Source organism: Paraburkholderia sp. FW306-02-B, from assembly GCF_058782725.1.
This window is the reverse complement of record NZ_JBYSXZ010000001.1, coordinates 3,895,678-3,951,951: the sequence shown is the minus strand read 5'-3', so window position 1 is coordinate 3,951,951 and position 56,274 is coordinate 3,895,678. Positions and strand designations below refer to the sequence as shown.

The following is a 56,274-nucleotide window of genomic DNA, read 5'->3' as shown; positions in this document are numbered from 1 at the left end:
GCCCGCAGAGCCGATCAGCAGAAGGGCAAGCAACGGGCGGAAAATGCGTCTTGAAGACACGCGTAACTCCATCAAAATCGGGGACCTGACCGAACTTCGAGCGGCTCGGTGTGAAGGGCAGACGGCGCTGCGGCGACGCAGCATTCTAGCATCGAAGGGTGATGGTGACTATTTGCCACATAAGAGAAGGTTCCAGCTGTCACAGGTATGCGACAGTTTGCCGCGGATTGTGGTTTATATGGCTTGCCGGTCATCTCGATTTTGTGTGCGCGATCCAGTTCGCAAGCAGTGAACCTCGCGGCTCGAATAACAAAGCACGTTGAACCGACGCGCGTGGCAACCATCGAAGCGTACACTTCCGGGCGCGCCGGCGTGTCTTCGGCAGAAGCGTCCATCGGCTCAACGTCCATCGTTTTCCTTTTTCACAAGCTATCGGCCTTTCATGAAGCTATTCAATTTTTCTCGTCCGGCGCTGCGTGCGTTGACGCTCGGCGCCGTGGCGCTGGCTCTGGCGTCCACGGCTTTCGCGCATGCGCATCTCGTGTCGAGCGAGCCGGCGGCGAACGCCGAAGTTGCCGCGCCCGCTGAAGTGACGATTCATTTCACCGAGCCGCTCGAGCCGGCTTTCAGCAAGATCGCACTGAGCGACGCGAGCGCTAAGGCTGTGGCGCCGGCTGCCTCGCAAGTCGACAAGAACGACGCCAAGGTCATGCAGCTGGCGCTGCCGTCGTTGGCGGCGGGCCGCTACGCGGTGCACTGGACCGCGGTCGCCACGGACGGGCACCGTACCCAAGGCAACTTCGCGTTCACCGTCAAATGAGCATCGACGGACTGTGGATCGGGCAGGTCGCCATGGCCGCGCTCATGAATGTCGCGTTTGCGTTTGCGGTGGGTTCGGCGTTGCTCGGCGCGTGGCTCGCGAAGGACGCGCAGGCCAAGATCGCACCGGCGCGGCCCGCCTGGTTGCGCGCACAACGGTCGATGCTGACGGCTACCGTCGTGCTGGTGCTCGCGGATCTCGGCTGGCTGCTGTACCAGGCGGCGTCGATGAGCGGCGTTGCGTTGCCCGCTGCGATCGGCGTGGTGCCGACCGTGCTGACGCAAACGCATGTCGGCTACGGCTGGAGCGTGGCGTTCGCGGGCGCGCTGGTCCTGCTCGGAACCGCCATGGCTCATCACACGGGCATGGTGCGCAACGCGCTGCTGTGGCTGGCGGTGATTGCAATCGCCGCGGGCAAGGCATCGCTCGGGCATGCGGCCGATGCTGGACCGGCTTCGGCGGCGATCGGCATGCAGACGTTGCATGTGCTGGTCACGGGCGTTTGGGGCGGGCTGGCGATGGCGGCGGGGCTAGCGGTTTTGCCCGCGCTTGGCACGTCGACCGCGCGTGGCATGCTGATCCGCACGGCGACCCAGGTGTCGAACGTGTCGCTGGTGGCGGTCGGCCTCGTGTTGCTGACTGGCATATTCAATGGCGTGCGCGGCTCGGGTGGCTCGTTCGAGGCGATCGAGATCAGCACGTGGGGTCATGTGCTGACGCTGAAGCTCGCGCTGGTCGCGCTGGCGCTGGTGCTCGGCGGCCTCAACCGTTTCCTGGCTCTGCCGCGTTTGCGCCGCACCGCATCGACGATGGATGCGCATACCTTCGTCAACGTGCTGTATCTGGAAGCGCTGGCGATCATCGGTGTGTTCGTCGCGGCGGCGGCGCTAGCGCATAGCGTGCCGGCGTTCGCAGCGCTGGGCTGAGTTTTCCTGACGGCGCGCCGGGTGCTCGGACCAGGGGCGCGCCGCTTCTTCCTATATGCGACTTAAAAAAGCGCCGCACAGCAAAAGCGCGCGGCGCAATACACACGGTCGCCCGGCGGCGGCCGGCTGATCCGTTACTACCCTCTAGGCGGCGAGCGCGTTCTGCGCCCGTTCCAGCGTTTCTTCAGGAAACATGTCCTGATGCATTTCGCTATCGTTGCCGAACCATTGGCAGATCAGCCAGTTGCCAGGCGCGAACACCACCGGGCCGGTCCAGGTGGCTGTCATCGGACGTCCGCCAGACTTCAGCATCAGTACGTCGCCGACGCGGTACGCGGGTCGTTTTGCCAGTCGCATGGGAAGCATCCGATCGATGAATGCGGGTTATTCGAGGCCGAGCCGATGTCCGAGGATCGGCGCGCAGAACAGCGCGATCGCGCAGCCCGCTACCTTGCCTTCCAGTTCCGCGCCCGCGGCGCGTGAGCCGTACATATGCGTCAGCAGGTCGAAGAGTTGCGGCAGGCAGTACAGCACGGCGCCCGCGATGAAGCATTTCTCGACCACCGAGATGCGCCAGCCGCGTTCGAACGCGAGCGCCGCGCCGATAATGCGCAGTACGCCGAACACCACCAGTGCGCCCACGGCGGCCTGTTCGCGAAGCAGATAGTCTGGAAGGAACTCGCCCATGATGCTCCCCGATGCATTGTCGTTTGAATGCATTTGAGCAAGGAGTGGGCCAAGCGTATGTCCGGTGCCGAACGAACGGCGTGAAAGCCTTTGTGGGAAAGGCTTTGCGCGATCCGCGGCGGGGCACGGAAAGGGCCGAAAACGACGTGTTTCGATCGTTTCGGTCGAGAATGTTACGTAACTGCGACGGCATGTGCGCCACACTTTTCGTAACGCGCGCCGGCACCACGGGTCGTTCAAAACAGAACGCCGCCCTCAGGCGGCGTTTTCGTTCACGCAATTACCATTCCGCGACGCTGCCATCCTCGTGGCGCCACACCGGATTGCGCCAGCGATGGCCGACCTTCGCCATCTCGCGCACCTTCTCTTCGTTCACTTCGATGCCGAGGCCCGGGCCTTGCGGAATCGACACGAAGCCGTCTTCGTATTTGAAGACTTCCGGATTCTTGATGTAGTCGAGCAGATCGTTGCCCTGGTTGTAGTGGATGCCGAGGCTCTGTTCCTGGATGAACGCGTTGTAGCTCACGGCGTCGATCTGAAGACACGTCGCCAGGGCGATCGGGCCGAGCGGGCAGTGCAAGGCGAGCGCGACGTCGTACGCTTCGGCCATCGACGCGATCTTGCGGCACTCGGTGATACCGCCCGCGTGCGACGCATCCGGCTGAATGATGTCGACGTAGCCGCCCGACAGAATGTGCTTGAAGTCCCAGCGCGAATACAGACGCTCGCCGAGCGCGATCGGCGTGTTGGTCTGATTGACGATGTCGCGCAATGCTTCGGCATTCTCGGACAGCACCGGCTCTTCGATGAAAAGCAGCTTGTACGGGTCGAGTTCTTTCGCCAGCACCTTCGCCATCGGCTTGTGCACGCGGCCATGGAAGTCCACGCCGATGCCGATGTTCGGCCCGACCGCTTCGCGCACCGCGGCGACGTTGTTGATCACGCCTTGCACTTTGTCGAAGGTGTCGATGATCTGCAGCTCTTCCGAGCCATTCATCTTCACTGCCTTGAAGCCGCGTTCGACCACGGCGCGCGCGTTGTTCGCGACGTCGCTCGGGCGATCGCCGCCGATCCACGAATACACCTTGATCCTGTCGCGCACCTGGCCGCCGAGCAGCGCATGAACCGGCACGCCGTGATGCTTGCCCTTGATGTCCCATAGCGCCTGGTCGACACCGGCGATCGCGCTCATCGTGATCGGACCGCCGCGGTAGAAGCCCGCGCGGTACATCACCTGCCAATGGTCTTCGATCAGCAGCGGGTCCTTGCCGATCAGATAGTCGGACAGTTCCTCGACGGCAGCCGCCACCGTATGCGCGCGCCCTTCGACCACCGGCTCGCCCCAGCCGACGATGCCTTCGTCGGTCTCGATCTTGAGGAAGCACCAGCGTGGCGGAACGATGAAGGTTTCAAGCTTGGTGATTTTCATGGTGTGCGTCTCCTTGCGGCGGCTCGCCCGTCTGCGGAATATTTCGAGGATTCACATGCTACAACAAAATGCTGTTTAAGTACTATTAATAGTACTATTGGCGAGAGTTTGGGATCGATTCGACGGATCCGACGCAAGTAGGTACGAGGGCTCGGATACCGGATAATCCCGCTCGTTCCGGCCTTGGTTCCGATATCAAATAGCGCCGCAAGGCTGCTGGGAGAAAGCTATTCAGCACGATCTGCATGGGCGCGTCGCCTATCTGCTGGCGACCGCGATTCTGCGCGGAGACTACGCGCCCGACTCGATCCTGCCGCGTGAGGCGGAGTTGATGGACACCTTCGGCGTGAGCCGCACGGTGCTGCGCGAGGCACTGCGCACGTTGACGTCGAAAGGATTGATCGAATCGCGGCCGCGCGTGGGCACGCGCGTGCGGCCGAAAAATGCGTGGAATCTGCTCGATGCCGATGTGCTCGACTGGTACTCGCGCGTCGCCGAGCCGATGGCGTTCGCACTCAAGTTGCAGGAAATGCGCGAGATGATCGAACCTTACGCGGCGGGTCTGGCGGCGGCCTCGCACACCGATGAGACTTTCGATGCGCTGGCAACCGCGCATGCGGCGATGGTCGCGGCGCGAAATGTCGATGAATGGGTGCGCGCCGATCTGCAGTTTCATTTGAGCGTGCTGACCGCTTGCAGCAACGAACTGCTGATTCCGCTCGGCACGCTGATCGAGCGCACGCTGGAAGCGCAACTGCGGCTGAATGCGAAACGCGCGGATGTGTTCAACGCGTCGCTGGCCGAGCATTCGGCGGTGTTCGAAGCGATCCGCGAGCGCGATGCCGCGGCGGCGCGCGAGGCGATGGCAGGGTTGCTGGGCGTGACGCGAGGAAGAATCGAGCGGTGACCGTCGTGGTCAAGGCGGTCTGCGGATCAATCCATCGCCGCATGCGCGAGCGATGCCGATGCATCCGGTGCCTTACGCGCGGGCCGGATCAGCAACAGCAGAGGAATCACCAGCAGCGTTGCGAGGAACATCAGCTTGAAGTCGTTCAGATAAGCAATCATCGACGCCTGCTGCGTGATCGACACGTTCAACGCCGCGATGTCGTAGTTCGAGCCGCTGTTGAGCATCGGCTGGATCGCCGGGTTGAAAACGGTGACGTTGGCCGCGAGGTCCGCATGCGAGACCTGCGTGTTGCGCGTCATCAGCGTCTGCACGATCGAAATGCCGATACTGCTGCCGATGTTGCGCATCAGGCTATACGTCGCGGTGCCGTCCGCGCGCAGTTCGGGCGCCAGCGTCGAGAAGGTCAGCGCGCTTAGCGGCACGAACACGAGGCCGAGGCCAAAGCCCTGAATCACGCCCGGCCAGACGATGTCCGACGCCGACAGCACGATCGTGTAATGCATCATCTGCCAGAGCGCGAACGCGGAGATCAGAAAACCCGCCAGCAGCATGAGCCGCGCGTCGATTCGTTTCAATAGCCGCCCGGCGAACAGCATTGCGATCATCGTGCCCGCGCCGCTTGGCGCAGTGACGAGGCCGGTGGTCGCGACCGGGTAGTTCATCAGGTTTTGCAGCATCGGCGGCAGCAGCGCGCGCGTCGCGTACATCACCGCGCCGATCACGAAGATAAAGAAGGTGCCGGTGGCGAAGTTCGGGTCCTTCAGCAATTCATATTTGAAGAACGACGTTTTGCCGACTGTCGCCGTGTGCGCGAGGAAGAACGCGAAGCTGATCGCCGCGATCAATGCCTCGATGAGGATCTCGTGTGAGCCGAACCAGTCGAATTGTTCGCCGCGGTCGAGCATCGCCTGAAACGCGCCGATTGCGAGACCCAGCGTGGCAAAGCCGAACGCGTCGAACTTCACGTCGTGCTTCGGTTCTCGCGCCGGCAGGAAGGTCGCGACGCCGAACAGCGCGAACGCACCGATCGGGACGTTGATGAAAAACACCCAGCGCCAGTTGTAGCTATCGGTAAGCCAACCGCCGAGCGTCGGCCCGAGAATCGGCCCGACCATCACGCCCATGCCCCACACGGCCATCGCCTGGCCTTGCTTTTCGCGCGGGTTGATGTCGAGCAGGATCGATTGCGACAGCGGCACCAGCGACGCGCCGAAAATCCCCTGCAGCAAACGCGACGCGACGATCTGGGTGAGCGTTTCCGACAGCCCGCACAGCGCCGACGCCACCGTAAAACCGCCGATCGAAATGATCAGCAGCCGCTTGACGCTCAACCGGTCGGACAGCCAGCCGGTCAACGGCGTGGCGATCGCGGCGGCGACGATGTACGAGGTCAGCACCCACGTGATCTCATCCTGCGACGCGGATAGCGTGCCTTGCATGTGCGGAAGCGCGACGTTGGCGATCGTGCTGTCGAGCGTCTGGATCAGCGTCGCGAGCATGATCGCGATCGTCAGCATCGGCCGGTTGAGCGGCGCGGCAACGCTCGCCGGCGGGATTTCGGAGGGCATGGATGAGTGGGTCATCGATATAGTAAGCATGCTTAGTATATCGACTGCTTCAGCGCGCGCACATCAGGACCTGCACGGAGCCTGCCGGGCGTCCGATTCGGCTTCGGCAAATGAAAGGCTTTCGTATAATCGCCGCATGAAAACCCAACTCGAAGAGCGCTTCGGCTTTCTGATTTCCGACGTCGGCCGCCTGACGGGCAAGCGGTTCGACGATCTCGCGAAGTCATCGGTCGATCTGACGCGCGCGCAGTGCCGCGCGCTGGCCTACCTCGCGCATTACGGCGACATCAATCAGGCGCGCCTCGCGGACCTGCTCGAAGTCGCGCCGATCTCGGCGGGGCGCTTGCTGGACCGGATGGAAGAGGGTGGCTGGATCGAGCGCTCGGCCAATCCGCAGGATCGCCGTGAGCGCCAGGTGCGCATGACGCCGAAGGCCGAGCGTACGCTCGGCAAGGCGCGCAAAGTAGGGGACGAAGTCGCGCTGGAAGCACTGAACGGTTTCAGCGACGAAGAGGCGAAGCAGTTGATCGCGCTGTTGCAGCGGGTGCGTGGAAACCTGAGCCGGTTGGTCGATCGTTGAGCGCGGGGGTGCGCTGCTTGCGTTATGCAATCAGCAGTCGCGTGCCGGGCGCTCGAATCGGGGTATTTCGAGGGAGCTAGCGCGGGCTAGCCCCTTTCTCATGGCGCGCGATGATGGATCGCAGCGGTGAAGTCGTCTGTTTATTTCGATTCAGACGCGGTACCCGACGGCTGAACCAGTTCGAAACATGCCGCCTTCGTTTTGGCATCGGATTGCGACGGGTCGATGCATTTGAATGCGCTCTGGTCGCGCTGAACAAAAATAGTGTCGGCGGAGCCGGCGCTGCCACGCGCACCGCTGACTACGGCGACGATCTTGTAGCCGTCCTGCAAAAGCGTGGAGAGGGTGATCGGATTGGCGCGCCACTGGCCGTCGGGTTGTGCTGTCTCAGCGTGGGCGGCGAGCGAAGACGCGGCGAAGAGAATGACTGCGGAAGCGGTAGCTGCGGTGGTACGGAACATCATCAAGAAACCTCCTTGAAGTTGCAGTTTGGAAAGCGGGCAGGGCGTTCGACACGGCAGTGGGTCAGGGCAAAAATCTTTTTGCTCTCGATTTCGGCTATCTCAATTTCAGTTATATTGCGCACCCGTTGCCTCCATACCTTCAAATGGGGCAGCTATCCGGTGGTTTCCGCGAGTCGCTTCCACGCGCTCGGCAAGTGCGTTCAGTGCGCTTTTTTGGTGCGCTCGCCGTTGAGCATCGTTGGCTCTAGCCCCGTTCACGTTTGTAGCAGTTGGTTTTCATTTCAAGCGGCGTCCATATCCTGCGACGCACTACGCACCCGATACACAAAAAATTTGTCGCCGTACGCGATGGGAAGTCATAGCGCTTCCCATGCGCAGGCTTTTACCGGTGCATTCGATTCCTCTGATCGGGACTTCGATTGAGCTGTGGGAAAGCTTTTTGCCGAAACCGTTCAATCGGAAGTCACGGTAAGGATTTTGTGCACGTTGAGAAAGGTTGTTCATTTTGCTTAAAACGATAAGAGCAGTTTTGTTGGGGTTGGTTCTTTCCGTGACGGCGTTTTCCGCGCAAGCCGGCGAGACGAAAAAGGTAGACGTCCTGCTGGTGGGCGGCGGCATCATGAGTTCGACGTTGGGTGTGTGGCTCCATGAGCTCCAGCCCGATTGGTCGATGATGATGATCGAGCGTCTGGACGGCGTGGCCAAGGAAAGCTCGAATGGCTGGAACAATGCCGGCACCGGGCATTCCGCGTTGGCCGAGCTCAACTACACGCCCGAGAAGCCGGACGGCACGATCGACATTTCGAAGGCCGTCGAAATCAACGAGGCCTTTCAGGTGTCGCGCCAGTTCTGGGCCTGGCAGGTCAGGAACGATGTGCTCAAGAATCCGCGATCGTTCATCAATTCGACTCCGCACATGAGCTTCGTCTGGGGTGACGACAATGTCCGTTTCCTCAAGAAACGCTACGACGCGCTGCAGGCGAGCCCGTTGTTCCGCGGCATGAAGTACTCGGACGACTTCGACCAGATCAGGCAGTGGGTTCCACTGATGATGGAGGGACGCGATCCGAAGCAGAAGGTCGCGGCGACCTGGTCCCCGGTGGGCACCGACATGAACTTCGGCGAGATTACGCGCCAGTTCGTCGGCTACCTGCAGAGCCAGCCCAATTTCAATCTCTCGCTCTCCAGCGAAGTACGGAGCATCAAGCGCAATGCTGACGGCACGTGGCGGGTGTCCTACGTGAAGACCCAGACCGGTGATTCCGAGCAGGACGTCGACGCGAAGTTCGTGTTCATCGGCGCAGGCGGTGGCGCGCTACACCTGCTGCAGGCATCGGGCATTCCTGAAGCCAGGGACTACGGTGCCTTTCCGGTCGGCGGTTCCTTCCTGGTGACGGAAAATCCGGAGATCGTGAGCCGGCATCTGGCCAAGGCTTACGGCAAGGCTTCCGTCGGTTCGCCGCCGATGTCGGTTCCGCACCTGGACACGCGCATCATCGATGGCAAGAAGATCATTCTGTTCGGACCGTTCGCGACCTTCTCGACCAGGTTCCTGAAGAACGGCTCGTACTTCGATCTCCTGAGCAGCACCAATGTGCATAACGTCGTGCCGATGGTGCATGTGGGCATCGACGAGTTTCCGTTGGTCGAATACCTGGCAGGGCAGCTGATGCTGTCGGATGACGATCGCTTCAACGCCTTGAAGGAATACTTCCCGCAGGCGAAGAAGGAAGACTGGCGCCTGTGGCAAGCCGGTCAGCGTGTTCAGATCATCAAGCGCGACGGTGCGAAGGGCGGCGTCCTCAAGCTCGGTACTGAAATCGTGAGCTCGCAGGATGGCAGTATCGCCGGCCTGCTGGGCGCGTCGCCGGGTGCCTCGACCGCTGCGCCGATCATGCTCAGCCTGCTCGAGAAGGTGTTCAAGGACAAGGTCGCGACGCCGGCTTGGCAGGAAAAGATCCGGCAGATCGTGCCGAGCTACGGAACCAGGCTCAACGACAGCCCGGCCAAGGTCTATCAGGAGTGGACCTATACCAGCGACGTGCTGCAGCTGACGCCGCCGCCGCAGATCGACCTCTCCGTCGCGCCGCGTTCGAATTCGGGAGCGGGAACGCCCCGGCCGAACAAGGCTGCGGCTGACATGGCGCTATAAAGTCTGAGATAGGGAAGCGGCCAGCCGTACGGCCGCTTCCGATTGCTGCAAGTTCAAAGCGCGGTAAATGTTGCAGTTTGGAAAAGCAAAACAAAAAAGCCGCTGCTTCGTGAGAAGCAGCGGCTTTTTCTTGCAACTGGTGGCGAATCAGGGACTCGAACCCCGGACCTGCGGATTATGATTCCGTCGCTCTAACCAACTGAGCTAATTCGCCGAAAGAAGCGAGATTATGAGGATAGTGCCGGGGGCTGTCAACCCCCGGCACTCAACTTTTTCAAGTTGGCCTGTCCAGCAGGGTTTTAGTCGCGGGCGTAGATGTCCGAGTCCTTGGTTTCCTTGACGAACAGCATGCCGATCACGAAGGTGATCAACGCAATCACGATCGGATACCACAGTCCCGAGTAGATGTTGCCCTTCGCCGCGACGATCGCGAACGCGGTTGCCGGCAGGAAGCCGCCGAACCAGCCATTGCCGATGTGATACGGCAGCGACATCGACGTATAGCGGATGCGCGTCGGGAACATCTCCACCAGCATGGCCGCGATCGGCCCATACACCATCGTCACGTAGATCACCAGGATCGTCAGGATCACCACGCTCATCGGCCAGTTGATCTGCGATGGATCGGCCTTCGGCGGGTAGCCGGCGGTCTTGAGCGTGGTAGCGATGGTCTTGTCGAACACCTTGGCCTGGTCTTTCGCGTCGGCGGCTTTGCCGTCGTACGCGTTGACCACGGTATCGCCGACCTTGATCTCCGCCAGCGTGCCCGCCGGCGCCGCGACGTTCTCGTAGTTCAAGCCTGCCTTCGAGAGCGCGCTCTTCGCGATGTCGCACGAGCTCGTGAACTTCGACGTGCCGACCGGGTTGAACTGGAACGAACACTCGCCCGGATTCGCGATCACGACGATCGGCGACTTCGCGGTGGCGGTTTCCAATGCCGGGTTCGTGTAGTGCGCGAGCGCCTTGAACAGCGGGAAGTACGTGCACGCGGCGATCAGCAGTCCGGCCATGATGATCGGCTTGCGGCCGATCCGGTCCGACAGCGAACCGAAGAACACGAAGAACGGTGTGCCGATCAGCAATGCGATGGCGATCAGGATGTTGGCGGTGGCGCCGTCGACCTTCAGCGTCTGCGTCAGGAAGAACAGCGTGTAGAACTGGCCCGTGTACCAGACCACGGCCTGGCCTGCGGTCAGGCCGATCAGCGCGAGAATCACGACCTTCAGGTTCTTCCACTGACCGAATGCTTCGGACAGCGGCGCCTTCGAGGTCTTGCCTTCAGCCTTGATGCGCTCGAACACCGGCGATTCATGCAGTTGCAGCCGGATCCACACCGACACGGCGAGCAGGACGATCGACGCGACGAACGGAATGCGCCAGCCCCAGGCCCCGAACGCGTCTTCGCCCATTGCCGTGCGCACGCCGAGAATTATCAGCAGCGACAGGAACAGGCCGAGCGTGGCGGTCGTCTGGATCCATGCGGTGTAGAAGCCGCGGCGTCCCGCGGGCGCATGTTCGGCCACGTACGTGGCAGCACCGCCGTACTCGCCGCCGAGCGCGAGACCTTGCAGCATCCGCATCGCGATGAAGATCACCGGCGACGCAAAGCCGATTGTCGCGTAGCCCGGCAGAAAGCCGACCAGGAACGTCGACAGACCCATGATCACGATCGTGATGAGGAACGTGTACTTGCGTCCGACCATATCGCCGAGGCGCCCGAATACGATCGCGCCGAACGGCCGCACCGCGAAGCCCGCAGCGAAGCTGAGCAGCGTGAAGATGAAGCCTGCGGTCGGGTTGACGCCGGAGAAGAAACTCTTGCTGATGAAGGCCGCGAGCGAGCCGGCCAGATAGAAGTCGTACCACTCGAAAACCGTACCCAGCGACGATGCGAAGATCACCCGCTTCTCTTCTCGCGTCATGGGCTCGTGCGAGATTTGCCCGCCAACGGTAGCCATATGTCGTCTCCAATATTGATATGTACACGCGGTTCGCCGGCAAAGGCGTTCCCGTGGAACCGATTATTGGAGTGGAAACTTACGGCGCACTGACGTGGCGGGGTGAAACGATAGGGCGGGGTGAGATGGGTGGATTCGCGTAATGTCTGTCAATGTACGCCTAAGTATCGATAATTTGCGTTTAAATTTCAGTATTAACGCGATTCCCGGTTTTTGCGGCGTTCACGCGTTAGGGTAAATCCCGTACTCGTTCGAGCACACGTAAGCTGACGCGCACAAGCGTTCCAGCGAGCCGCGGCGAGGTTTGGTAGACGTTATCGTCGATGGTCAGTTCGCCACCATGCATCGTCGCAATCTCGCGGACGATCGCAAGCCCCAGGCCGCTACCGTCGCCTTCGCGGCCGAGAATCCGGTAGAAGCGCTCGATGACCCGAGCACGCTCGGCCACCGGAATGCCGAGTCCGGTGTCTTCGACTTCCAGATGCACGAGCCGCGCCGGTACGTCATGACGTACCCGCACCGTGATGCGCCCGCCAGCCGGCGTGTAGCGGATCGCGTTGTCGATCAGATTCGACAGCATCTCGCGCAGCATGACCGGATTGCCGTCCACGTCGACCGGTTCGTCGGGCGCTTCGTAGCCGAGGTCCATCTGCTTGGCGAGCGCGGCTTGAACCCAGTCGCGCACGGCGTTGCGCGCCACCTCGGTCAGCTCGACCGGCGCGAAAACCTGCCCCGACATGCGGTTCTCCGCGCGCGCCAACGCAAGCAGTTGCGTGACGAGGCGCGCCGCGTGTTCGGAGCTGGTGGCGATCTGTTCGAGCGAACGGTGGACTTCTTCAGAGGTGTCCTGACGCAGCGCCAGTTCGGCCTGCGTGCGCAGGCCGGCAAGCGGCGTTTTCATCTGATGCGCGGCATCGGCGATGAAGCGCTTTTGCAATTCCATATTCTGTTCGAGGCGCGTTAGCAGATCGTTGAACGACGTGACCAGCGGCTCGATTTCCGGCGGCGCGCGGCGTGCTTCGAGCGGCGAGAGATCGTCGGGGCGGCGCGCGCGGATGTGCACCTGCAGCGCGTGTAGCGGCGCGAGGCCGCGCGACAGGCCGAACCACACCAGCAGGATCGCCAGCGGCAGGATCACGAACTGCGGCAGGATCACACCTTTGATGATGTCGTTGGCGAGCTGGCTGCGTTTGTCGAGCGTCTCGGCGACTTGCACCAGTACGGGTTGCGCGCCGGGCGTCTGTGGAAACTCGACGGTTGTATAGGCGACGCGGATATCGTTGCCGCGCAGCACGTCGTCGCGAAATTCGACGAGGCCGGGCTGCGGCCGGTCTTCCTCGTGCGGCAGCGGCATGTCGCGCTCGCCGCCCACCAGCTCGCCGCGCGTGCCGAGCACCTGATAGAACACGCTATCGATGTTGTCGGCGCGCAGAAAATCGCGGGTAGAGTCGGGCAGCGCCAGCTCCGCCACGCCGTTGACCGGATGAATCTGGCGGGCGAGCACGTAGGCGTCGGTTTCGAGCGCGCGATCGAACGGCCCATTGGCGATCGACTTGGCGACCAGATAGGTGACCGCGAGGCTCATCGGCCATAGCAACAGCAGCGGCGCCAGCATCCAGTCGAGAATCTCGCCGAACAGCGAGCGCGGGCGTGCCAGGGCGGCGGCTTCGGTCTCGTCGGGCGGGGCGAACGGGTTGGCGTAGCGCTCGTCGCGCGCCTCGTCGAGGTCCGCCGCGTGCGCCGTGGCGCGATCTGCGCGTGCGGACATGGCGCCCTCTATTTGTAGTGGTGGCTCGCCGGCGTCGCGCCGGACGGAGGCGAGGAGGGCGGCTCGGGGTCAGCCGCAGGCGTTGCAGTCGTGTTCGCATTGGCCGGCAGCGTGGCTTTCTCAAGACAATATCCCAGCCCGCGCACGGTGATGATGCGTACGCCGCTCGGCTCGATTTTCTTGCGCAGCCTGTGTACGTAGACCTCGATCGCGTTATTGCTGACTTCTTCGCCCCATTCGCACAGATGGTCGACGAGCTGTTCCTTCGACACCAGCCTGCCGATCCGTTGCAGCAGCACTTCGAGCAAACCCAGTTCGCGCGCCGACAGGTCGATCACCTGCTCATTGACATACGCAATCCGGCCGACCTGATCGAACGACAGCGAGCCATGCCGCACCACCGTCGGGCCGCCGCCGGCGCCGCGCCGCGTCAACGCGCGCACGCGCGCTTCGAGTTCGTTCAGCGCGAAGGGTTTGGCCATGTAATCGTCGGCGCCGAGGTCGAGTCCTTTGACACGTTCGTCGACGCTGTCCGCAGCCGTGAGGATCAGCACCGGCACGGTCGAATTGCGCGCGCGGAGGCGGCGCAGCACCTCGAGCCCGGACATGCGCGGCAGGCCGAGATCGAGAATCAACAGGTCGAACGTTTGCATCGACAGGGCAGTGTCCGCCTCGACGCCGCTCTTGACGTGATCGACAGCATAGGCCGATTGGCGGAGTGATCGAACCAGACCGTCCGCGAGTATGCTGTCGTCTTCGGCAATCAGAATTCGCATGGTGCGCCAGCCTGGGCTCTGCCGGCACCGTGGGGTGTCCCCCGGGCGCACAGCGGTCTCCGAAAATTATTGTGGGTAGTTTGGGCGGCGCGGCGGTAAAAATGCGCGTTCGCATGAGAATCGCGCTTGCCAAAACTACTGTTTTTTTATACAGTGTCTGAGTTTAGTGTGCTGTCCGTGATGAATGGGCTGCACATCTGCCTCAGACGCCGTTCATCATAGCAAAGGACGATTCATGGAAGAAAGCAAGAAAGGCTCGGCTGGACTGACTGCTGAAAAAAGCAAGGCACTCGCTGCCGCGCTTGCGCAGATCGAAAAGCAGTTCGGCAAAGGGTCGGTCATGCGGCTCGGCGCAGGTGAGGTAATCGAAGACATCCAGGTGGTCTCAACCGGATCGCTCGGCCTCGACATCGCGCTGGGCGTCGGCGGTTTGCCGCGTGGCCGTGTGGTCGAAATTTATGGCCCGGAATCGTCCGGTAAAACCACGCTGACGCTGCAAGTCATCGCTGAAATGCAGAAGATAGGCGGCACGGCAGCGTTTATCGACGCGGAACACGCGCTGGACATCCAGTACGCGAGCAAGCTCGGCGTGAACGTGAACGACCTGCTGGTTTCGCAGCCGGACACCGGTGAACAGGCGCTCGAAATTGCCGACGCACTGGTGCGCTCGGGCTCGATCGACATGATCGTGATCGACTCGGTCGCGGCACTCGTGCCGAAGGCTGAAATCGAAGGCGAAATGGGCGACTCGCTGCCGGGTCTGCAAGCGCGTCTGATGTCGCAAGCGCTGCGCAAGCTCACCGGCACGATCAAGCGCACGAACTGCCTCGTGATCTTCATCAACCAGATCCGCATGAAGATCGGCGTGATGTTCGGCAACCCGGAAACCACCACGGGCGGCAACGCGCTGAAGTTCTACGCGTCGGTGCGTCTGGACATTCGCCGGATCGGTTCGATCAAGAAGAACGACGAAGTGATCGGCAACGAAACGCGCGTGAAGGTCGTCAAAAACAAGGTGTCGCCACCGTTCCGCGAAGCGATTTTCGACATCCTGTATGGCGAAGGTATTTCGCGCCAGGGCGAAATCATCGACCTCGGTGTGCAAGCGAAGATCGTCGACAAGGCTGGCGCCTGGTATAGCTACAGCGGCGAACGGATCGGTCAGGGTAAGGACAACGCGCGCGAATTCCTGCGCGAAAATCCGGACATCGCCCGTGAGATCGAAAATCGTATCCGCGAATCGCTGGGCGTGAATGCAATGGCGGACGCGGTGACCGGCGCAGGCGCCGAAGTCGCGGACGAAGAGGAGTAACCGTCGCGTGATACGCAAGGGCCGGCCGTTGTCCAATGCTGGACGTCACGCGGGCGGCCCGCGTGACGACGCCGATCCCTTCGAATCCTTCGGCGCACATGATCGCGCCGCAGGTCGGGGCGCGCAGTCTGAGTCTTCCGCACAAACCGCCTCGGATCCTTCCGAAACCACCTACACCCGCTCGCGTCGCACACCTGGCGAAGCGAAACCGGAAGACAGCGGTGCGAAAAAATCCCAACACCCAGCCCGTTCGCTAAAAGGTCGCGCCCTTGGTTATTTATCGCGGCGCGAGTACAGCCGGTCCGAACTCGCGCGCAAGCTGAAGCCGTTTGTCGAAGAAACCGATTCGCTCGAAACCTTGCTCGACGCGCTTGAGACCGAAAACTGGCTGTCCGATTCGCGTTTCGCGGAAAGCCTGATTCATCGGCGCTCGTCGCGGTTGGGCGCGAGCCGGATCGTTGGCGAGTTGAAGCAGCACGCAGTCGATCAGACTCTGGTCGAAGAAGCCAGCGCGCAATTGCGCGAAACCGAGTTGGCTCGTGCTCAAGCCGTATGGCGAAAGAAATTCGGTCAGCTTCCCGAAACGGCCGTTGACCGGGCTAAGCAGGCGCGTTTTCTGGCGTCGCGAGGTTTCTCCGGCACGACGATCGGCAAAATTCTCAAAGGTATCGACGAGGAATGGAGCAGCGACTAGCTACGTCGTCCCGCCGGGCGGCCCTGCGTATTCCGCCCTGTCTCAAATACCCAGTATGCTAAAATTCGTGGGTTTTCCAATCCGGCCTTTCTTTCCCGCATGCCGCTCTCCCCGCCAGTGTCCCGTCAGTTGCGCCACCGTCGCGCAATCAGAGCGGAAGCCTATGAGCGAGCCGATGGCCTGTGGGATGTGGAAGCGTGCTTGACCGACGAAAAACCGCGCGATGTGGTGCTAGCGTCGGGTGTTCGGCCCAAGGGTCAGCCGATCCATGAACTCTGGCTTCGCATCACCATCGATCGCAAGCTCAATGTCGTCGACGCGCAAGCGTCGTCCGACTGGGTGCCCTATCCAGGTTTGTGCCAAGCCAGCAATCCCGCCTACCGTGCCCTCATCGGGCTCAATCTGTTCCACAACTTCCGTCGCGATGCTGCCCGTTTGCTGGCCGGCACGGCTGGCTGCGCGCATCTCACCGAGTTGTGCGCGCTTCTGCCGACCGCCGCGATCCAGGCATTTGCCGGCGACGTGTGGAACACCAATGAAGGCACGCCAGGCGCAACGGCAAAGTCAGGGACCGAGCAGGCCAAAAGCGCAGACAGCGCTGACGAGCATTCCAACGACAAACCGCCATTCCAGCTGGGACGCTGCCACGCGCTGCGTTTCGACGGCGAGGCGGTGCAACAGTTTTATCCGCGCTGGTATGGCCACGCACCGCGTTCAGCAGATCGCGCGGCCGGGTCAAGCGACGGGGCGGCTCGCCAGGCAGGCAACGGCGGCGGCGCGTCCGGCATGAACGACGGCAGCGGAAACGAAGTTCAATCCAACTCTCAGACTGAAGGGAATCACGCATGAAGATTCACGAGTACCAGGGTAAGGAAATCCTGCGGAAATTCGGCGTCGCGGTACCGCGCGGCAAGCCGGTCTTCTCGGTGGATGACGCGGTCAAGGCCGCGGAAGAGCTCGGCGGTCCGGTATGGGTCGTGAAGGCTCAGATCCACGCGGGTGGCCGTGGCAAGGGCGGCGGCGTGAAGGTTGCCAAGTCGCTGGAACAGGTTCGTGAATACTCGAACCAGATCCTCGGCATGCAGCTCGTCACGCACCAGACCGGTCCGGAAGGCCAGAAGGTGAATCGTCTGCTGATCGAAGAAGGCGCTGACATCAAGAAGGAACTGTATGTCGGCCTGGTGATCGATCGTGTTTCGCAGAAGATCGTCGTGATGGCATCGAGCGAAGGCGGCATGGACGTCGAGGAAGTCGCGGAAAAGACGCCTGAACTGATCCACAAGGTTGCTGTCGACCCGTCGACCGGCCTGAAGGACGCTGAAGCTGACGACCTCGCGAAGAAAATCGGCGTGCCCGACGCATCGATCCCGCAAGCGCGCGCGATCCTGCAAGGTCTGTACAAGGCATTCTGGGAAACCGACGCGTCGCTGGCCGAAATCAACCCGCTGATCCTGACCGGCGACGGCAAGGTCATCGCGTTGGACGCCAAGTTCAACTTCGATTCGAACGCACTGTTCCGTCACCCGGAAATCGTTGCGTATCGCGATCTGGACGAAGAAGATCCGGCTGAAGTCGAAGCATCGAAGTTCGACCTCGCGTATATCTCGCTCGACGGCAACATCGGCTGCCTCGTGAACGGCGCTGGCCTCGCAATGGCAACGATGGACACCATCAAGCTGTTCGGCGGCGAACCGGCGAACTTCCTGGACGTGGGCGGTGGCGCCACGACCGAGAAGGTCACCGAAGCGTTCAAGCTGATGCTGAAGAACCCGAACCTGACTGCGATCCTGGTTAACATCTTCGGCGGCATCATGCGCTGCGACGTGATCGCCGAAGGCGTGATCGCCGCGTCGAAGGCGGTTCATCTGCAGGTGCCGCTCGTCGTGCGCATGAAGGGCACGAACGAAGACCTCGGCAAGAAGATGCTCGCCGAATCCGGCCTGCCGATCATCTCGGCGGACAGCATGGAAGAAGCTGCTCAGAAGGTCGTCGCGGCCGCTCAAGGCAAGTAAGAGCGCGTTTAACCAGGATTAACCAGGATTACGAATGGCGGCGCGTGAGCGACGCGGGCGGGGAATATTCTGCCTCGTGGCGCAGCAGCGCGACGCCAAACGAACAGAGGTCAATACATGTCGATTCTGATTAACAAAGACACCAAAGTCATCACGCAGGGCATCACCGGCAAGACCGGTCAGTTCCATACGCGTGCTTGCCGTGAATATGCAAACGGCCGCGAAGCGTATGTTGCAGGCGTGAACCCGAAGAAAGCCGGCGAAGATTTCGAAGGCATTCCTATCTACGCTAGCGTCGCCGAAGCCAAGGCTGAAACGGGCGCGACCGTGTCGGTGATTTATGTGCCGCCGGCAGGCGCTGCGGCTGCGATCTGGGAAGCTGTCGAAGCCGACCTGGATCTGGCGATCTGTATCACGGAAGGTATTCCTGTCCGTGACATGATCGAGATCAAGGACCGTATGCGTCGCGAAAACCGCAAGACGCTGCTGCTCGGACCGAACTGCCCGGGCACGATCACGCCGGACGAGCTGAAGATCGGCATCATGCCGGGTCACATCCACCGCAAGGGCCGCATCGGCGTCGTGTCGCGTTCGGGCACGCTGACGTATGAAGCAGTCGGTCAATTGACGGCGATCGGCCTCGGCCAATCGTCGGCAGTCGGTATCGGCGGCGACCCGATCAACGGTCTGAAGCACATCGACGTGATGAAGATGTTCAACGACGATCCGGAAACGGACGCCGTCATCATGATCGGCGAAATCGGCGGTCCGGACGAAGCGAACGCAGCGTACTGGATCAAGGAAAACATGAAGAAGCCGGTGGTTGGCTTTATCGCCGGTGTCACGGCGCCTCCGGGCAAGCGCATGGGCCACGCCGGCGCGCTGATCTCGGGCGGTGCGGATACGGCTGAAGCCAAGCTGGAAATCATGGACGCCTGCGGCATCAAGGTTACGAAGAACCCGTCGGAAATGGCGCGTCTTCTGAAGGCGATGCTGTAAATTGAAATTCGCGCGCTGTAGCGGCGCGTTTTTTGATACGCTTACGAAACCCTTTCGTAAGCGTGCGGTCTTAAAAAGCGGGGGAGTTTTCGACTCCACCGCTTTTTTATTGGCCGCGCGTTCGGCTTCCTCTTATTCTTCCGCTCATGCTCGAGTTCTTCGCCACGCTCCATTGGGGCGCCGTCATCCAGATCATCGTCATCGATATCCTGCTCGGCGGCGACAATGCCGTCGTGATCGCGCTTGCCTGCCGCAATCTGCCGCCCGCACAGCGCACGAAGGGCGTGCTGTGGGGCACGGCCGGCGCCATCCTGCTGCGGGTCGCGCTGATCGCGTTCGCGGTCGCGCTGCTCGACGTGCCGCTGCTGAAATTCGCCGGTGGTCTGCTGCTGCTGTGGATCGGCGTGCGCCTGATGGCGCCGGCGCACGATATTCATGAGAACGTCAAGCCGGCCGACAAGCTGATATCGGCGATCAAGACGATCATCGTCGCGGACGCGGTGATGAGCCTCGACAACGTGATCGCGATTGCCGGCGCCGCCGAGGCGGCCGATCCGGGACATCGTCTCGCATTGGTGATTTTCGGGCTGGTGGTGAGCATTCCGCTGATCGTGTGGGGCAGTCAGTTGGTGCTGAAGCTGCTCGACCGCTTTCCGATCGTCATCACGCTTGGGGCCGCGCTGCTCGGCTGGATTGCGGGCGGTCTGATCATCAACGACCCGGCTGGCGACCGTTGGCCGATCCTCGATACGCCGGTTGCCGAGTACGGCATGAGCATCGCGTGCGCGGTGTTCGTCGTGCTGCTCGGCTACCTGCTCAAGCGCCGCAATGCCAATCGCGCGGCGGCCTAGACCTTGAGCGGAACATCGCCGTGCTAGCGCAACGTTGGCCATCCGGCTGACTGTGTAGGGCGAGCGACGCTGGCTACGATGGAAACGCCTGTCCCCGATTCGTGGGACAGGCGTTTTTCGTTTCAGGAGCCTGCCGATGATCATTACCTTGCCGTATGCCTCTTATTCACAGTCCACGTTTTTGCTGCGCTCAACCTCTCGGCGAGCGCAGTGGCACGCGCGGCTCGCACAGGCCTGCCGCAGTGTCGGCTTCGGCTTTACGCTGATCGAGCTGATGATCGTGCTGGCGATTGTCGGTGTGATCGCCGCCTACGCGATTCCGGCGTATCAGAACTATCTGGCTCGCAGTCGTGTCGGCGAAGGCTTGTCGCTGGCCGCGTCCGCGCGCCTTGCGGTGTCCGAGAACGCCGCCAGCGGCAATGCGTTCGGCGGCGGTTATGCGTCGCCGCCTGCCACCCGCAACGTCGAGTCGATTCACGTCGACGACGACACCGGCCAGGTCACCGTCGCTTTCACGACTCGCGTTGCGCCGGCCGGTTCGAACACGCTCACGCTGGTGCCTTCGGTGCCCGACAACGTCGACGCGCCCACCGCGCGGATCGCGTTGAGCAAGGGATCGGCGCAGCCTGGTGCGCTCGCGTGGGAATGCTTCACCGGCGGCAAGACGGCGTCTTCGTTGCCGGCGCCGGGTGCAGGTCCCGCGCCGGCCGATGCGCCGACATTGCCGTCAAATCTTGCACCACCCGAGTGCCGCGCATGAACTGCTATCTGAGTGGCAGCCGAACCTAAAAGGCTGATTTTCAGGATATTTCGGCGCAGCCGGCGCACAGCGGAAGAATTTTTTTGTATAGTGCGCCGGTTGCTGACGCCTCCGGTTACTCAATGCCCACCCCATTTGCGCGCTACCTGTCTCTCATTCTGTTGGCTCTCGCGTTGGTGCTGCCTTATGCAGTCGTCGGCCACACGTATCCGATTCCGACGTTTTATGCTGAATTCACGGCACTCGCGCTGTATCTGTTGACCGGCGCGGGTGTCGTATTGCTCGTGTGGAGCGCCAAGCCGCGCATGACGTTTGCGTCGCCGGTCGTCGCGCTGGTACCGCTGTTTTTCGGGCTGGTGCTGGTCGCGCAATCGGTGTTGCTGCCGGTCACGCAGCCGTCGATGAACTGGCTCGGCGGCGGGTATCTGCTCGCCGCGTTCATGGCCGTGCACGCCGGCTATGGCTTCACACGCGCAAAACTGACCGAAACCGCGTTGCGCTGGGCAGCTTGGGCGTTGATCGTCGGCGGCCTGTTTGCGGTGTTCTGCCAAGTCATCCAGCTGTTTCACCTCGAGGTGAAGGTATCGCCGCTCGTCGTTGCCTATAACGTGACCGTCGAGCGCCGGCCGTTCGGCAATATGGCGCAGGCGAACCACCTCGCCACCTATATCGCGTTCGCGATGGCGGGCGCGCTGTTCCTCGTGCAGACGCGGCAACTTGCCGTCGGCATCTGGCTGTTGGTGTCGACGATCTTCGCGGTTGGCCTGGCGCTGACCGTGTCGCGCGGCCCCTGGCTGCAAATGGGCGTGATCGTGGTTGCGGGTTTCTGGATGGCGTTTGCGCAGACGCGCAATCAGCCGCTTCTACGCCTCAGTAACCGCGAGTGGCTTATCCCGGTCGCGCTAGCGGTGCTGTTCTTTGTCATCAATGCGTTGATCCGCTGGGCCAACGTGCACTATCACCTGGAACTCGGGCAGTCCGCAGCTGAACGTTTCAAGGACGCCGGCCAGATCGCGCCGCGCCTCGCGCTGTGGAAGTACGGCTGGACGATGTTCAGGACGCATCCGCTGCTGGGTGTCGGTTGGGGCGAGTTCCCGAGCTACCAGTACGAGTTTGTGAAGACGCTCGGCGGCGTCGAGATCGCCAATAATTCGCACGATATCTTCATCGATCTGCTCGCGAAAACCGGCCTGATCGGCCTTGCTATCGTGCTGTTCGGCCTGATCGCCTGGCTGGTGCGCGTGGTGCGCGCGCCGTACACCGCCGCGCGCGTGTTCGGCATTGCGCTGATCGGCGTGCTGGTGATGCATGCGCTGGTCGAATATCCGCAGCAGTACATGTTCTTTCTGCTGCCGGCGATGTTCGTGTTCGGTTTGCTGGAGACGCGCCCGCTGCGCCTCGTGCCTGGCCGCCTGTCATTCGGCGTATTCGCGGCGGTGGCGTTCGGCGGCGTGGCGGCGCTGTATCCGGTGTATCGCGACTACACGCGTGCCGAGGTACTGTATTACGGCTCGCGTCCCGCCGAACAGTACCGCGCGGACCCGTCGTTCCTGTTCCAGGCGTGGGGCGAGTATGGCCTCGCGACGCTACTGCCGATGAACTCGATGGACCTGCAACACAAGCTCGCAATGCACAAGCAGGCAATGGCGCTACTGCCGGGCGAAACGGTACTGCGCCGCTATGCGGTGCTGCAGGCATTGAGCGGCGATATGGCGGCGGCGTTCGACACCGTCGCTCGCCTGAAGATTTTTGCCGAGGAATTGAAGGATTGGCCGTCGCAGTTGAGCTATCTGTACGAACTGTGCGACGAGCAGAAGACGCTGACAGGCTTCAAGGCGGAATTGGTGAAGCGGTATGGAATGCCGCCGAGCAACGTCAATCAGGACGATGACAGCGACGACGAATAAGTCGCGCTGTCGTTCCTGAGCTTCAGAGGTGAAGTGGGGCGATGACGGTGGCAGTCATCAACCCGCCACCCAGTCCCCCGACTTGCCGCCGTGCTTCTCCAGCACTTTCACCTCGGTGATCGTCATCCCGCGATCGACCGCCTTGCACATGTCGTACACCGTCAGCAGCCCGACCTGCACGGCGGTCAGCGCTTCCATCTCCACGCCGGTGCGTCCGAGCGTCTCCACCTGGGCCGTGCAATGCACGCCGGGCAGCGTTTCATCGAGTTCGAAGTCAACTTTGACGCGCGTCAGCGCGAGCGGATGACATAGCGGGATCAGATCGGCGGTGCGCTTTGCGCCCTGGATCGCGGCGATGCGCGCGATGCCGATCACGTCGCCCTTCTTGGCGTTGCCGTCGCGGATCAGCGCGAACGTCTCCGGCAGCATGCGAATCGAGCCGCGCGCGACAGCGATGCGCCTGGTCTCCTGCTTGCCGCCGACGTCCACCATATGCGCCTGGCCGGCGGCGTCGAAATGGGTGAGTTCAGGCATGGTTGGGCTCCTTCAGAGGGCGCCTATCATAGCAGCGTGGCGACGCCGGCCGGCGGCCGGGGATGAGCTTGCCGCGTCGCGCGCGTCATCAGGCCGCACTTGGCGAGCCTGGCGTCGAAGTGGCCCGGATCGCCGCGGTGACTGATTACAATTGTCGTATGCCCGCTATCTTAGTCCGAGCGGCGGGCGTTGCCTTTCGACTCCGTCCTGCCGACCTCGCGATGCGTCCGAAACGGTTTCTTGCTGCGTTGTTGTCCGTCGCGCTCGTGACGCAGCCGGGCGCGTTCGCGCAGTCCCGCGGCTCTTCGACCATCGGCATCAGCACACAGACTGAAGGGCCGCCGATGGAAATCGGCCCGCTGAACTCTTATGTCGAACCCGTTGTGCCGCCGGAGATTGCGCAGGGCGTGTTCGGCATCTACGGCGGCGCCCAGAGTCGCTTCTCCGGTAACTCTGGCGCGAACACCGGCTGGCGCGCGCCGATCGTCACCCAGCAACTGCCCGACCTTGGCAATGGCGGCGCCGGGTCGCTGACGCCGCAAGCCGAGCGCAAGCTCGGCTTGCGCGTGATGCGCGAGTTGCGCCGCGACCCCGACTATCTCGACGATTGGCTGGTGCGTGACTACCTGAACTCGGTTGCAACGAAGCTCGCCGCGGCCGCCAACGCGCAATACATTGGCGATTATCGCCCGGACTTCGACCTCTTCGCGATCCGCGATTCGCAGATCAACGCATTCTCGTTGCCGGGTGGTTTCATCGGCGTGAACACGGGTTTGATCGTGACGACGCAGACCGAATCCGAACTCGCGTCCGTGCTCGGGCACGAGATGGGGCACGTCTTGCAGCGGCACATCTCGCGGATGATCACGACTGGCGAGCGCAGCGGCTATGCCGCGCTCGCCGGCCTGTTGTTCGGGATTCTGGCGGGCGTGATCGCGCACAGCGGTGATCTTGGCAGTGCGATCGCGATCGGCGGCCAGGCGTATGCGGTCGACAACCAGTTGCGCTTCTCGCGTTCCGCCGAGCACGAAGCGGACCGCGTCGGTTTCTTGCTGCTGGTCGGCGCCGGCTACGACCCGTACGCGATGGCGACGTTTTTCCGTCGCCTCGACCGTGCCTCGATGAGCGACACGGGTGTGCCGGCGTACGCGCGCACGCATCCGTTGACTGGCGAACGGATCGCCGACATGGAGGACCGTGCGCGTCGCGCGCCGTACCGGCAACCGCATCAGGCGTCCGAATATGGTTTCGTGCGGGCGAGGGCACGCTTGCTTCAGGATCGCTCGCGCGGTGAATACGCCGATGAGATTTCGCGGCTGCGCGCCGAGATCGAGGACCGGACGGCGCTGAATGTTGCCGCGAACTGGTACGGCATCGCATATGGGCAGATGCTGCTCGAGCGTTATGACGACGCGGCGGCGTCGCTTGCTTCTTCTCGTGCTGTATTTGTTGCGGGCGAGCGCAGTGAAGGTGAGGCGGCGCGGAGTTCACCGAGTCTGGACGTGCTGGCCGCGGATATTGCGCGCCGCGCCGGGCGCGATGACGAGGCGGCTCGTCTTGCCGAGCTTGCGCAGAAGCGTTGGCCGCAATCGAATGCCGCGATCGACATGCATATCCGAACGTTGTTGACGATGCGGCGGTTTGCTGAGGCGCAGGCGTTGGCGTTGAAGGAAACGCGTGCTTATCCGGAGCAGCCGGCGTGGTGGTTATATCTCGCGCAGGCGAGTGCTGGCAGTGGGGATGCGTTGACGCAGCATCGGGCGCTGGCCGAAAAGTTTGCCCTCGAAGGGGCTTGGCTTTCTGCCATTCGGCAATTGAAGGAAGCGCGGGATATCAAGACCATTGGATACTATGATCTCGCTACTGTCGACGCGAGGTTACATGAGATGGAGAGCCGCTATCGGGAGGAGCGGCTTGATGAGAAGGGGTAAATGGTTTTTTTGCCTTTGGCGGCGGCACTGTTCTGTGTGCCTGCGGTGGTGGTCTTTTCTTTATGTTGTTTACCTTGCGCGGCGCTTTATGTCTGTTTGCCTACGGCGGTGGCCTTTCCTTGAATTGATATTGGTTTATTAGCGTTCCCCCTGTGCGGGGGAGCACCTACTTTTCTTTGCCTGCCGCAAAGAAAAGTAGGCAAAAGAAAGCGGCTCACACCGCTAGCTTTGAAGCGGGTCTCCTGGCTTGGAGGAGGCAGTGGAGCATCTGGAATCGGTGTTCTCGCGCACTCCGCGCCGGTGACAAGGCAGTCATACTTCCGGCGGCGCTGCGCGCGCCGACGCGGTCCTTCCCGAAACTGTTTGGCGGTTTTGGCGCTTGCGTTTCGGTGGAAGTTTGTTTGCGTTACTCGCCTTCGGAAGGCGATGCAAGGAAGCGTTCCTTAAAGAGGCGCTCAGACTCGCGTAAGCCCTCATCTGTCAGCACCACAGACTTGGCCTTATTGACAGAGTTGTCAATCGGACCCCGTGCATAAAGCCGATGCAATGCATCCCGATCGAAGCCCTTCCACGCTCGGTCATGGTCATGCAAGGTCAGGTAAAGAAGGGCGAGTACAGCGTCGTCGATAGCAGCGGTGTTGATGTTCATGGCATTCGTTTCGATACTTTTTGCACAAAACCGCTCGAGGTACACCAGAAAGTCATCAGCGAACTTGCTCCAGACAAATGGCCTCAGATTCGCGCTCCTGGCATCCAGATAGTGGTCGGTTACATGTTTAAGTTTATCTCGTCGACGAACGATGAACCACCTGCGAGCTTGAACATCTCCTTCAGCGGCGGTTGCTTGGTTGTTCGCGCGCTGTTCCGTGCGAAGCTCGAGGGAGTACCGCTGCGGCGCGCGCAGCGCCGCCGGAAGTATGACTGCCTTGTCACCAGCGCGGAGTGCGCGAGAACACCGATTCCAGATGTTCCACTGCCTCCTCCAAGCCAGGGGGCCCGCATAAGAACTAGCGGTTTGAGCCGCTTTCTTTTGCCTACTTTTCTTTGCGGCAGGCAAAGAAAAGTAGGTGCCCCCCCGCACAGGGGGAACGCTAATAAACCAATAACAAAGCAAGGAAAGGCCAACGCCGTAGGCACACAGACAATGCCGCCGCCAAAAGCAAAAAAACTACTGCCCCCCTGCTGGGCTAACAACAAACCCAAACCTCGCGGCAACATCACCTCGCCGCACCGGCTGAAGCGGCAAAACAACCCCATTTCGCCAGAAAAAATCCCCACTGACGGCATCGTCAGCCAACCTTGCATGATCAGAAAAAACTTCCAGATCATGATCATGCAAAACCGCAACTCTCGGCGGCACCGAGCCATCAACAAACAGAATTCCGCCTTCATCATCGACAAACACAGCGGAAGGCTCAAAAGCGCCCCCAGCTTGATCAGTCAAAGAAAGCACTCCGCCAGCATCGGCGGATAACCTCACAACCCAGGGCGTATACCCCAACTCGACATAAACCCGCTGCGGCCCATTCTGAAAAAACCACTGTCCACGTTCATCAGCCTCGTAATTCCGATTGATAAACGCGAGCAGCGCCGCATGCCGAATCGGCGTACCAGGCGCACCACTAGCCTGCGCAGCCTCATCCCTCATGCGCCAGTTGCCGCGCCGGTCGAGCAACAACCAACCTGTGCAACTCGGCACATTCGGCCATTTGGCCAAGGCCTGCCTGACGATGTCATCCATGATCGACGTGCCGCTCCAGGTAGCCGAACACGCGCCGCGACAGCCAGTCGATGCGGCCCGGGAACGGTCCGGTCATAAAGCCGGCGTGGCCGCCGTGCCTGGGTTGATCGAGTTCGACGGCCGACGACACTTCATGCCGCGACGGCAACGCCTCGCTCGGCAAGAACGGATCGTTGCGCGCGTTCAACACCAGCGTCGGTACCGCAATGTGCGGCAACAATGGCCGCGTGGTCGCGCTGCTCCAGTAATCGTCGGTATCGCGAAAGCCGTGCAGCGGCGCCGTCACCACGTTGTCGAACTCATACATCGTGCGGCTCGCGAGCATCGTGTCACGGTCGAACAAACCCGGAAACTGGACGAGCTTCTGCTCGGCTTTCTGTTTCAGCGTCTTCAGGAAATTGCGCGTATAGATCATGCCGAATCCCTGCGCCAGCGCGCGTCCGCCGGCATGTACGTCGATCGGCGCCGAAACCGCCGCGGCGGCCGAGATGACCGACGACGCGTCCTCGCGCCGCTCACCGAGCCAGCGCAGCAGCACATTGCCGCCAAGCGACACGCCCGCGGCCACGATCGGCCCGCGACGCGCAGCACGCAACCGCCGCAGCACCCAGTCCACTTCGTTGCTATCGGCAAGATGATAGAAACGCGGCAGCAGATTCAACGGTCCGCTGCAACTGCGAAAGTGTGGCACCACGCCGTGCCAGCCATACTCGCGCGCGCCGGCCATCAGCGACAAGGCATAGTGCGACGCCGAACTGCCTTCGAGGCCATGAAACAGCACGAACAGCGGGGCGTCTTCGGTTGGAGCTTGCGGAGGAACGGAGGCGCTCGACGGGCCAACGGACTGGTCATCGTGCACAACCCAATCGAGATCGATGAAGTCGCCGTCTGGCGTGTCCCAGCGCTCGCGCCGGAAAGTGACCGCAGGGCGGCGCGCGAACAGCGACGGGACGATGGTTTGCACATGCCGGTTCGGCAGCCAGAGCGGCGCACGGTAGAGCAGATCGACAGTTGCCTCGACGGCAGCCGCGGCGCGGGCCGTGCCGGGAGAAGCGGATTTGTCGTGCGTCGTCCCCCAATCCCCCAAGGGGACTGCTTTCGGGGCGGGGGACTTCCTGCGGAGCGTACTCATACCAGCGTCGGAACAAAAACGTGAAGCTTCAACAAAAAGTCAGTGCAACGACCCTTGGCCATGCCGCATCTTCGTAGCGAACTGGCTCGCGGCCTCGTTCGGCATCGGGCTTGCGTGAATATGCGCAATGCGCCATTCGCCGCGCTCATGAACCATCACATAAGTGGTGAACACCATTGTCGGCGTGGCGGACGGATTGGCTGGCCGGTGCGCTTCAGCAATGGCGTAGACGACGGTGCCGAGGCTGTCGTAGACGCGGATATCGAGCGGCTCGATCGACACCGGCGCGGCTTCCAGCTGGATCTGCAAGCCGGCGCGAATGCTGTCGAGGCCGTGCAGATGCGAGCCGTCGGCGCAGATGCAGCTGACGAACTCCTCATCGATCCACAGGCCCATCAAGCTGTCGATATTGACCTCGGCGACGGCCTGGTAATAGGCGTTCAGGGTATCGGCGGCGGCTTCGAAGATATGGGCAAAACGTGGCATGGCTCGTCAGTCTCTTGTGCGCGGCGCGCGGTTGCGGGGCAGCAGTCAGCGGGACAGTCCGGAGCACCGGACAATCACACCCAAGCGCGAGAATGCCCGCGCCGCAAGGCGCGAACATGACGCGACGCGCTCAGGAGCGTGCGGTGTTGCGTGCAAGTGTCAGTCGGTTCAGCGTTGCGCGAGCAACATGCCGCGTAAATCGCCGAATACCTGCTCGGCGCTCAACTGCTTCAGGCAGTTCAGATGACCGAGCGGACACTCGCGCTCAAAACAGGGGCTGCATTCGAGATGGAGCCATTGTACCTTTGCAAGCTCGGACAAGGGCGGCGTGTGGCGCGGATCGGTCGAACCGTACACAGCCACGAGCGGCCGGCGCAGCGCGGCGGCCACGTGCATCAGGCCCGAATCGTTGGTGACGACCGCGTTGGCCCGCGAGATCAACGCACAAGCCTCGCCGAGCGCGGTCTGGCCGCACAGGTTGCGTACGTTCGGCGCCTTCTCCGCGATCGCCTGGGCTAGCGGCGCGTCTTTCGGCGAACCGAGCGCGACGATCTGTGTGTATGGGAACGACTGGCCGACCATCTGCGCAAGCGCCGCGAAATGCTCGGGTGGCCAGCGCTTGGCCGGGCCGTACTCGGCGCCGGGGCAGAACACCAGCAGCGGCACGCGCGTATCCAGATTGAAGCGCGCCGACACGCGCGACGCCTCGTTCAGGTCCGCGTCGAGCCGCGGCATCGGCAGATCGCCGGGGACCTTGGCGCCGGGCGCGTAGGCGAGGGCGGCGTAATGGCCGACCATTGGCGGGCGCTCGTCCTTGCGCGGATTCGCGTGGCGCACGTTCAAGAGGCCGTAGCGGCTTTCGCCGGTATAGCCGATACGCAGCGCAATGCCCGCCATCCACGGTATCAGCGCCGACTTCAGCGAGTTCGGCAGCACGTAGGCCGCGTCGTAGCCGACGTCGCGCAAGTCGCTCGACAGTTGCCAGCGGCGCAGCATCTGCAGCTTGCCGTGCGCGAGATCGGTCGCGTAGACGTCGCGGATCTCGGGCATCCGTTCGAGCACGGGCGCGACCCACGAAGGCGCGACCGCGTCGATTACGATGCGCGGATGCAATTTCACGAGGCGCGCGAACAGCGGCTGCGCCATCAATGCGTCACCGATCCAGTTCGGTGCGATAACCAACGCGCGACGCATCAGAGTGAGTATCCGGTGTCGAAACGAAGCGCCGCGCGCGCCATGCGCGTGGCGTTCGGATTTGTAAAAGGGGATACGCCGCGCGTCGCGTGGCGCGGACCCGGCTCGGCCGGACCCGCCGCGGCTGCGGCGTTGCTGCGACGCGCTCGCCCGGTCACCTGCTGCAAAGGCAAATACGGCAAGTCAAACGACAAACCGGGCAGCGGGCGAAGCCAACAGGGCCACAAGCAGCGGCGCAAGCGCTCAGCGTTCAGTGTTCAATGACCTCTGACCACTTCGCCGTCGCGCAGCTTGTAGCGCGTGCTGCAGTACGGGCAACGCGCTTCGCCGTGCGTGACATCGATAAAGACGCGCGGATGCGCGCTCCAGCGCGGCATTGCCGGATTCGGGCAGTACGCCGGCAGGTCTTTCGCCGACAGTTCGACCAGCGGCATTTCCTTGATTTCGCTCATGGGGACTTTCTCGTTGTATGCAGGGTGCGTGCGTTGCGCCGTTAAAAAGGCCGGGGCAGCGCGCGTTAGATCTTGGTCAGCCAGTGCGCGTACTTCTCGCTCCGGCCGTTCACGATATCGAAGAAGCCCGCTTGCAGCTTCTCAGTGATCGGGCCGCGTGCGCCCGAGCCGATCGTGCGGTTGTCGAGTTCGCGGATCGGCGTGACTTCGGCGGCGGTGCCGGTGAAGAACGCTTCGTCGCAAGTGTAGACCTCGTCGCGCGTGATGCGTTTTTCGATCACTTCGATGCCCGCGTCTTTCGCCAGCGTGATGACCGTGTCGCGCGTGATGCCGTCGAGGCACGACGACAGGTCCGGTGTGTACAGCTTGCCGTTGTTCACGAGGAAGAAGTTCTCACCCGAGCCTTCCGACACGTAGCCGTCCACGTCGAGCAGCAGCGCTTCGTCGTAACCGTCGGCGGTGGCTTCCTGGTTGGCGAGGATCGAGTTCACGTACCAGCCCGACGCCTTCGCGCGGACCATCGACACGTTCACGTGATGGCGCGTGAACGACGAGGTCTTCACGCGAATGCCCTTCTTCAGGCCGTCTTCGCCGAGGTACGCACCCCACGGCCAGGCGGCGATCGCCACGTGGATCGTGTTGCCTTTGGCCGACACGCCGAGCTTTTCCGAGCCGACCCAGATGATCGGGCGCAGGTAGCAGGACTCGAGCTTGTTTTCGCGGACTACTTCGCGCTGCGCGGCGGCGAGCGTTTCGTGGTCGAACGGCACGTCCATCTGGAAGATCTTCGCCGAGTTCAGCAGGCGCTTGGTGTGTTCCTGCAGGCGGAAAATCGCGGTGCCGCCGTCGGCCGTCTTGTAGGCGCGCACGCCCTCGAAAACGCCCATGCCGTAATGCAGCGTGTGGGTGAGCACGTGGATCTTGGCATCGCGCCAGTCGATGAGCTTGCCATCCATCCAGATCTTGCCGTCGCGGTCGGCCATTGACATACGATTCTCCAGCGGGTGCGGTTGTGAGTGCCCCTAAACCTGTCGCTTCGCGTCAGGCTCCCCGAGGGGGCAATCCCCAATCCCCCAAGGGGACTTCCTTCGGGGCGGGGGACTTCCTGCGGGGCGGAAAACCCGGGGGGCGGCCCGGCGTTTTCTTGTGAGGTCTAGCGAAGAGCGTTATTTTAGCGTCTTTTGCACACGGAACGGGCATTTGGCCGCATGCCGGGCGCTATAATTCGGCGCACGCATAATTCAAATCCGGATGCGCCAGCGGGTGCTTGACGACCTGGCGCCGACTTCCCTTCGTTGCGGCGCGCCCCGCGCCAACGCATTTCGTCTCATGCTCGCTCGCCTGTCAGATACCGATCGCCGTGCCTTCCGTGAGGGCGCGCGCGACTATTCGCCCACGCTGATGGCGATTTTCTCCTGGGGCCTGGTAACCGGCATCGCGATGAGCAAGTCCGTGCTCACGCTGCCGCAGGCGCTCACCATGTCGCTGCTGTGCTACGCCGGCTCGTCGCAACTGGCGGTGCTGCCGCTCCTCGCGGCCAGGCTGCCGGTGTGGACCGTGCTGCTCACGGCCGCGATGGTCAATACGCGTTTCGTGATCTTCAGCGCCGGTCTCGCGCCGCATTTCTCCTATCTGCCGATGTGGCGGCGCATCGTGCTCGGCTATTTCAACGGCGACGTGATCTATCTGCTGTTCCAGAAGAAAAGCTTCCAGACCGGTCACGTACCGGGCAAGGAAGCGTATTACTGGGGCATGGCGATCTGCAGCTGGCTGTCGTGGCAGGTGTCGTCGATCGTCGGCATTCTGCTGGCGAGCCTGATTCCGGACAACTGGGGTCTCGCGCTGGCGGGCACGCTGGCGTTACTGCCGATCATGGTGTCGGCGATCGCGACGCGTTCCACGCTGGTCGCGGTCAGTATCGCCGGCGTGGTTTCGCTGCTCGCCCTCGATTTGCCGTACCGGCTCGCGCTGCCGCTCGCGGTGATCGCGGCGATCGTCGCGGGCAGCGCGGCCGATCTGATGGTCGAACGCGCCGACTTGCGCCGCATCCGTAACAGCGCCGGAGATTCCCCATGACTGCCACGCAGATCTGGCTGGCCATTGTCGGCATGACTTTCGTCACCACGGTGACACGCGCGATGTTTCTAATCGGCGGCGAGCGCACTGTGCTGCCGGAACGCGTGCAAAGAATGCTGCGCTACGCGCCGGCCGCGGCGCTCGCCGCGGTCGTGCTGCCCGACGTGCTGACGACCCCCGACGGCCTTTCTTTCGGGCCGTCGAATCACGAGTTTTACGCGACGCTAGCCGGTCTCGCGTGGTTTTTGTGGCGCCGCACCATGCTGGGCACGATCGTCGTCGGGATGGTTGTATTCACGCTCATGCGGCTCTTCATGTAATTGCGCAGGTCTGAAATGCTGCGATGCAGCACGCGCGGTCCATTCGTCAAATACGGGACATTCGCCCCGTTGCAGGTCAGAAGGCAGTGTGGATCGGTTAAAATGGATGTTTCCGGGATAACCGCGCCGATGCACGGCGCGCGAGCCGCGGTTCGCGCGCCGGCGCCCGATTCAGCGGAGCCGCTGCTGTGCCGAAGCGCTGGAGTTTTGTTTTGCGCTGTCCGTCAGTGCGTCGTCCGCCACCGCCTTCTCATCAACTCGCACATACACGCCCATGAACAAGGTATTGCGTCTCTCCGATCTGATCGCCGAAGGCAAGCTATCCGGCAAACGCGTGTTTATCCGCGCCGATCTGAACGTGCCGCAGGACGATCAAGGCAACATCACCGAAGACACCCGTATCCGCGCCTCCGTGCCGGCTATCAAGGCCGCGCTGGACGCAGGCGCCGCCGTGATGGTCACCTCGCACCTGGGCCGCCCGACCGAAGGCGACTTCAAGCCGGAAGACTCGCTCGCGCCGGTCGCGAAGCGTCTGGCCGAGTTGCTCGGCCGCGATGTGCCGCTGGTCGCGAACTGGGTCGAAAACGGCGTGAATGTTGCGCCCGGTTCGGTTGTGCTGCTGGAAAACTGCCGTGTCAACAAGGGCGAAAAGAAGGATTCGGACGAGCTCGCGCAAAAAATGGCGAAGCTCTGCGACGTCTATGTGAACGACGCGTTCGGCACCGCGCACCGCGCCGAAGCCACCACGCACGGCATCGCCAGGTACGCGCCCGTCGCTTGCGCCGGCCCGCTGCTGGCGGCTGAACTCGATGCGCTCGGCAATGCGCTCGGCGCGCCGAAGCGTCCGCTGGTGGCGATCGTCGCCGGCTCCAAGGTGTCGACCAAGCTGACTATCCTGAAGTCGCTGGCCGAGAAGGTCGACCAACTGATCGTCGGCGGCGGCATCGCCAATACGTTCATGCTGGCCGCCGGTCTGAAGATCGGCAAGTCGCTCGCCGAAGCCGATCTGGTGAACGAAGCCAAGGCCATCATCGACGCAGCAAAAGCACGCGGCGCCTCGGTGCCGATCCCGACCGACGTGGTCACGGCCAAGGCGTTCTCGCCGACCGCCAAGGCCGAAGTGAAGGCCGTCGCCGACGTTCAAGACGATGATCTGATCCTCGACATCGGACCGGACACCGCCAGGGTGCTCGCCGCGCAACTGGAAAAAGCCGGCACGATCGTGTGGAACGGCCCGGTCGGCGTGTTCGAATTCGACCAGTTCGGCAACGGTACGAAGACGCTGGCTGACGCGATCGCCAAGTCGTCGGCGTTCTCGATTGCAGGCGGCGGCGACACGCTCGCGGCGATTGCCAAGTACGGCATCCACGATAAGGTCAGCTACATCTCGACGGGCGGCGGCGCCTTCCTCGAGTTCCTCGAAGGCAAGAAGCTGCCGGCGGTCGAAGTTCTGGAATCGCGGGCTTAACGTGGCGACGCGCTCCCCAACGGCTAAGTCTGCAAAAGCGCGCGGCGGCAAGTCGCCGCGCAACACCGCAGCAGCTACGGCAGGGGAGCGCGCGGTGCGCTCCGCCGCCAGGCCGGCCACGCCGGCCGCTGTTATCCAGCAAGAAGAATCCGGGTCGCCCCTCGCGCTCGCGGAGTTGACCACCGCCAACGAGGCAGCGGAATTGTCCAGCGGACAAGCCGCCCAATCGCAGGCGGAACGCCACAACGAAGAAGTGGCGCTCGCCCCTCCGCCAGCGCCCCCCGTGCTGATGTCGAACACCGCTTCATCCCATAAAGCGACGCTGGTTTCAACCGGCGCGCAGCCCCCGGCAGCAACCTTCGGTGCGCAGCCTCCGCATCCGACTCGCAGCGCTCATTCCAGCGATCCTATCCAGACGAGGAGACTCATGCATCGCGCCACCAAGATTGTCGCCACCATCGGACCGGCTTCCAATACGCCGGAAATCCTGCTGCAAATGATTCAGGCAGGACTGGACGTGGTACGGCTCAATTTCTCGCACGGCACGGCCGACGATCACCGCCAGCGCGCCGAATTCGTGCGCGACGCAGCCCGTCAGGCGGGCCGCGAAGTCGCCATCATGGCTGACCTGCAAGGCCCGAAGATCCGGGTCGGCAAATTCGAAAACGGCAAGACCACGCTGATCGCGGGCAACCCGTTCATCCTCGACGCCGACTGCGAACTCGGCAACGATGATCGCGTCGGCCTCGACTACAAGGACCTGCCGCGCGACCTGAAACCGGGCGACGTCCTGCTGCTCAACGACGGCCTGATCGTGCTGAACGTGGTCCGCGTGCTCGGCAGCGAGATTCACACGACCGTGAAGATCGGCGGCGAGCTGTCGAACAACAAGGGCATTAATCGCCAGGGCGGCGGTCTGACGGCGCCGGCGCTGACCGCGAAAGACATGGAAGACATCCGCACCGCGATGTCGATCGGCGTGGATTTTGTCGCGGTATCGTTCCCGAAGAACGCGACCGACATGGAAATGGCCCGCCAACTCGCGAATATCGCGGGCGCGCCATACGGCATCAAGCCGAAGATGATCGCCAAGATCGAGCGCGCGGAAGCCATTCCGGCGCTGCAGGGCATTCTCGATGCATCGGACGGCATCATGGTCGCGCGCGGCGATCTGGCTGTGGAAGTGGGCAATGCCGCAGTCCCGGCGCTGCAAAAGCGCATGATCCGGATGGCGCGCGAGTCGAACAAGTTCGTGATTACCGCGACCCAGATGATGGAGTCGATGATTTACGCGCCGGTGCCGACCCGCGCCGAAGTGTCGGACGTCGCCAACGCCGTGCTCGACGGCACGGACGCGGTGATGCTGTCGGCGGAATCGGCGGCGGGCAAGTACCCGGTGCAGACCATCGAAACGATGGCGGCGATCTGTCTCGAAGCCGAGAAGTCGGAAGAGTCGGAACTGGACAAGGATTTCCTCGACCGCACGTTCACCCGGATCGACCAGTCGATCGCGATGGGCGCGCTCTTCACGGCCTATCACCTGGGCGCGAAGGCGATCGTCGCGTTGACCGAATCCGGTTCGACCGCGCTGTGGATGTCGCGCCACTCGACCCACGTGCCGATTTTCGCGCTCACGCCGCGGGTCGGCAGCGAACGGGCCATGGCGCTGTACCGCAATGTGACCTCGCTGCATCTGGACACCAACACCGACCGCGACACCGCGTTGCAACAGGCGTTGGAAACCGTGGTCCGCAAAGGGTACGCGTCGCGCGGCGACATGGTGGTGCTGACGGTCGGCGAGCCGATGGGTCAGGCCGGTGGGACGAACACGCTGAAAATCGTACGGGTCGGTGAGCCGTATTGATTACGCAGCAACCATCTTGCATGGGATCGGAGTAGCGCTATTGGACCAGAGTAAGCGCTAACTCTGGTCGACACGCTAACACCGATCGACACACTATGTGTGGGGCGGGAGTAAGTGCTAAAGCACTAACTCCCGCCGACACAGGAGACTGCTCGATCGGCACCGGCTTGATTGAGGGAAGCAGGCTGCAATGCCCCCGCGAGAGGCGGCGCACGGACTCCAATCGCGCGTGAAGGAAACGTGCTTTAGGGAACGTGTGCACGGATAGGCGGCTTGCTTCGCGATAAAATCGCCCAAAAGATGCCGACGGCTCAGAATTCGTTTCAATCTAAGGAGTTACAGCATGCCTCTCGTATCAATGCGTCAACTGCTGGACCATGCTGCCGAAAACGGCTACGGCCTTCCGGCATTCAACGTGAACAACCTGGAGCAGGTGCAGGCGATCATGGCGGCGGCCGACAAGGTCAACGCACCGGTCATCATGCAGGCATCGGCCGGCGCGCGTAAGTACGCGGGCGAGGCGTTCCTGCGCCACCTGATCGAAGCAGCGGTCGAGTCGTATCCGCACATTCCAGTCGTGATGCACCAGGATCACGGGCAATCGCCGGCGGTCTGTATGGCGGCGATCCGCAGCGGCTTCACCAGCGTGATGATGGACGGCTCGCTCGAAGCCGACGGCAAGACGGTTGCCTCGTACGAATACAACGTCGAAGTCTCGCGCAAGGTGGTTGAGGCGGCGCACTCGATCGGCGTCACGGTGGAAGCGGAACTGGGCGTGCTCGGTTCGCTGGAAACCATGAAGGGCGACAAGGAAGACGGCCACGGCGCGGAAGGCACGATGACCCGCGAGCAACTGCTGACCGATCCGGAGCAGGCTGCGGACTTCGTCAAGCTGACCCAATGCGATGCACTGGCGATCGCCATCGGCACATCGCACGGCGCGTACAAATTCAGCAAGAAGCCGACGGGCGATATTCTGTCGATTCAGCGCATCAAGGAAATCCACCAGCGTATTCCGAACACCCATCTGGTGATGCACGGTTCGTCGTCGGTGCCGCAGGAGCTGCTCGCGGAAATCCGCGAATTCGGCGGCGACATGAAGGAAACCTACGGCGTGCCGGTCGAGGAAATTCAGGAAGGCATCAAGAACGGCGTGCGCAAGGTCAACATCGACACCGACCTGCGTCTGGCGATCACCGGTGCGATCCGCCGCTACATGGCGCAGAATCCGGGCAAGTTCGATCCGCGCGATTATCTGAAGCCGGCGCGCGAAGCCGCGATGAAGATCTGTATCGAGCGTTACACGCAATTTGGCTGCGAAGGCCAGGCCGGCAAGATCAAGCCGGTTTCGCTTGATAAAATCGCGGAGAAGTACAAGTCGGGCGACCTCGCGCAGGTCGTCCGCTAAGTTGTCAATTAAGTTGTCAACCAAGCTGTCAATACCTTAAGACCTGGCCGGACGGCCAGGTTGTCGTTAGATCGCCGTTCCCGCATCATCCGGGGAACGGCGTTTCCCTTTTGTTCCGGTCACACTTTTTGCCTCATTTTTAGCGAACCACGACGATGTCTACCCTTTACGAATCCACGCTCCGCTCGCTGCCGCTGCTCGGCCGCGGTAAAGTCCGCGACAACTATGCGGTGGGCAACGACCAGTTGCTGATCGTCACGACCGACCGTCTGTCGGCCTTCGACGTCATCATGGGCGAGCCGATTCCGAATAAGGGCCGCGTGCTGAACCAGATGGCCAACTTCTGGTTCGAGAAGCTCAAGCACATCGTGCCGAATCATCTGACGGGCGTGGCGCCGGAATCGGTGGTGGCGGCAGACGAAGTCGAGCAGGTACAAGGCCGCGCCGTGGTGGTGAAGCGCCTCGAGCCGATCCTCGTCGAAGCGGTGGTGCGCGGTTATCTGGCCGGTAGCGGCTGGAAAGACTATCAGGCAACGGGTTCGGTCTGCGGCGTGGAATTGCCGCCGGGGCTGCAAAACGCCCAAAAGCTGCCTGAGCCGATCTTCACACCGGCAGCCAAGGCCGAAATGGGCCACCACGACGAAAACATCACGTACAGCGAGATGGAACGCCGCATCGGCACCGAACTGTCGGCCACGATCCGTGACATCTCGATCAAGCTGTACAAGGAAGCCGCTGACTTCGCGGCCACGCGCGGCATCATCATCGCGGATACGAAGTTCGAATTCGGTCTCGACAACCACGGCCAGCTGTATCTGATGGACGAAGCGCTGACTGCCGATTCGTCGCGTTTCTGGCCCGCGGACCAGTACCAGGTCGGCACCAACCCGCCGTCGTTCGACAAGCAGTTCGTGCGCGACTGGCTGGAAACCCAGCCGTGGAAGAAAGAGCCGCCCGCACCGAAGCTGCCGGACGACGTCGTCACGAAGACGGGCGAGAAGTATCAGGAAGCGCTCGAACGCCTGACCGGGCAGAAGCTCGCTTAATCACGGGCACCTCGTTAGATCCGCGCCGTTCGAGAGACAAGGAAGCCGTAACATGAGTGAAGTCCAGACCGCCCATACACATAGCGCGCCCGTCGTCGGCGTGCTGATGGGGTCCAGTTCCGATTGGGAAGTGATGAAGAACGCCGTGGCGATTCTGCAGGAATTCGGCGTGCCGTACGAAGCGAAGGTCGTGTCCGCGCACCGGATGCCCGACGAGATGTTTGCGTACGCCGAAAGCGCGCGCGAGCGCGGCATTCGCGTGATCATCGCGGGCGCGGGCGGCGCGGCGCACCTGCCGGGCATGCTGGCCGCCAAGACCACGGTGCCGGTGCTCGGCGTGCCGGTGGCGAGCAAGTATCTGAAGGGCGTCGATTCATTGCATTCGATCGTGCAGATGCCCAAGGGCGTGCCGGTCGCGACATTTGCGATCGGCGAAGCGGGCGCGGCGAATGCGGCGCTGTTCGCTGTGTCGATTCTGAGCGGCACGAACGCCGGGTATGCGGAGAAACTGGCGGCGTTCCGCGTGCGCCAGAACGAAGCGGCCCACGCAATGGTGCTGCCGGCGCTGTAAGCGCGATAGCGGATTGCTTTTAGACGTCCCCATGTCTGACCCCCGGCCGGGCGCACGTGCACGAATGCATGTGCGCCCGGCCGCGACCGACCACTAAGATGAATCCAGACAACACACCGGTTTCACCGATTCTGCCCGGCGCATGGCTTGGCATGGTCGGTGGCGGCCAGCTCGGCCGCATGTTCTGCTTTGCCGCCCAGGCGATGGGCTATCGCGTCGCCGTGCTCGACCCGGACGAAAACAGTCCGGCGGGCGCTGTCGCCGACCGCCATCTGCGCGCGGCGTATGACGACGAAGCGTCGTTGACCGAACTCGCGCGGCTGTGCGCGGCGGTGTCGACCGAATTCGAGAACGTGCCGGCCGCGAGCCTCGACTTTCTCGCCAGGTCCACCTTCGTCAGCCCGGCTGGCCGTTGCGTCGCCGTGGCGCAGGACCGGATTGTGGAGAAGCGCTTTATCGCGTCGTCGGGCGTGACGGTGGCGCCGCACGTGGTGATCGAATCGTCGGATGCGCTTGCCGCGCTCGACGATGCGAAGCTCGAGGCCGTGCTGCCCGGCATCCTCAAAACCGCGCGCCTCGGCTACGACGGCAAGGGCCAGATTCGTGTGCGCAACGCCGAGGAAGTGCGCGAGGCGCATGCGTCGCTGGCGGGCGTGCCGTGCGTGCTGGAAAAGCGCTTGCCGCTGAAATTCGAAGTGTCCGCGTTGATCGCGCGCGCGTCGAGTGGCGCGTCGGCGGTTTATCCGCTCGCGCAGAATTCGCATCGCGACGGCGTGCTGTCGCACACCATCGTTCCCGCGCCGGATGCGAGCCCGACGCTGGTTGCCCAGGCGCAGCAAGCCGCCCTGCAAATCGCTGACAAGCTGGGCTATGTCGGTGTGCTGTGCGTCGAGTTCTTCATTCTGGAAGACGGTTCGCTGGTGGCGAATGAAATGGCGCCGCGTCCGCACAATTCCGGCCACTACACCGTCGATGCGTGCGCGACCAGCCAGTTCGAACAGCAGGTGCGCGCGATGACCGGCATGCCGCTCGGCGACACGCGCCAGCATTCGCCGGCGGTGATGCTGAACATCCTCGGCGACGTCTGGTTCCCGGACGGCCCGAAGCGCGCGGCGGTCACGCCGCCGTGGCACGAAGTGGCGGCGATGCCGGCGGCGCGTTTGCATCTGTACGGCAAGGAGGAGGCGCGTTGTGGCCGCAAGATGGGTCACGTGAACTTCACTGCCGCGACGCTCGAGGAAGCCCGCACGTCCGCACGCGATTGCGCGCGGCTCCTGCATATCCTGACGAGCTGACGCGAACGCCATGCCGGATCAAAGCAAACCTGCCGAAGGGGGCGCCGCGAGCGCCTTGCCTGTGAGCGCCGCGCAGATCGAGCACGCCGCCGCGCTGCTCGACGCGGGCGGCCTCGTCGCGTTCCCGACGGAGACGGTCTACGGACTCGGTGGCGACGCCGAGAATCCGGACGCGGTCGCGCGTATTTACGCGGCGAAAGGCAGGCCGGCGAATCATCCGGTGATCGTGCATCTGGCGCCACAGGGCGATCCGAACTATTGGGTCGAGCATTTGCCCGCGGAGGCGCAGCGCCTGATCGACGCGTTCTGGCCGGGGCCGCTCACGTTGATCCTGAAGCGCGCGGCGCGAATTAATGCCGCGGTGAGCGGCGGGCAGGATTCGGTGGGTTTGCGCTGCCCGTCGCATCCGGTTGCTCAGGCTTTGCTGGAAGCATTCAGTGCGTTGCGCGGCGGGCATGGTGGTGTTGCTGCGCCGTCGGCGAATCGTTTTGGTCACGTGAGCCCGACGACGGCGCAGCATGTGCGCGACGAGTTCGGCAGCGCGATTCATGTGCTGGACGGGGGCGCATCGGACGTTGGGATCGAATCGACGATTCTGGATTTATCGCGCGGGTTTCCGGCGTTGTTGAGGCCGGGGCGGGTGACGCCGCAGGATATCGCCGACGTGCTCGGTGAAGCGCCGCGGTTGCCGGACGGCTCGGATGCAACAGCGCCGCGCGCATCGGGTACGTTGAAGGCGCACTATGCGCCGCGTACGCCATTGGCTTTGCTGCCTTTTGATGCGTTGCAGACTTTGCTCGCGGCGCGCCACGGCGATGAACGCGTTGCCCTGGTGGCGCGGGCTTCCCGCGCAGGCGAATGGGCTCATGCCGAGGGCGTGCATTTCATTGCCGCGCCTGAAGATCCACACGTGTACGCGCGTGAGTTGTATGGCTTGCTGAGAGCGCTGGATCGCGCGAACGTGACACGGATTCTGATCGAGAAGCTGCCTGATACGATCGAATGGATCGCGGTCAACGACCGACTCGGCCGGGCGGCGGCGGCGTTCGAAGCGCAGGGGTAGCGTTACAGCGCCCGGCTGAACCCGGCCGGGCCTTTCATCACCGCAAAGGTAAAACGGCGGATCGCCGGACCGCTGGACCGCCGGATCCGCCGCGTCGCCTGATTACTTGCCCAAACCCGTCGCCGCGATCTGCTGCTGGACGAACTGCGCGAACAAGGCGTGCAAGTGCGTGCTCGGGTGGACCGTGTCCGCGAACATGTAGGTCTGGTCAGCGCCAGCCACCGTGTAGGTCTGCGGTGAGCAGAACAGCGACGAGCCGAACTGGGAGCCGTACTGGGCCGGGGTCAGCCCGTTCGTTGCGCTCGGATTGGCGGTGGCGTACGCGGTTGCGTTGGCCACCATCGACGTCAGGTTACACGCGGTGCCGGTGTTGGACACCGTGAAGCCCAGCGCCTGGAAGTTCGGTAACTGCTGATCAATCCACGTGAACGCATCGGCCACGATGACCTTGCCCGTACCCACCAGGCCAAGGGCCGTCAGGTTCTGGACCAGCAGGTAGTTATACGCCGCGGTAATCCCCGACAGCAGTGCAGCCGTGCCAGGCGTGGCCGCGTTGGCTGCGACGCCGAGCGGCGTGTTGCCGATGTCTGGCACCGTCGACACCACCACGTGGGTCGCACCCGAGTTGACGATGGTCTGGACTTGCGCGGCGAGCTGGGTGGCGGCCTGCGCGATCTGGGGGTTGGCCTGCTGCTGCAGGTAGCCGACGATGAACGCTACCTGGCCCGCCTGCGAGTTCGGCAGTTTGCCGGCCTGCACGAGCTGCGGGTATTGCGTCTGTAGCGCGGCACCGAGCGCCGTCAGATTGGCGGTGGTCGAGAACTGGAAGATATCGTTCGCGCCACCGTTCACCAGCACGAGCTGGTTCGAGTTGAAGCTCGTATGCGCGCTCAGGTAGTTTGCCACCTGGGTCACCACCGGCACCGTCGTAGCCGCCATGTTGTTCGGTGCCCAACCTTCGCCTTGGGCGTTGACGACGTCCGAGCCGCCTTGCGCGTAGCCATACCCGCCCGTCGCGACCAGCGGTTGACCGAAGCCGCCCAGATACGCGGCGGTCAACGTGCCGCCGTAGTACTCCGCGACCTTCTGGGTCCACACTTCGCCCGGGTTGGTCGTGAAGCGGCCACCGCCGAAGCTCGCCTGAATCACCGGCGCATACGTGCCGACATCCGACAAGCTGTCGCCGAACGACACGACCTGCAATTTCACACCGCCAGCAGGCGTGCTGCTGCTCGAGCTGTTGTTATCGCTGCCGCCGCCGCAAGCCGCGAGCAGCGCAAACGCGGCACTGGCGATGGCGATCTGCGTGACGCGTACGAAACTGCGCTTCTTCGATGCTGTTTGTTTCATGTTGACTACATCTCCTCGTATGTTTTGGCCCTTGTGCCATGTATTGCAGGCAGCGCCCGCCGCGTCGGCGGCGTGGCGACAGCTTACAGAATCTTCTACGGCCTGCGCGATGTTCGAAACGCGGCCGTATGGTTGTTTTCATTCACGTTGGTAGCGCCGCCCAATACCCCTGACCCGGCGGCGCGACGCGCGTGATAGTCGGCAGCCCAAGCGGGCGGCGCAAACAGCGCGCGCAGCTTATTGCGCCGGCCACGCACGCTCGCGAAATCGGCGGCCATCGACGCCCATTCGTGAAACGTCGCCTTCAGCGGGTTGTACGTGTGGAGCGGCTCGACGATGCCGTACACCGCTGCATCGTGCGGATCTTCCTCGACGTAGCTACCGAACAGACGATCCCAGATCACCAGCACGCCAGCGTAATTGCGGTCGATATAGCGGTCGTTGCGCGCGTGATGCACACGGTGAATCGACGGCGTATTGAACACGTACTCGAGCCAGCCGAGCTTGCCGATCGCCTGCGTATGCACGAAAAACTGGAAACCGAGATTGATCAGCACGATCGCGACGATCTGCTTCGGCGGAAAGCCGAGCACGGCGAGCGGAATCCAGAACAGCCACATGCCGGCGACCGGATACATCAGGCTCTGGCGGAACGCAGTCGAAAAATTCATCCGCTCCGACGAGTGATGCACGACATGCGCGGCCCACAGCCAGCGCACCCGGTGGCTGCAACGGTGAAACACGTAATAGAGCAGATCCTGAGCGACGAACAGTACGACGAACGAGACCCAGCTCGCCTGCCACGTATAGACGCGGTAGCGATCGTAAAAAAACGCGTAGACGGGGATGATCGCGAGCCACGCGAGCTTGTCGGCGGCTTGCTGCATCAGCGCGAGCGCGGCGTTGCACAGCGTGTCGCGCCAGCTATAAAGCTGCGCGCCCGGGCGCGTGCGCCGCAGGTGCCACGCCTCCCAGCCGATGCATGCGAGAAAGACTGGCGCCATGGCGAGCAGCAGCAATTCGGCATCGAATTGCATTGTGTCTTCCTCCGTGGTCCCTGGCCGCTGCGCTTGCCGCGGCGGACGTTGTCGTTATCGTTTGATGGGGTCCCCTTGGGAGACCGTAACCGGCGCGCCGCTCGCGCGCCACGCATTGCGTGTTCCGCGCGCATCAAACACTGCCCGACAGCGTACACGTTTGGACGCGTTGCCGCGCGCGGCTTCGCTAGAAGGAATCCTCAATGGGCTCCGCGCTTGTGCGGGTTTTTCCTGAGCTTGTTGCGCGGTTCCTCGACGGCGTCCGCAACCTTGGTGAAACCCTGAGCCGGTCCCCGATACACCCATTCGAGCAATGCGTCGTGCGCGGCGCGCGCCGCCTCCGAATGAGGATCGTTGATCAGGCTGACCACGACATAGCTGTTGCCATCCGCCGAAGCGACATAGCCCGCGATCGCCCGCACGTCGCGCAGCGTGCCGGTCTTGATGTGTGCGTTGCCCCCCGCGCCCTGGTTGGTCAGACGGTGGCGCATGGTGCCGTCGACGCCCGCAATCGGCAGCGACTCGACGAACACCTGCGCCACCGGGCTCGCATTGGCCCGCTGCAGCAGATCGGCAAGCGCGAGCGCGGTAATGTGCTCGTCGCGCGAGAGGCCCGAGCCGTTGTCGAGCGTCAGGTATTCCATGTTGATGGCGTCGCGGCGCAGAAATGCCTCGATCGCGCGCGCCGATTTGGCCGACGTGGCGGGCGGCTTTTCTTCCGTCGCGCCGATCGTCAGGTACAGGTTGCGCGCCATTGTGTTGTTGCTGAACTTGTTGATGTCGCGAACGATGTCGGACAGCATCGGCCCCTGGTGGGTAGCGATCAGGCGCGCGCCGGTGGGCACCGGGCCTTCGCGGGTCGCGCCGCTGAAGGTGCCGCCGGTTTGCTGCCACAGTGCGAGGAAGCCGCCCGCGAAGAACGCGGAGTGATCGAGCACGGCAACGTTGATCGTGCGCGGGCCGCAGCGCACCGAGTAGTCGCCGGTGAACGACGCCACCACCTTGCCGTCTGGCTGCGGCGTAACGCTCGGCGAGACGGACGCCGCGTCGCCGCGGCACGGGCCGTTGATTGCGTGCATCTGATTGTCGATCTGCAACTGCGCGAGCGCGGGCAGCACGTCGATGGCGACGCTGCCATCAGTCGACGGCGTCAGCGTGAACGACAGCGACTTGAACGCATACAGCAGTGGATCGGGGCCGACGTTGTACGGCGCGGTGGCATCGTCGTCGAAGGGCGGCAGGTCGCGCGTCGAGGCGTCGAAGTAGTGCTTGTCGAGCACCAGGGCGCCGTCGATGCCGGTGATACCCGCCTTGTGGATCTTCTGCACGAGATCGATCAGTTCTTCGGGCACGAGCTTCGGATCGCCCGTGCCTTGAATGTACAGATTGCCGTGCAGCACGCCGTTGCCGTCGAGCGTGCCGTCAGAGTAGGCGCTCGTGCGCCAGCGATAGTCCGGACCGAGTATCGACAGGCCGGAGTAGGTGGTGACGAGCTTCATCGTCGAGGCGGGCATCATCGGCTTGCCGGCGTTCAGCGCGACGATCGGCGTGCGGTCGCCGACCTTTTCGACCACTACGCTGATCGACGACAAGGGCACGTGCGCGCGCTGCAAGCCGACCATCACGGGCTGCGGCAGGACCGTGCTGACGTTGACGCTCGGATGCTTTGCCTTGACGCGAGCCTGCGCGGACAACGGCAGCGCCGTGCCGCAGGCGAGTGCGGCGCAGGCGAGCAGCAACGCCGCCGTGCGCGGCGCGAAGCGGCGGGGCGTGAGATCGGCAGTGGAAGAGCGGAGCGGGCGCGGCGCTATATGGCGTGCAAGAGAAGTCAGGAAAGCATGCTTCATGGACGGGCTGGGCGAGCGAAAGAGGGACGGGCGAAAAAGCAGGATTTCAGGGCGTAGGGCACGCGGCAATTCAAAGTGTGCTGATGCATCGCATGACCCGTCCGGGCAGTGGTTTCGTCGCGCGCTCGCGAGTGTGGCATCGATCGATCATGCAAACGCGGCGGCGCATTTACGCATCCCGCATACGCAGCGGAGCGAACCACGAATCCGGCCGCGCGACGCAAAGCGCCCATTGTAGAGACATGCCGCTGCGCTGCGGTGAAAAAGCGTCGCGCGACGCGCACGTCAGGGCCGGGCGCTAGAATGCGGCATCATCAAACGATTCAGGACCGTACTGCCATGCGCATATTGCTAGTCGAAGACGACCGGATGATCGCCGAGGGTGTGCGCAAGGCGCTGCGCGGCGAAGGCTTCGCGGTCGACTGGGTGGAAGACGGCGAAGCGGCGCTTAGCGCGGTGGCCGGTGAACCTTACGATCTGGTGCTGCTCGACCTCGGCCTGCCCAAGCGTGACGGGCTCGACGTGCTGCGCACGCTGCGCGCGCGCGGTCACGCGCTGCCGGTGCTGATCGTCACCGCGCGCGACGCGGTCGCCGATCGCGTCAAAGGACTCGACGCCGGCGCCGACGATTACCTCGTCAAACCTTTCGATCTCGACGAACTCGGCGCTCGCATGCGCGCGCTGATTCGCCGGCAATCGGGCCGCAGCGATTCGACCATCCGCCACGGTACGCTGACGCTCGATCCCGCGTCGCACCAGGTCACGCTAGACGGCGCGCCGGTCGCATTGTCGGCACGTGAATTCGCGTTGCTCGAAGCGCTGATCGCGCGGCCGGGCGCCGTGCTCTCGAAGAGCCAGCTCGAAGAAAAAATGTACGGCTGGGGTGAGGAAATCGGCAGCAACACCGTCGAGGTCTACATTCACGCGCTGCGCAAGAAACTCGGCGCGGATCTGATTCGCAACGTACGCGGTCTCGGCTACATGATCGCGAAGGACGCCTGAGCCGATGCGTTCGATTCGCCGTCAATTGTTGTTCTGGCTGCTGGCGCTGGTGTTGCTCGGCGTCGGCATTGCGGGTTGGCTGATTTACCGGCAGGCGCTTGCCGAAGCCAACGAACTGTTCGATTACCAGCTGGAGCAGATCGCCGCGGCGCTGCCGTCGGAACCGTTCTCACAAGTGCTCGGTTCGCGCGACACCGGCGACGAAGGCATCGTGCTGCAAATCTGGAATCGCAACGGCGTGCTGATGTACTACTCGCGTCCGCGTGCGCCGCTCGCGCCGCGCGCCGAACTCGGCTTTTCGACCGAGCATACCGACCGTGGCGATTGGCGCGTGTACGGCGCGATCGTCGGCGATAACGTCGTGCAACTGGCGCAGCCGGTTTCCGTGCGCAACCGGCTGGCGGCGAACGTCGCGCTGCGTACCTTGTGGCCGTTGATCGTGCTGCTGCCGCTGATGGGCCTCGCGGTGTGGATGATCGTCGGGCGCGGACTCAGGCCGTTGCGGCGCGTGACCAGCGCGCTCGACGCGCGTCACCCCGAAGCGCTGGACCCGCTGCCCGATCAGGGTTTGCCGCTCGAAGTGCAGCCGCTCGTGCGGGCCTTGAACGGCCTGCTCGAGCGGCTCGCCACCGCGCTCGACATTCAGAAAGCGTTCGTCGCCGATGCCGCGCACGAGCTGCGCACACCGCTCGCCGCCGTGCAGATTCAATCGCAACTGGTGGCGCGCGCGAAAGACGACACCGCGCGCAGCGAAGCGCTCACCGATCTGCAAGCCGGCGTTACGCGCGCGACGCGTCTTGCCGAGCAGTTGCTGGCGCTCGCGCGTTCGGAGCCGGACGGCCTTACCGTCAGCGACACGATCGATCTGCGCGCGCTGCTGCAAGAGTGCGTCGTGGCTTACGCGCCGCTTGCGCAAAATCGCGGCGTCGATCTCGGCATCGACGCGAGCGAAGCGGCCACGCTGCTCGGCGACGCTGAAGCGCTGCGCGTGATGTTCAACAACCTGGTGGACAACGCAACCAAGTACACGCCGCACGGCGGCCGCGTCGACGTCAGCCTCCATGTGGAAGACGGCCGCCCGGTGGTGCGGATCGCCGATAGCGGGCCGGGCATCGAGCCGTCCGAGCGCGATCGCGTGTTCAATCGCTTCTATCGCGCCGGCCCCGGCGCGAACCGCGCGCGCACCGACGTGGCGGGCAGCGGCCTCGGCCTCGCGATCGTGCGGCGCATCGCCACCCAGCATCATGCGCAGGTGACGCTCGACGAATCGCCGGCGGGCGGATTGCAGGTCGCCATCCGCTTCTGAACGTACAGCTTCCTGTAGGGAAAGCGACTTAAAACAGCCTTAAAAACCGGGTTAAAGCGATCTCGCGCTGCTTAAGACTCTTTTAAGCGATCCCACGTACGCTTCGAGACATTCAGGAGCCTCTTTCTCCCAGTCAGGAGTACACGATGAACGCGAAAACCTTGTCCCGCAGCGCGGTTGCCATCGCTGTCGCCGTTGCGCTGTCCGCCGGTTATGTGGCAGGACATCGCGACGTCCCCGCGCCCCAGGTCATCACGCCGGCGCAAGCCGCGATGATGCCCGCCGAAGCCGCCGCGAAAACCGGCATCCCCGATTTCTCCGGGTTGGTCGAAACCTACGGCCCGGCTGTCGTCAACATCAGCGCGAAGCACGTGGTCAAGCAGGCCGCTTTGCGTGGCAATGGCGCCGGCAACGGCGGCAGCAATCAGTTGCCGATCGATCCAAGCGATCCGTTCTACCAGTTCTACAAGCACTTCTTCGGCGGCATGCCGGGCATGCAAGGCGGCGACGGCGGCGATGCGCCGGACCAGCCGAGCGCGAGCCTGGGCTCGGGGTTCATCGTCAGCAATGATGGCTATATCCTCACCAACGCGCACGTGGTGGACGGCGCGAACGTCGTGACCGTGAAGCTGACCGACAAGCGCGAATTCCGCGCCAAGGTGGTCGGTGCGGACAAGCAGTCGGACGTCGCCGTATTGAAGATCGACGCGAGCAACCTGCCGACCGTGAAGATCGGCGACCCGCGTCAAAGCAAGGTCGGCCAGTGGGTCGTCGCGATCGGCTCGCCTTACGGTTTCGACAACACCGTGACCTCGGGCATCATCAGCGCGAAGTCGCGCTCGTTGCCTAACGAAAATTACACGCCGTTCATCCAGACCGACGTGCCGGTCAATCCGGGCAACTCGGGTGGCCCGCTGTTCAATCTGCAAGGCGAAGTGATCGGCATCAACTCGATGATCTACTCGCAGACCGGCGGCTTTCAGGGCCTTTCGTTCGCGATCCCGATCAATGAAGCGATCAAGGTCAAGGACGATATCGTCAAGACCGGCCACGTGAGCCGCGGACGTCTCGGCGTCGCGGTGCAGGGCATGAACCAGACGCTGGCCGATTCGTTCGGGATGCAGAAGCCGCAAGGCGCGCTCGTCAGCTCGGTCGATCCGGGTGGCCCGGCCGCCAAGGCCGGTTTGCAGCCGGGCGACGTGATCCTGTCGGTGAATGGCGAGCCGGTTGGCGATTCGTCGGATCTGCCGTCGCAGGTCGCCGGTCTCGCGCCGGGCAGTTCGGCCACTGTGCAGGTGTGGCGCGACAAGGCGACCAAGGATCTGAAGGTGACCATCGGTTCGCTGTCGGATGCGAAGGTGGCCTCGGACAAGGCCGATCAGCCGACGCAGTTGCAGGGGCGTCTCGGTGTGGCGGTGCGGCCGCTGACGCCGGAAGAGAAGAACGGCGCGTCGGTGTCGCACGGTCTGCTGGTGCAGCAATCGGGCGGTGCGGCGGAAAGCGCCGGCATTCAGCCGGGCGACGTGATTCTGGCGGTCAACGGCCGGCCGGTGACGAGCGTCGATCAGTTGAAGCAGATGATCGCCGGCGCCGGTAACAGCATCGCGTTGCTGATCCAGCGCGACAATGCGCAGATCTTTGTGCCGGTCGACCTGGGCTGATTTCGCCTGATTTTTGGCTTGGGTTTTGGCTTGAGTCCTGGCCGATTCCCCGGCCGCTTCGGCCAGGGTTTGAAGTAACGCTTGCCGGTCTGTTGCACTTACTGCTGACAGAGCGGCTTTCTTTTACCGCTTCAGGCGCCGTTGATCATCGCGCTGAGCCCGGCGCGGCGCGGCGAAGCAGCGGTTCCCGCACGGGGTAACCGGCTCTCTGGCACGTAGGTTGCATCTGCGTCTATCAGGACCCACCGAGGGCACGGGACGGTAAGAACCTTAAAAAGGGAGCGAACCGATGAAAAACCAACACATTCAGCAAAGGATCGTAGCCGCTGCGGTATGCGCAGCGCTCACGCTCGGTCTGGCGGGCGGCGCCTATGCGCAGCAGGCGAGCGAGGTGGCAGGCGGCACGACCACAGACGAAACCAGCGCCGGCAACGCCAACGGCGGCGGTCTGCCGCAAATTCAGCAGCAGGGCGACGTATCGTTCGTGTCGGGCGGCGTCGGTCTCGACGAATCGAAGGCGCTGCAGCAGGCGCAAAGCCACTGGCCGCTGTCGTTGCAGTTTACGGGCCCCGGCTCCGACTTTCTCGCCGACGTCCGCGTGCGGGTGGTCGATGCGCACAACGGCGAGGTGCTGAACACCACGTCGCGCGGGCCGTACATGCTGGTCAAGCTGCGCCCGGGCCGCTACAGCGTTCACGCGCAATACAAGGATCGCGACCAGACCAGGGCGGTGACGGTCCCGGCCAAGGGCAGCGCCCGGGCCGCGTTCTACTGGAATATCCAGTAATCGCCTGGTCTTCCTGACTTTTCGTTAGGCGGATCGCGTCGCGACGTGCAGGAAGGCTGCGCAATCGGCGGAGTTTGGCCGATAATGAAGCCACGGGTGCGCCCCGTGGCTTTTTTGTTTGCATGAGCTTGTTGGCATGAGCGCCCACCATCACGGAGCCGAGACATGAGCGATGCCTTGACACCTCACGGAAGTCCCGGCCCGGACGCCGGCGCAAGCTCGGGCGCGCACGCCATCGTCATTACCGGCAACCGCCACCGGGTCCGCGTGATTCACGGCGGCGTCACGGTGGCCGACACGCAAGCAGGCTTGACGCTCACCGAAACCGGTCTGCCGGACGTGTTCTATTTTCCGCGCGCCGACGTGAACATGGCGCGGCTCGAACGGTCCACGCATACCTCGCATTGCCCGTTCAAGGGCGATGCTTCGTACTTCCATTTGCGCACCGAAGACGGCCGGATTGAAAACGCCGTGTGGAGTTATGAGACGCCGCTCGAAGCGGTGCAACAGATTAAAGGGTATGTCGCGTTTTACGCATCGCGCGTCGACCGCATCGATCAGACGTCCTGATCCCGCTGTCGCGCGTTCATCGGGGAGGCTGCCATGGAACTGAACGACGCGTTAAGGATTCCGCTCGCGCCGACCGATGTTTGGGACGCGCTGCAGGACCTCGCTTTGTTGCGTGCCAGCCTCGATAACTGCGACTCGTTCACGCGGCTCAGCCACGGCGAATATGCGCTGACAATGACCGTGCCGCTCGGGCCTTTGCGCGCGCGTTACGAAGCGCGCGCCCATATCGCCGGCCAGGATTCCGGACCGGCGGACGCGCAGCGCCGCACCATCAACTTCAAAGCCCGCGCCGAAGGTATCGGCTCGCTGCGCGGACAGATCGAAGTAAAGTTGCGCGCGGAAGATGCCGCGCACGGCATCGGCAGGGAGCGCGGCACGCGGATCGATTACACGATCTGGGCGACGTCGTCCGGGCCGCTCGCCGAACTGCCCACGCGCCAGCTCGAAAACGCGCTGCATCAGCTTGCCGATGACTTTTTCACCGAATTCGGCGCTGTCGTGAGGGCCAAACATGGGCAAGGGCCGAACCGCGCGCGCGGTTCTTCGGCGCGCCGTCAGCATGTCTTTTTACGGCCGATCAATCTCAGCGGCATCGCGCGGCGCCCGCGCCCGCACGATCTTGGCAATACGCTGACCGGACGCGCCGCGAGTGCGTCGCACGGCGTCTCGGATGGTGTTTCGCATCGCCAGCCCAGTCCGCATGCGGTGCCGAACTGGGCGTGGGCGGCGATGATTTTTCTGGTCGCGCTGCTGTTGTATGTGGCGCGCTGGGTCAGCGAGCACTGACGGCGCGGCTAGACTCGCCGGCGCGTTGCTGTCGCGTGGGCGCTACTACGAAATCTCGGTGATCCACTACGAAACGGTGTTGGCTGCGCGGAGCGCTGTACGCCCTCATATGCTTTCGCACGCCGTCACACACCCTCACACGCCGCGAAATTCCCGTCGCCATGCGGAAGGCGAAGTGCGGAACGCCTCCGCGAAATGCTGCCGTAACGAGGCCGTCGAGCCAAAGCCCGCGATCCCCGCAATTGCTTCGACCGACTCGTCGGTGCTCTCCAGCAATTGCTGCGCGCGGGCGAGCCGTTGCGACAGCAGCCACGCGCCGACGGTCGTGCCGGTGGCGAGCCGGAAGCGTCGCGTGAAGGTGCGGCGGCTCATCAATGCGTGCTCGGCCAGCGTGTCGAGCGTGTGCGGCGCGTCCAGATTCGTGCAGACCCAATCGAGCAGGCCTGACAACCGGTCGCCGCGCACGTTCGGCGGCACCGGCTGCTGGATGTATTGCGCCTGGCCACCCTGCCGATGCGGCGAGACCACCAGTCGGCGCGCCACATAGTTCGCAGCCTGCGCGCCGCACATCTTGCGCAGCACGTGCAGACAGCAGTCAAGGCCGGCGGCAGTGCCCGCCGACGTCAGTACGCGGCCGTCGTCGACGTAGAGCACGTCGGGGTCGAGGCGCACGCGCGGATAGCGGCGCGCGAAATCGTCGGCCCAGGCCCAGTGGGTGGTCGCCGGCCGGTCGTCGAGGATGCCGGCGGCGGCCAGCACGAATGCGCCCAGACATAGGCCGACCAGCCACGCGCCACGTGCGTGGGCGGCGCGCAATGCGTCGAGCAGGGCCGCGGGCGGCGCTTCGTCCGGATCGCGCCAGCTCGGCACGATGATCGTCTGTGCGTCGGCGAGCGCTTCGAGCCCGTGCGTGACGGCGATCGAGAAGCCCACGGTGGTGTTCAGCGCGCCCGTCTCAGCGGCGCAGACGCGAAAATCGAAGACCGGCACGTCGCCGCCGCTGCGGTCCTCGCCGAAGACGACGCAGGGCACCGAAAGATGGAACGGGCTGATGCGGTCGAACGCGACGACCGCGATGACGTGGCGAGGCGCGGCGGCCACCTCGGCTGAAGGAGAGATCGGTGTCGTCATCTGCCGGCCCAAGAAATTCAATGATGGCCCGATTCTAGCGAATCTTGTCATTCGGGTCACTGTCGGGAAAGCGGCCGCAAGCGAACAATGCAGTCATCGCTGCTGCTTCCGAAGCGCCCATCCCGGGCCACGCAGCGCGAGCCGTATCCGACAGGAGTCTTGCCATGGCCACACCACGCCGCGCGCTGATCGTCATCGATGTGCAGAACGAATATGTGACCGGCGATCTGCCGATCGAATACCCGGATGTGCAAACCTCGCTTGCCAACATCGGCCGCGCGATGGATGCGGCGCGCGCCGCCGGCGTGCCGGTGGTGGTCGTGCAAAACTTCGCGCCGGCCACCTCGCCGCTGTTCGCGCGCGGCAGCGCGGGCGCGGAACTGCATCCGGTGGTGGGTTCGCGCGCGCACGATCACTATATGGAGAAGTCGCTGCCGAGCGCCTTCACCGAGACCGATCTGGCCGACTGGCTCGCCGCGCAACAGATCGACACGCTGACGGTAGTGGGGTACATGACGCACAACTGTGACGCCTCCACCATCAATCACGCATTGCACTCGGGACTCGCGGTCGAATTCCTGCATGACGCGGCGGGCTCGGTGCCGTACGAAAACAGTGCGGGCTTTGCGAGCGCGCAGGACATTCATCGGGTATTCAGCGTCGTCTTGCAGTCGCGCTTCGCGGCGGTGGCGAGCACCGAGCAATGGATTGCGGCGGTGAAGGGCGGGTTGCCGCTCGAACGCGGCAGCATCTACGCTTCGAACCAGAAAGCGCGGGCGAGCCAGGCTGCGGCTTGAAGCGCTAACCCGGCAGTGACCCCATAGCGGCATCCATATAGCAGGACGCGTAAACGGAAACGGGCGGGTTGCGCGAATGCGCACCCGCCCGCCGTCCGGAACCCGCCCTATCTATCTATCTATCTATCTATCTATCTATCTATCTATCTATCTATCTATCTATCTATCTATCTAGCCAGCTGACTGACCGGATCGCCGCGCCGCATGGCCCTTGCGCAGCGCCGGGCTCAGCCGCAACGCATCGATCATCCCTTCGACCATCTGTTCGGCATGCGTGCCGAAATCGGTTGCATCCGGCAGGAGCAGCATGTCGCGCAGCGAACCGCCGACGAACGCATGCACCATCGTCGCCGCCAGCTTCGTATCGAGATCGGCCGGCATTTGCCCTTTGGAGATCGCGTTGCGCAGGCCGCCTTCGATCTTCGCGAGCCCTTCGCGCATGTTGGTCTGATAGCGGACCATCACCGGGCCCATCTCTTCGACGAGCTCGCACTTCAGAAACAGGATGTCGAACACGCGCCGGCGGCGCGGGTCGTTGGCGGTGTCGCGCAGGCAGACAATGCAGATTTCCATCAGGCGCCCGAGCGGATCGGGCTCGTTGGGATCTTGCGTGGCGGCTTTGAGTTCGTCGAGCGGCAGCAGCACGCGGTCGAACATCTCGGTGAACAGCTCGCTTTTATGCGCGAAATGCCAGTAGATCGCACCGCGCGTGACACCGGCCGCCTGCGCGATGTCGGCGAGCGACGTGCGCGATACGCCCTTCTCGAAGAACACCCGTTCGGCTGCGTCGAGAATGCTGTTGCGCGTCTCCTGCGCCTCTTCTTTGGTTCTTCTGACCATGTGGTGTGATCTATCTTGATTGTGGGGTTTTCCCGAGCGTTTTTAAGTACACCCGATGACAATCCATCTACGGTTAAGCATTTTACGAAGCGATCTTGCGGGTCCCTGCCCGTAAGAGATGTAAACCCACTTTTACATGCATTCGTGAATGTATATATAATAGCATCCCACGATCGGATAGCCCAAGCCGGGACGACCGGTTAATATCCGTCACTGTTGCCTTTCAAAACGGTATTGCGCCGTGCCCGGACGGGCGGCTCGTGCGGCATTTCCCCGGTATGGCGCATTTCGCTCAGGATGCCCCCGCAGGTTCGGTTTGCACCAGTGGGCTCCGGTCAAGCGTCGCAAGACGCATGTGTGCGCTGCTGTCCGCGGGGTAGGGATGCGCGCACTTTTTCATTCTCAGTCATTGACAGAGGTCGCTCCATGCGCGTCGAACGGGTTCCATTCCGCTTAATCAGTGCCGCGACGGCTGCCGTATTGCTGGCAGCGTGCGGACCAAAACAATCGGCCCCGCCGCAACAAACCCCCGAGGTTGCCATCGTCACGGTCCAGCCGACAACTGTGCCGGTCACCACCGAATTGCCGGGCCGTACCAATGCGTTCCTGGTGGCGCAGGTGCGTGCGCGGGTCGACGGCATCGTGCTGCGCCGCGAATTCACCGAAGGCAGCCAGGTCAAGGCCGGCCAGCGTTTGTACAAGATCGATCCGGCGCCTTATATCGCGGCGCTGAACAGCGCCAAGGCGACGCTTGCCAAGGCTCAGGCGAATCTCGCCACGACCACCGCGCAGGCAAACCGCTACAAGGTGCTGGTCGCGGCCAACGCAGTCAGCAAGCAGGATTACGACAACGCTGTCGCAGCGCAAGGACAGGCCGCGGCAGACGTGGCTTCGGGCAAGGCAGCGGTCGATACGGCGCAGATCAATCTCGGCTATACGGACGTGACGTCGCCGGTGACCGGTCAGGTCGGCATTTCCCAGGTCACGCCGGGCGCGTATGTGCAGGCGAGCGCGGCGACGCTGATGTCGACGGTCCAGCAACTCGATCCGGTCTATGTGGACCTGACCCAATCGAGCCTCGACGGGCTCAAGCTGCGCCGCCAGGTACAGGAAGGGCGTCTGAAGACGAACGGCCCGGACGCGGCGAAGGTCACGCTGATCCTCGAAGACGGCCGTACCTATTCGGAGCAGGGCAAGCTGCAGTTCACCGACGTGACGGTCGACCAGGGCACCGGTTCGGTCACGATCCGGGCGATCTTCCAGAACAAGGACCGCGTGCTGCTGCCGGGCATGTTCGTGCGTGCGCGCATCGACGAAGGCGTCAACGACAAGGCAATCGTCGTGCCGCAATCGGGCATTACGCACGATCCGAAGGGCCAGCCGACCGCGCTCGTTGTCGACGCGCAAAACAAGGTCGGGGTGCGCCAGCTTGTCACCTCGTCGACCTACGGTTCGAACTGGGTGGTCGAGAGCGGCTTGAACCCGGGTGACCGTGTGATCGTGCTCGGCACTGACAAAGTACGTCCGGGCATGACGGTCAAGACGGTCCCCGCGCCATTGCCAGCCTCCGGCGCAGCTGCTCAGGAAGCGCCGGCGGCGAGCGGTGCACAGATGGCGCAGGCTGCCTCCGCTGCATCGGCCGCGAAATAACAGGGAGCCTGCTTCATGGCAAAGTTCTTTATTGATCGCCCGATTTTTGCATGGGTGATCGCCATCATCCTGATGCTCGCGGGTATCGCGTCGGTGTTTACTCTGCCGATCGCGCAATACCCGACCATCGCGCCTCCGGCGGTGCAGATCAGCGCCGTGTATCCGGGCGCGTCGGCGAAGACGGTGGAAGACACCGTCACGCAGGTGATCGAGCAGCAGATGAGCGGCCTCGACCACTTGCTGTACCTGTCGTCCACCTCGGACGACTCCGGCACGGCGACCATCACGCTGACGTTCGCGGCCGGCACGAATCCGGACATCGCCCAGGTGCAGGTGCAGAACAAGCTGCAACTGGC

54 protein-coding genes and 1 tRNA gene (2 of these 55 cut by a window edge) are annotated in these 56,274 nt (G+C 63.1%); 32 read left to right on the top strand and 23 right to left on the bottom strand.

Annotated features, from left to right (window positions below; all coding sequences use genetic code 11):
- A protein-coding gene (locus tag AC3WOG_RS17595) for a c-type cytochrome (RefSeq protein ID WP_492579831.1) crosses the window boundary here: on the bottom strand, positions 1–72 show its start. 660 nt of this gene lie to the left of the window's left edge; the window shows 72 of its 732 coding nt (coding positions 1–72); its start codon is at positions 70–72; the stop codon falls past the left edge of the window.
- 370 nt (positions 73–442) lie between these two features.
- Here AC3WOG_RS17595 and copC point away from each other — a divergent pair, with 370 nt between their 5' ends.
- Both copC and AC3WOG_RS17585 read left to right on the top strand, forming a co-directional pair.
- Positions 443–820, top strand: a complete 378-nt coding sequence (gene copC, locus AC3WOG_RS17590) for a copper homeostasis periplasmic binding protein CopC (protein WP_492579162.1) — start codon at positions 443–445, stop codon at positions 818–820.
- Positions 817–1,746, top strand: a complete 930-nt coding sequence (locus AC3WOG_RS17585) for a CopD family protein (protein ID WP_492579161.1) — start codon at positions 817–819, stop codon at positions 1,744–1,746. The genes copC and AC3WOG_RS17585 overlap by 4 nt, the downstream gene beginning before the upstream one ends.
- A 144-nt stretch (positions 1,747–1,890) precedes the next feature.
- On the opposite strand, the gene AC3WOG_RS17580 is transcribed toward AC3WOG_RS17585, so the two are convergent.
- The 3 genes from AC3WOG_RS17580 to dgoD form a co-directional block, all read right to left on the bottom strand.
- On the bottom strand, positions 1,891–2,103 hold the full coding sequence (locus AC3WOG_RS17580; protein WP_492579160.1) for a YodC family protein: 213 nt from the start codon (positions 2,101–2,103) through the stop codon (positions 1,891–1,893).
- A 27-nt stretch (positions 2,104–2,130) separates the two neighbouring features.
- Positions 2,131–2,433 carry a hypothetical protein gene (locus AC3WOG_RS17575; protein ID WP_492579159.1) on the bottom strand — a complete coding sequence of 101 codons (303 nt, stop codon included), beginning with the start codon at positions 2,431–2,433 and terminating at the stop codon, positions 2,131–2,133.
- Between the two features lie 280 nt (positions 2,434–2,713).
- Entirely contained in the window at positions 2,714–3,862 is a 1,149-nt protein-coding gene (gene dgoD / locus AC3WOG_RS17570) for a galactonate dehydratase (protein WP_341314358.1), read from the bottom strand.
- A 199-nt stretch (positions 3,863–4,061) separates the two neighbouring features.
- On the opposite strand from dgoD, the gene AC3WOG_RS17565 reads away from it, so the two are divergent.
- Positions 4,062–4,769 (top strand): FadR/GntR family transcriptional regulator, encoded by a 708-nt coding sequence (locus AC3WOG_RS17565; protein WP_492579830.1) that lies wholly within the window; start codon positions 4,062–4,064, stop codon positions 4,767–4,769.
- A 26-nt stretch (positions 4,770–4,795) separates the two neighbouring features.
- On the opposite strand, the gene AC3WOG_RS17560 is transcribed toward AC3WOG_RS17565, so the two are convergent.
- Positions 4,796–6,340, bottom strand: a complete 1,545-nt coding sequence (locus AC3WOG_RS17560; RefSeq protein ID WP_492579158.1) for a DHA2 family efflux MFS transporter permease subunit — start codon at positions 6,338–6,340, stop codon at positions 4,796–4,798.
- A gap of 136 nt (positions 6,341–6,476) precedes the next feature.
- Between AC3WOG_RS17560 and AC3WOG_RS17555 the strand changes: the two genes are divergently transcribed.
- A complete protein-coding gene (locus tag AC3WOG_RS17555; RefSeq protein WP_492579157.1) occupies positions 6,477–6,920 on the top strand; it encodes a MarR family winged helix-turn-helix transcriptional regulator in 444 nt (147 codons plus the stop codon).
- A gap of 140 nt (positions 6,921–7,060) precedes the next feature.
- On the opposite strand, the gene AC3WOG_RS17550 is transcribed toward AC3WOG_RS17555, so the two are convergent.
- Positions 7,061–7,384 carry a hypothetical protein gene (locus AC3WOG_RS17550; protein ID WP_492579156.1) on the bottom strand — a complete coding sequence of 108 codons (324 nt, stop codon included), beginning with the start codon at positions 7,382–7,384 and terminating at the stop codon, positions 7,061–7,063.
- A 505-nt stretch (positions 7,385–7,889) separates the two neighbouring features.
- On the opposite strand from AC3WOG_RS17550, the gene mqo reads away from it, so the two are divergent.
- Entirely contained in the window at positions 7,890–9,536 is a 1,647-nt protein-coding gene (mqo, locus tag AC3WOG_RS17545) for a malate dehydrogenase (quinone) (protein ID WP_492579829.1), read from the top strand.
- Positions 9,537–9,673: 137 nt separating this feature from the next.
- On the opposite strand, the gene AC3WOG_RS17540 is transcribed toward mqo, so the two are convergent.
- The 4 genes from AC3WOG_RS17540 to AC3WOG_RS17525 form a co-directional block, all read right to left on the bottom strand.
- Positions 9,674–9,750, bottom strand: a tRNA-Met gene (locus AC3WOG_RS17540).
- An 85-nt stretch (positions 9,751–9,835) separates the two neighbouring features.
- Positions 9,836–11,494, bottom strand: coding sequence for an MFS transporter (locus AC3WOG_RS17535; protein ID WP_492579155.1), 1,659 nt, complete (start codon positions 11,492–11,494; stop codon positions 9,836–9,838).
- A gap of 229 nt (positions 11,495–11,723) precedes the next feature.
- Complete coding sequence (locus AC3WOG_RS17530) at positions 11,724–13,262, bottom strand: sensor histidine kinase (protein ID WP_492579154.1); 1,539 nt, start codon at positions 13,260–13,262, stop codon at positions 11,724–11,726.
- An 8-nt stretch (positions 13,263–13,270) separates the two neighbouring features.
- Positions 13,271–14,038 (bottom strand): response regulator, encoded by a 768-nt coding sequence (locus tag AC3WOG_RS17525; protein WP_492579153.1) that lies wholly within the window; start codon positions 14,036–14,038, stop codon positions 13,271–13,273.
- A 235-nt stretch (positions 14,039–14,273) separates the two neighbouring features.
- Here AC3WOG_RS17525 and recA point away from each other — a divergent pair, with 235 nt between their 5' ends.
- From recA to AC3WOG_RS17485, 8 genes are all read left to right on the top strand, one after another.
- Positions 14,274–15,350 (top strand): recombinase RecA, encoded by a 1,077-nt coding sequence (recA, locus tag AC3WOG_RS17520; protein ID WP_492579152.1) that lies wholly within the window; start codon positions 14,274–14,276, stop codon positions 15,348–15,350.
- Positions 15,351–15,357: 7 nt separating this feature from the next.
- Positions 15,358–16,044 (top strand): recombination regulator RecX, encoded by a 687-nt coding sequence (gene recX, locus AC3WOG_RS17515; protein ID WP_492579151.1) that lies wholly within the window; start codon positions 15,358–15,360, stop codon positions 16,042–16,044.
- Between the two features lie 99 nt (positions 16,045–16,143).
- Positions 16,144–16,893 carry a DUF2889 domain-containing protein gene (locus AC3WOG_RS17510; RefSeq protein ID WP_492579150.1) on the top strand — a complete coding sequence of 250 codons (750 nt, stop codon included), beginning with the start codon at positions 16,144–16,146 and terminating at the stop codon, positions 16,891–16,893.
- Entirely contained in the window at positions 16,890–18,056 is a 1,167-nt protein-coding gene (sucC, locus tag AC3WOG_RS17505; RefSeq protein WP_115098982.1) for an ADP-forming succinate--CoA ligase subunit beta, read from the top strand. Before AC3WOG_RS17510 ends, sucC begins: the two co-directional genes overlap by 4 nt.
- A 117-nt stretch (positions 18,057–18,173) precedes the next feature.
- Positions 18,174–19,055, top strand: a complete 882-nt coding sequence (gene sucD, locus AC3WOG_RS17500) for a succinate--CoA ligase subunit alpha (RefSeq protein ID WP_410834116.1) — start codon at positions 18,174–18,176, stop codon at positions 19,053–19,055.
- Between the two features lie 146 nt (positions 19,056–19,201).
- The gene (locus tag AC3WOG_RS17495) at positions 19,202–19,906 is read left to right on the top strand and encodes a TerC family protein (RefSeq protein ID WP_492579149.1); all 705 of its coding nucleotides are present in this window, start codon (positions 19,202–19,204) and stop codon (positions 19,904–19,906) included.
- Between the two features lie 136 nt (positions 19,907–20,042).
- Entirely contained in the window at positions 20,043–20,666 is a 624-nt protein-coding gene (locus AC3WOG_RS17490; protein WP_492579148.1) for a pilin, read from the top strand.
- 122 nt (positions 20,667–20,788) lie between these two features.
- On the top strand, positions 20,789–22,573 hold the full coding sequence (locus tag AC3WOG_RS17485; RefSeq protein ID WP_492579147.1) for a PglL family O-oligosaccharyltransferase: 1,785 nt from the start codon (positions 20,789–20,791) through the stop codon (positions 22,571–22,573).
- A 57-nt stretch (positions 22,574–22,630) separates the two neighbouring features.
- On the opposite strand, the gene moaC is transcribed toward AC3WOG_RS17485, so the two are convergent.
- On the bottom strand, positions 22,631–23,107 hold the full coding sequence (gene moaC, locus AC3WOG_RS17480; protein ID WP_492579146.1) for a cyclic pyranopterin monophosphate synthase MoaC: 477 nt from the start codon (positions 23,105–23,107) through the stop codon (positions 22,631–22,633).
- Between the two features lie 221 nt (positions 23,108–23,328).
- Between moaC and AC3WOG_RS17475 the strand changes: the two genes are divergently transcribed.
- Positions 23,329–25,038 carry a M48 family metalloprotease gene (locus AC3WOG_RS17475; RefSeq protein ID WP_492579145.1) on the top strand — a complete coding sequence of 570 codons (1,710 nt, stop codon included), beginning with the start codon at positions 23,329–23,331 and terminating at the stop codon, positions 25,036–25,038.
- Between the two features lie 406 nt (positions 25,039–25,444).
- Here the strand turns inward: AC3WOG_RS17475 and AC3WOG_RS17470 are convergent, their stop codons facing one another.
- From AC3WOG_RS17470 to AC3WOG_RS17440, 7 genes are all read right to left on the bottom strand, one after another.
- On the bottom strand, positions 25,445–25,687 hold the full coding sequence (locus AC3WOG_RS17470; RefSeq protein WP_492579144.1) for a DUF6429 family protein: 243 nt from the start codon (positions 25,685–25,687) through the stop codon (positions 25,445–25,447).
- 519 nt (positions 25,688–26,206) lie between these two features.
- The gene (locus AC3WOG_RS17465; protein WP_492579143.1) at positions 26,207–26,779 is read right to left on the bottom strand and encodes a DUF2946 family protein; all 573 of its coding nucleotides are present in this window, start codon (positions 26,777–26,779) and stop codon (positions 26,207–26,209) included.
- Positions 26,772–27,911, bottom strand: a complete 1,140-nt coding sequence (locus AC3WOG_RS17460) for a YheT family hydrolase (protein WP_492579142.1) — start codon at positions 27,909–27,911, stop codon at positions 26,772–26,774. Before AC3WOG_RS17460 ends, AC3WOG_RS17465 begins: the two co-directional genes overlap by 8 nt.
- 39 nt (positions 27,912–27,950) lie before the next feature.
- Positions 27,951–28,397, bottom strand: coding sequence for a nuclear transport factor 2 family protein (locus AC3WOG_RS17455; protein WP_492579141.1), 447 nt, complete (start codon positions 28,395–28,397; stop codon positions 27,951–27,953).
- 168 nt (positions 28,398–28,565) lie between these two features.
- A complete protein-coding gene (gene waaF, locus AC3WOG_RS17450) occupies positions 28,566–29,591 on the bottom strand; it encodes a lipopolysaccharide heptosyltransferase II (RefSeq protein ID WP_341314386.1) in 1,026 nt (341 codons plus the stop codon).
- Between the two features lie 257 nt (positions 29,592–29,848).
- Complete coding sequence (locus tag AC3WOG_RS17445; RefSeq protein ID WP_035548391.1) at positions 29,849–30,043, bottom strand: zinc-finger domain-containing protein; 195 nt, start codon at positions 30,041–30,043, stop codon at positions 29,849–29,851.
- A 65-nt stretch (positions 30,044–30,108) separates the two neighbouring features.
- Complete coding sequence (locus tag AC3WOG_RS17440; RefSeq protein WP_492579140.1) at positions 30,109–31,032, bottom strand: branched-chain amino acid transaminase; 924 nt, start codon at positions 31,030–31,032, stop codon at positions 30,109–30,111.
- A gap of 340 nt (positions 31,033–31,372) precedes the next feature.
- On the opposite strand from AC3WOG_RS17440, the gene AC3WOG_RS17435 reads away from it, so the two are divergent.
- The 9 genes from AC3WOG_RS17435 to AC3WOG_RS17395 all read left to right on the top strand — a co-directional run bounded on the left by AC3WOG_RS17435 (position 31,373) and on the right by AC3WOG_RS17395 (position 41,154).
- Positions 31,373–32,119 carry an AzlC family ABC transporter permease gene (locus AC3WOG_RS17435; protein ID WP_492579139.1) on the top strand — a complete coding sequence of 249 codons (747 nt, stop codon included), beginning with the start codon at positions 31,373–31,375 and terminating at the stop codon, positions 32,117–32,119.
- A complete protein-coding gene (locus AC3WOG_RS17430) occupies positions 32,116–32,439 on the top strand; it encodes an AzlD domain-containing protein (protein ID WP_492579138.1) in 324 nt (107 codons plus the stop codon). Before AC3WOG_RS17435 ends, AC3WOG_RS17430 begins: the two co-directional genes overlap by 4 nt.
- A 274-nt stretch (positions 32,440–32,713) precedes the next feature.
- A complete protein-coding gene (locus tag AC3WOG_RS17425) occupies positions 32,714–33,907 on the top strand; it encodes a phosphoglycerate kinase (RefSeq protein ID WP_492579137.1) in 1,194 nt (397 codons plus the stop codon).
- Positions 33,908–34,334: 427 nt separating this feature from the next.
- Complete coding sequence (gene pyk, locus AC3WOG_RS17420) at positions 34,335–35,771, top strand: pyruvate kinase (protein WP_492579828.1); 1,437 nt, start codon at positions 34,335–34,337, stop codon at positions 35,769–35,771.
- A gap of 343 nt (positions 35,772–36,114) precedes the next feature.
- On the top strand, positions 36,115–37,179 hold the full coding sequence (gene fba / locus AC3WOG_RS17415) for a class II fructose-bisphosphate aldolase (RefSeq protein WP_341314392.1): 1,065 nt from the start codon (positions 36,115–36,117) through the stop codon (positions 37,177–37,179).
- Positions 37,180–37,334: 155 nt separating this feature from the next.
- Entirely contained in the window at positions 37,335–38,225 is an 891-nt protein-coding gene (locus AC3WOG_RS17410; RefSeq protein WP_492579136.1) for a phosphoribosylaminoimidazolesuccinocarboxamide synthase, read from the top strand.
- 52 nt (positions 38,226–38,277) lie between these two features.
- On the top strand, positions 38,278–38,796 hold the full coding sequence (gene purE / locus AC3WOG_RS17405; RefSeq protein WP_492579135.1) for a 5-(carboxyamino)imidazole ribonucleotide mutase: 519 nt from the start codon (positions 38,278–38,280) through the stop codon (positions 38,794–38,796).
- Between the two features lie 98 nt (positions 38,797–38,894).
- Positions 38,895–40,091 carry a 5-(carboxyamino)imidazole ribonucleotide synthase gene (locus tag AC3WOG_RS17400; RefSeq protein ID WP_492579134.1) on the top strand — a complete coding sequence of 399 codons (1,197 nt, stop codon included), beginning with the start codon at positions 38,895–38,897 and terminating at the stop codon, positions 40,089–40,091.
- Positions 40,092–40,101: 10 nt separating this feature from the next.
- Entirely contained in the window at positions 40,102–41,154 is a 1,053-nt protein-coding gene (locus AC3WOG_RS17395) for an L-threonylcarbamoyladenylate synthase (protein WP_492579133.1), read from the top strand.
- A 102-nt stretch (positions 41,155–41,256) separates the two neighbouring features.
- On the opposite strand, the gene AC3WOG_RS17390 is transcribed toward AC3WOG_RS17395, so the two are convergent.
- From AC3WOG_RS17390 to dacB, 3 genes are all read right to left on the bottom strand, one after another.
- Positions 41,257–42,504, bottom strand: a complete 1,248-nt coding sequence (locus AC3WOG_RS17390; protein ID WP_492579132.1) for an SGNH/GDSL hydrolase family protein — start codon at positions 42,502–42,504, stop codon at positions 41,257–41,259.
- A gap of 95 nt (positions 42,505–42,599) precedes the next feature.
- Positions 42,600–43,541, bottom strand: coding sequence for a sterol desaturase family protein (locus AC3WOG_RS17385; protein ID WP_492579131.1), 942 nt, complete (start codon positions 43,539–43,541; stop codon positions 42,600–42,602).
- 200 nt (positions 43,542–43,741) lie between these two features.
- Positions 43,742–45,388 (bottom strand): D-alanyl-D-alanine carboxypeptidase/D-alanyl-D-alanine endopeptidase, encoded by a 1,647-nt coding sequence (gene dacB, locus AC3WOG_RS17380; protein ID WP_492579130.1) that lies wholly within the window; start codon positions 45,386–45,388, stop codon positions 43,742–43,744.
- A gap of 339 nt (positions 45,389–45,727) precedes the next feature.
- Between dacB and AC3WOG_RS17375 the strand changes: the two genes are divergently transcribed.
- The 6 genes from AC3WOG_RS17375 (at position 45,728) to AC3WOG_RS17350 (ending at position 51,500) form a co-directional block, all read left to right on the top strand.
- Positions 45,728–46,390 (top strand): response regulator, encoded by a 663-nt coding sequence (locus tag AC3WOG_RS17375; RefSeq protein WP_492579129.1) that lies wholly within the window; start codon positions 45,728–45,730, stop codon positions 46,388–46,390.
- Between the two features lie 4 nt (positions 46,391–46,394).
- Positions 46,395–47,696, top strand: a complete 1,302-nt coding sequence (locus AC3WOG_RS17370) for an ATP-binding protein (RefSeq protein ID WP_492579128.1) — start codon at positions 46,395–46,397, stop codon at positions 47,694–47,696.
- 146 nt (positions 47,697–47,842) lie between these two features.
- The gene (locus AC3WOG_RS17365) at positions 47,843–49,357 is read left to right on the top strand and encodes a DegQ family serine endoprotease (protein WP_492579127.1); all 1,515 of its coding nucleotides are present in this window, start codon (positions 47,843–47,845) and stop codon (positions 49,355–49,357) included.
- Between the two features lie 289 nt (positions 49,358–49,646).
- The gene (locus tag AC3WOG_RS17360) at positions 49,647–50,144 is read left to right on the top strand and encodes a carboxypeptidase regulatory-like domain-containing protein (RefSeq protein WP_492579126.1); all 498 of its coding nucleotides are present in this window, start codon (positions 49,647–49,649) and stop codon (positions 50,142–50,144) included.
- Positions 50,145–50,309: 165 nt separating this feature from the next.
- On the top strand, positions 50,310–50,714 hold the full coding sequence (locus AC3WOG_RS17355) for a DUF427 domain-containing protein (RefSeq protein WP_492579125.1): 405 nt from the start codon (positions 50,310–50,312) through the stop codon (positions 50,712–50,714).
- Positions 50,715–50,747: 33 nt separating this feature from the next.
- Positions 50,748–51,500 carry an SRPBCC family protein gene (locus AC3WOG_RS17350; RefSeq protein WP_492579124.1) on the top strand — a complete coding sequence of 251 codons (753 nt, stop codon included), beginning with the start codon at positions 50,748–50,750 and terminating at the stop codon, positions 51,498–51,500.
- 135 nt (positions 51,501–51,635) lie between these two features.
- Here AC3WOG_RS17350 and AC3WOG_RS17345 read toward each other — a convergent pair whose 3' ends face one another.
- Entirely contained in the window at positions 51,636–52,631 is a 996-nt protein-coding gene (locus tag AC3WOG_RS17345; RefSeq protein WP_492579123.1) for a helix-turn-helix domain-containing protein, read from the bottom strand.
- Positions 52,632–52,795: 164 nt separating this feature from the next.
- Between AC3WOG_RS17345 and AC3WOG_RS17340 the strand changes: the two genes are divergently transcribed.
- The gene (locus AC3WOG_RS17340) at positions 52,796–53,428 is read left to right on the top strand and encodes a cysteine hydrolase family protein (protein WP_492579122.1); all 633 of its coding nucleotides are present in this window, start codon (positions 52,796–52,798) and stop codon (positions 53,426–53,428) included.
- A gap of 171 nt (positions 53,429–53,599) precedes the next feature.
- Here the strand turns inward: AC3WOG_RS17340 and AC3WOG_RS17335 are convergent, their stop codons facing one another.
- Positions 53,600–54,268, bottom strand: coding sequence for a TetR family transcriptional regulator (locus AC3WOG_RS17335; RefSeq protein ID WP_492579121.1), 669 nt, complete (start codon positions 54,266–54,268; stop codon positions 53,600–53,602).
- Positions 54,269–54,694: 426 nt separating this feature from the next.
- Between AC3WOG_RS17335 and AC3WOG_RS17330 the strand changes: the two genes are divergently transcribed.
- Both AC3WOG_RS17330 and AC3WOG_RS17325 read left to right on the top strand, forming a co-directional pair.
- A complete protein-coding gene (locus AC3WOG_RS17330; RefSeq protein ID WP_492579120.1) occupies positions 54,695–55,918 on the top strand; it encodes an efflux RND transporter periplasmic adaptor subunit in 1,224 nt (407 codons plus the stop codon).
- Between the two features lie 15 nt (positions 55,919–55,933).
- Positions 55,934–56,274: the beginning of an efflux RND transporter permease subunit gene (locus AC3WOG_RS17325; RefSeq protein WP_492579119.1), read on the top strand. 2,869 nt of this gene lie beyond the right edge of the window; only the first 341 of its 3,210 coding nucleotides appear in the window; it begins with the start codon at positions 55,934–55,936; its stop codon lies off the right edge, out of view.

Bases quoted from the DNA above. Each gene is read 5' to 3' on its own strand.
- copC (WP_492579162.1), top strand. From the start codon at position 443: ATGAAGCTATTCAATTTTTCTCGTCCGGCGCTGCGTGCGTTGACGCTC.
- AC3WOG_RS17585 (WP_492579161.1), top strand. From the start codon at position 817: ATGAGCATCGACGGACTGTGGATCGGGCAGGTCGCCATGGCCGCGCTC.
- AC3WOG_RS17580 (WP_492579160.1), bottom strand. From the start codon at position 2,103: ATGCGACTGGCAAAACGACCCGCGTACCGCGTCGGCGACGTACTGATG.
- AC3WOG_RS17575 (WP_492579159.1), bottom strand. From the start codon at position 2,433: ATGGGCGAGTTCCTTCCAGACTATCTGCTTCGCGAACAGGCCGCCGTG.
- dgoD (WP_341314358.1), bottom strand. From the start codon at position 3,862: ATGAAAATCACCAAGCTTGAAACCTTCATCGTTCCGCCACGCTGGTGC.
- AC3WOG_RS17560 (WP_492579158.1), bottom strand. From the start codon at position 6,340: ATGCCCTCCGAAATCCCGCCGGCGAGCGTTGCCGCGCCGCTCAACCGG.
- AC3WOG_RS17555 (WP_492579157.1), top strand. From the start codon at position 6,477: ATGAAAACCCAACTCGAAGAGCGCTTCGGCTTTCTGATTTCCGACGTC.
- AC3WOG_RS17550 (WP_492579156.1), bottom strand. From the start codon at position 7,384: ATGATGTTCCGTACCACCGCAGCTACCGCTTCCGCAGTCATTCTCTTC.
- AC3WOG_RS17535 (WP_492579155.1), bottom strand. From the start codon at position 11,494: ATGGCTACCGTTGGCGGGCAAATCTCGCACGAGCCCATGACGCGAGAA.
- AC3WOG_RS17530 (WP_492579154.1), bottom strand. From the start codon at position 13,262: ATGTCCGCACGCGCAGATCGCGCCACGGCGCACGCGGCGGACCTCGAC.
- AC3WOG_RS17525 (WP_492579153.1), bottom strand. From the start codon at position 14,038: ATGCGAATTCTGATTGCCGAAGACGACAGCATACTCGCGGACGGTCTG.
- recA (WP_492579152.1), top strand. From the start codon at position 14,274: ATGGAAGAAAGCAAGAAAGGCTCGGCTGGACTGACTGCTGAAAAAAGC.
- AC3WOG_RS17510 (WP_492579150.1), top strand. From the start codon at position 16,144: ATGCCGCTCTCCCCGCCAGTGTCCCGTCAGTTGCGCCACCGTCGCGCA.
- sucC (WP_115098982.1), top strand. From the start codon at position 16,890: ATGAAGATTCACGAGTACCAGGGTAAGGAAATCCTGCGGAAATTCGGC.
- sucD (WP_410834116.1), top strand. From the start codon at position 18,174: ATGTCGATTCTGATTAACAAAGACACCAAAGTCATCACGCAGGGCATC.
- AC3WOG_RS17495 (WP_492579149.1), top strand. From the start codon at position 19,202: ATGCTCGAGTTCTTCGCCACGCTCCATTGGGGCGCCGTCATCCAGATC.
- AC3WOG_RS17490 (WP_492579148.1), top strand. From the start codon at position 20,043: ATGATCATTACCTTGCCGTATGCCTCTTATTCACAGTCCACGTTTTTG.
- AC3WOG_RS17485 (WP_492579147.1), top strand. From the start codon at position 20,789: ATGCCCACCCCATTTGCGCGCTACCTGTCTCTCATTCTGTTGGCTCTC.
- moaC (WP_492579146.1), bottom strand. From the start codon at position 23,107: ATGCCTGAACTCACCCATTTCGACGCCGCCGGCCAGGCGCATATGGTG.
- AC3WOG_RS17475 (WP_492579145.1), top strand. From the start codon at position 23,329: ATGCGTCCGAAACGGTTTCTTGCTGCGTTGTTGTCCGTCGCGCTCGTG.
- AC3WOG_RS17470 (WP_492579144.1), bottom strand. From the start codon at position 25,687: ATGAACATCAACACCGCTGCTATCGACGACGCTGTACTCGCCCTTCTT.
- AC3WOG_RS17465 (WP_492579143.1), bottom strand. From the start codon at position 26,779: ATGGATGACATCGTCAGGCAGGCCTTGGCCAAATGGCCGAATGTGCCG.
- AC3WOG_RS17460 (WP_492579142.1), bottom strand. From the start codon at position 27,911: ATGAGTACGCTCCGCAGGAAGTCCCCCGCCCCGAAAGCAGTCCCCTTG.
- AC3WOG_RS17455 (WP_492579141.1), bottom strand. From the start codon at position 28,397: ATGCCACGTTTTGCCCATATCTTCGAAGCCGCCGCCGATACCCTGAAC.
- waaF (WP_341314386.1), bottom strand. From the start codon at position 29,591: ATGCGTCGCGCGTTGGTTATCGCACCGAACTGGATCGGTGACGCATTG.
- AC3WOG_RS17445 (WP_035548391.1), bottom strand. From the start codon at position 30,043: ATGAGCGAAATCAAGGAAATGCCGCTGGTCGAACTGTCGGCGAAAGAC.
- AC3WOG_RS17440 (WP_492579140.1), bottom strand. From the start codon at position 31,032: ATGTCAATGGCCGACCGCGACGGCAAGATCTGGATGGATGGCAAGCTC.
- AC3WOG_RS17435 (WP_492579139.1), top strand. From the start codon at position 31,373: ATGCTCGCTCGCCTGTCAGATACCGATCGCCGTGCCTTCCGTGAGGGC.
- AC3WOG_RS17430 (WP_492579138.1), top strand. From the start codon at position 32,116: ATGACTGCCACGCAGATCTGGCTGGCCATTGTCGGCATGACTTTCGTC.
- AC3WOG_RS17425 (WP_492579137.1), top strand. From the start codon at position 32,714: ATGAACAAGGTATTGCGTCTCTCCGATCTGATCGCCGAAGGCAAGCTA.
- pyk (WP_492579828.1), top strand. From the start codon at position 34,335: ATGCATCGCGCCACCAAGATTGTCGCCACCATCGGACCGGCTTCCAAT.
- fba (WP_341314392.1), top strand. From the start codon at position 36,115: ATGCCTCTCGTATCAATGCGTCAACTGCTGGACCATGCTGCCGAAAAC.
- AC3WOG_RS17410 (WP_492579136.1), top strand. From the start codon at position 37,335: ATGTCTACCCTTTACGAATCCACGCTCCGCTCGCTGCCGCTGCTCGGC.
- purE (WP_492579135.1), top strand. From the start codon at position 38,278: ATGAGTGAAGTCCAGACCGCCCATACACATAGCGCGCCCGTCGTCGGC.
- AC3WOG_RS17400 (WP_492579134.1), top strand. From the start codon at position 38,895: ATGAATCCAGACAACACACCGGTTTCACCGATTCTGCCCGGCGCATGG.
- AC3WOG_RS17395 (WP_492579133.1), top strand. From the start codon at position 40,102: ATGCCGGATCAAAGCAAACCTGCCGAAGGGGGCGCCGCGAGCGCCTTG.
- AC3WOG_RS17390 (WP_492579132.1), bottom strand. From the start codon at position 42,504: ATGAAACAAACAGCATCGAAGAAGCGCAGTTTCGTACGCGTCACGCAG.
- AC3WOG_RS17385 (WP_492579131.1), bottom strand. From the start codon at position 43,541: ATGCAATTCGATGCCGAATTGCTGCTGCTCGCCATGGCGCCAGTCTTT.
- dacB (WP_492579130.1), bottom strand. From the start codon at position 45,388: ATGAAGCATGCTTTCCTGACTTCTCTTGCACGCCATATAGCGCCGCGC.
- AC3WOG_RS17375 (WP_492579129.1), top strand. From the start codon at position 45,728: ATGCGCATATTGCTAGTCGAAGACGACCGGATGATCGCCGAGGGTGTG.
- AC3WOG_RS17370 (WP_492579128.1), top strand. From the start codon at position 46,395: ATGCGTTCGATTCGCCGTCAATTGTTGTTCTGGCTGCTGGCGCTGGTG.
- AC3WOG_RS17365 (WP_492579127.1), top strand. From the start codon at position 47,843: ATGAACGCGAAAACCTTGTCCCGCAGCGCGGTTGCCATCGCTGTCGCC.
- AC3WOG_RS17360 (WP_492579126.1), top strand. From the start codon at position 49,647: ATGAAAAACCAACACATTCAGCAAAGGATCGTAGCCGCTGCGGTATGC.
- AC3WOG_RS17355 (WP_492579125.1), top strand. From the start codon at position 50,310: ATGAGCGATGCCTTGACACCTCACGGAAGTCCCGGCCCGGACGCCGGC.
- AC3WOG_RS17350 (WP_492579124.1), top strand. From the start codon at position 50,748: ATGGAACTGAACGACGCGTTAAGGATTCCGCTCGCGCCGACCGATGTT.
- AC3WOG_RS17345 (WP_492579123.1), bottom strand. From the start codon at position 52,631: ATGACGACACCGATCTCTCCTTCAGCCGAGGTGGCCGCCGCGCCTCGC.
- AC3WOG_RS17340 (WP_492579122.1), top strand. From the start codon at position 52,796: ATGGCCACACCACGCCGCGCGCTGATCGTCATCGATGTGCAGAACGAA.
- AC3WOG_RS17335 (WP_492579121.1), bottom strand. From the start codon at position 54,268: ATGGTCAGAAGAACCAAAGAAGAGGCGCAGGAGACGCGCAACAGCATT.
- AC3WOG_RS17330 (WP_492579120.1), top strand. From the start codon at position 54,695: ATGCGCGTCGAACGGGTTCCATTCCGCTTAATCAGTGCCGCGACGGCT.